General features: G+C 29.6%; 52 protein-coding genes and 1 pseudogene (1 of these 53 running past the window's edge). 27 read left to right on the forward strand and 26 right to left on the reverse strand.

Translation table 11 applies throughout. The features are described from left to right. Positions 1 to 296: 296 nt before the first annotated feature. The 3 genes from P161_RS0100005 to P161_RS0100015 all read right to left on the reverse strand — a co-directional run bounded on the left by P161_RS0100005 (position 297) and on the right by P161_RS0100015 (position 4,271). Entirely contained in the window at positions 297 to 863 is a 567-nt protein-coding gene (locus P161_RS0100005; RefSeq protein ID WP_026775055.1) for a hypothetical protein, read from the reverse strand. Between the two features lie 433 nt (positions 864 to 1,296). After that, a complete protein-coding gene (locus P161_RS0100010) occupies positions 1,297 to 2,739 on the reverse strand; it encodes a glyceraldehyde-3-phosphate dehydrogenase (RefSeq protein ID WP_026775056.1) in 1,443 nt (480 codons plus the stop codon). Between the two features lie 134 nt (positions 2,740 to 2,873). Further along, the gene (locus P161_RS0100015; protein ID WP_026775057.1) at positions 2,874 to 4,271 is read right to left on the reverse strand and encodes a trypsin-like peptidase domain-containing protein; all 1,398 of its coding nucleotides are present in this window, start codon (positions 4,269 to 4,271) and stop codon (positions 2,874 to 2,876) included. 129 nt (positions 4,272 to 4,400) lie between these two features. Here P161_RS0100015 and dapF point away from each other — a divergent pair, with 129 nt between their 5' ends. The 4 genes from dapF (at position 4,401) to P161_RS0100035 (ending at position 7,530) form a co-directional block, all read left to right on the forward strand. Further along, positions 4,401 to 5,171 (forward strand): diaminopimelate epimerase, encoded by a 771-nt coding sequence (gene dapF, locus P161_RS0100020; protein WP_026775058.1) that lies wholly within the window; start codon positions 4,401 to 4,403, stop codon positions 5,169 to 5,171. After that, positions 5,172 to 5,696 carry a GNAT family N-acetyltransferase gene (locus P161_RS0100025; RefSeq protein ID WP_026775059.1) on the forward strand — a complete coding sequence of 175 codons (525 nt, stop codon included), beginning with the start codon at positions 5,172 to 5,174 and terminating at the stop codon, positions 5,694 to 5,696. 30 nt (positions 5,697 to 5,726) lie between these two features. Continuing rightward, on the forward strand, positions 5,727 to 6,752 hold the full coding sequence (gene mltG / locus P161_RS0100030) for an endolytic transglycosylase MltG (protein ID WP_026775060.1): 1,026 nt from the start codon (positions 5,727 to 5,729) through the stop codon (positions 6,750 to 6,752). A 196-nt stretch (positions 6,753 to 6,948) separates the two neighbouring features. Next, complete coding sequence (locus tag P161_RS0100035; RefSeq protein WP_026775061.1) at positions 6,949 to 7,530, forward strand: hypothetical protein; 582 nt, start codon at positions 6,949 to 6,951, stop codon at positions 7,528 to 7,530. A gap of 7 nt (positions 7,531 to 7,537) precedes the next feature. Here the strand turns inward: P161_RS0100035 and P161_RS0100040 are convergent, their stop codons facing one another. From P161_RS0100040 to dnaA, 3 genes are all read right to left on the reverse strand, one after another. Next, entirely contained in the window at positions 7,538 to 8,242 is a 705-nt protein-coding gene (locus tag P161_RS0100040; RefSeq protein WP_026775062.1) for an SAM-dependent methyltransferase, read from the reverse strand. Positions 8,243 to 8,340: 98 nt separating this feature from the next. Then, positions 8,341 to 8,796, reverse strand: coding sequence for a low molecular weight protein-tyrosine-phosphatase (locus tag P161_RS0100045; protein ID WP_026775063.1), 456 nt, complete (start codon positions 8,794 to 8,796; stop codon positions 8,341 to 8,343). An 89-nt stretch (positions 8,797 to 8,885) separates the two neighbouring features. Then, positions 8,886 to 10,313 (reverse strand): chromosomal replication initiator protein DnaA, encoded by a 1,428-nt coding sequence (gene dnaA / locus P161_RS0100050; protein ID WP_026775064.1) that lies wholly within the window; start codon positions 10,311 to 10,313, stop codon positions 8,886 to 8,888. A 174-nt stretch (positions 10,314 to 10,487) separates the two neighbouring features. Between dnaA and P161_RS0100055 the strand changes: the two genes are divergently transcribed. Beyond that, positions 10,488 to 10,886: a thioesterase family protein gene (locus P161_RS0100055; protein WP_026775065.1), complete on the forward strand. Its 399-nt coding sequence runs from the start codon at positions 10,488 to 10,490 to the stop codon at positions 10,884 to 10,886. 130 nt (positions 10,887 to 11,016) lie between these two features. Here P161_RS0100055 and prmC read toward each other — a convergent pair whose 3' ends face one another. The 3 genes from prmC to P161_RS0100070 are packed head-to-tail and all read right to left on the reverse strand — an operon-like array spanning position 11,017 to position 13,832. Beyond that, the gene (gene prmC / locus P161_RS0100060; RefSeq protein WP_026775066.1) at positions 11,017 to 11,904 is read right to left on the reverse strand and encodes a peptide chain release factor N(5)-glutamine methyltransferase; all 888 of its coding nucleotides are present in this window, start codon (positions 11,902 to 11,904) and stop codon (positions 11,017 to 11,019) included. A gap of 6 nt (positions 11,905 to 11,910) precedes the next feature. Next, positions 11,911 to 13,335 (reverse strand): cardiolipin synthase, encoded by a 1,425-nt coding sequence (cls, locus tag P161_RS0100065; RefSeq protein ID WP_026775067.1) that lies wholly within the window; start codon positions 13,333 to 13,335, stop codon positions 11,911 to 11,913. Between the two features lie 2 nt (positions 13,336 to 13,337). Beyond that, positions 13,338 to 13,832: a GNAT family N-acetyltransferase gene (locus P161_RS0100070; protein ID WP_026775068.1), complete on the reverse strand. Its 495-nt coding sequence runs from the start codon at positions 13,830 to 13,832 to the stop codon at positions 13,338 to 13,340. Positions 13,833 to 13,884: 52 nt separating this feature from the next. On the opposite strand from P161_RS0100070, the gene P161_RS0100075 reads away from it, so the two are divergent. The 7 genes from P161_RS0100075 (at position 13,885) to P161_RS0100105 (ending at position 18,728) form a co-directional block, all read left to right on the forward strand. Further along, on the forward strand, positions 13,885 to 14,349 hold the full coding sequence (locus P161_RS0100075; protein WP_026775069.1) for a hypothetical protein: 465 nt from the start codon (positions 13,885 to 13,887) through the stop codon (positions 14,347 to 14,349). A gap of 67 nt (positions 14,350 to 14,416) precedes the next feature. Continuing rightward, entirely contained in the window at positions 14,417 to 15,466 is a 1,050-nt protein-coding gene (gene ribD / locus P161_RS0100080) for a bifunctional diaminohydroxyphosphoribosylaminopyrimidine deaminase/5-amino-6-(5-phosphoribosylamino)uracil reductase RibD (RefSeq protein WP_026775070.1), read from the forward strand. After that, positions 15,459 to 16,067 carry an HAD-IA family hydrolase gene (locus P161_RS0100085; RefSeq protein ID WP_026775071.1) on the forward strand — a complete coding sequence of 203 codons (609 nt, stop codon included), beginning with the start codon at positions 15,459 to 15,461 and terminating at the stop codon, positions 16,065 to 16,067. Before ribD ends, P161_RS0100085 begins: the two co-directional genes overlap by 8 nt. Further along, the gene (locus tag P161_RS0100090; protein ID WP_026775072.1) at positions 16,064 to 16,927 is read left to right on the forward strand and encodes an EamA family transporter; all 864 of its coding nucleotides are present in this window, start codon (positions 16,064 to 16,066) and stop codon (positions 16,925 to 16,927) included. The genes P161_RS0100085 and P161_RS0100090 overlap by 4 nt, the downstream gene beginning before the upstream one ends. Next, on the forward strand, positions 16,927 to 17,535 hold the full coding sequence (locus P161_RS0100095) for a YigZ family protein (protein ID WP_026775073.1): 609 nt from the start codon (positions 16,927 to 16,929) through the stop codon (positions 17,533 to 17,535). Before P161_RS0100090 ends, P161_RS0100095 begins: the two co-directional genes overlap by 1 nt. Before the next feature lie 115 nt (positions 17,536 to 17,650). Then, on the forward strand, positions 17,651 to 18,061 hold the full coding sequence (locus tag P161_RS0100100) for a hypothetical protein (RefSeq protein WP_155810379.1): 411 nt from the start codon (positions 17,651 to 17,653) through the stop codon (positions 18,059 to 18,061). A gap of 196 nt (positions 18,062 to 18,257) precedes the next feature. Further along, a complete protein-coding gene (locus tag P161_RS0100105) occupies positions 18,258 to 18,728 on the forward strand; it encodes a hypothetical protein (protein WP_155810381.1) in 471 nt (156 codons plus the stop codon). 214 nt (positions 18,729 to 18,942) lie between these two features. On the opposite strand, the gene P161_RS0100110 is transcribed toward P161_RS0100105, so the two are convergent. The 4 genes from P161_RS0100110 to P161_RS19420 all read right to left on the reverse strand — a co-directional run bounded on the left by P161_RS0100110 (position 18,943) and on the right by P161_RS19420 (position 22,245). Then, complete coding sequence (locus P161_RS0100110) at positions 18,943 to 20,064, reverse strand: M23 family metallopeptidase (protein WP_026775076.1); 1,122 nt, start codon at positions 20,062 to 20,064, stop codon at positions 18,943 to 18,945. A 326-nt stretch (positions 20,065 to 20,390) separates the two neighbouring features. Further along, a complete protein-coding gene (locus P161_RS0100115; protein WP_026775077.1) occupies positions 20,391 to 20,948 on the reverse strand; it encodes a fasciclin domain-containing protein in 558 nt (185 codons plus the stop codon). Positions 20,949 to 21,146: 198 nt separating this feature from the next. Next, positions 21,147 to 21,905 carry a DUF481 domain-containing protein gene (locus tag P161_RS0100120; RefSeq protein ID WP_026775078.1) on the reverse strand — a complete coding sequence of 253 codons (759 nt, stop codon included), beginning with the start codon at positions 21,903 to 21,905 and terminating at the stop codon, positions 21,147 to 21,149. A gap of 166 nt (positions 21,906 to 22,071) precedes the next feature. Further along, a complete protein-coding gene (locus P161_RS19420) occupies positions 22,072 to 22,245 on the reverse strand; it encodes a hypothetical protein (RefSeq protein ID WP_155810383.1) in 174 nt (57 codons plus the stop codon). Between the two features lie 51 nt (positions 22,246 to 22,296). Between P161_RS19420 and P161_RS19425 the strand changes: the two genes are divergently transcribed. The 3 genes from P161_RS19425 to P161_RS0100140 all read left to right on the forward strand — a co-directional run bounded on the left by P161_RS19425 (position 22,297) and on the right by P161_RS0100140 (position 24,674). Next, complete coding sequence (locus P161_RS19425; protein WP_155810385.1) at positions 22,297 to 22,458, forward strand: hypothetical protein; 162 nt, start codon at positions 22,297 to 22,299, stop codon at positions 22,456 to 22,458. A gap of 174 nt (positions 22,459 to 22,632) precedes the next feature. Then, positions 22,633 to 23,988, forward strand: a complete 1,356-nt coding sequence (locus P161_RS19835) for a transposase (RefSeq protein ID WP_026775079.1) — start codon at positions 22,633 to 22,635, stop codon at positions 23,986 to 23,988. Between the two features lie 245 nt (positions 23,989 to 24,233). Beyond that, positions 24,234 to 24,674, forward strand: coding sequence for a hypothetical protein (locus P161_RS0100140; protein ID WP_026775080.1), 441 nt, complete (start codon positions 24,234 to 24,236; stop codon positions 24,672 to 24,674). Positions 24,675 to 24,741: 67 nt separating this feature from the next. Here the strand turns inward: P161_RS0100140 and carB are convergent, their stop codons facing one another. The 5 genes and pseudogenes from carB to P161_RS20030 form a co-directional block, all read right to left on the reverse strand. After that, on the reverse strand, positions 24,742 to 27,597 hold the full coding sequence (gene carB / locus P161_RS0100145; RefSeq protein ID WP_026775081.1) for a carbamoyl-phosphate synthase large subunit: 2,856 nt from the start codon (positions 27,595 to 27,597) through the stop codon (positions 24,742 to 24,744). Positions 27,598 to 27,705: 108 nt separating this feature from the next. Then, complete coding sequence (rpmH, locus tag P161_RS0100150; protein ID WP_026775082.1) at positions 27,706 to 27,867, reverse strand: 50S ribosomal protein L34; 162 nt, start codon at positions 27,865 to 27,867, stop codon at positions 27,706 to 27,708. Positions 27,868 to 27,998: 131 nt separating this feature from the next. Further along, complete coding sequence (locus P161_RS19435) at positions 27,999 to 28,151, reverse strand: hypothetical protein (protein ID WP_155810387.1); 153 nt, start codon at positions 28,149 to 28,151, stop codon at positions 27,999 to 28,001. A 192-nt stretch (positions 28,152 to 28,343) separates the two neighbouring features. Further along, on the reverse strand, positions 28,344 to 28,523 hold the full coding sequence (locus tag P161_RS0100160; RefSeq protein ID WP_026775083.1) for a hypothetical protein: 180 nt from the start codon (positions 28,521 to 28,523) through the stop codon (positions 28,344 to 28,346). A gap of 2 nt (positions 28,524 to 28,525) precedes the next feature. Next, positions 28,526 to 28,732: pseudogene (locus P161_RS20030) on the reverse strand (type II toxin-antitoxin system RelE/ParE family toxin); the annotation flags it as partial. Positions 28,733 to 28,887: 155 nt separating this feature from the next. Between P161_RS20030 and P161_RS0100165 the strand changes: the two are divergent. The 4 genes from P161_RS0100165 (at position 28,888) to P161_RS0100180 (ending at position 35,709) form a co-directional block, all read left to right on the forward strand. Next, positions 28,888 to 30,501: a CTP synthase gene (locus tag P161_RS0100165; protein ID WP_026775084.1), complete on the forward strand. Its 1,614-nt coding sequence runs from the start codon at positions 28,888 to 28,890 to the stop codon at positions 30,499 to 30,501. A gap of 271 nt (positions 30,502 to 30,772) precedes the next feature. After that, positions 30,773 to 32,650: a membrane protein insertase YidC gene (yidC, locus tag P161_RS0100170; RefSeq protein ID WP_026775085.1), complete on the forward strand. Its 1,878-nt coding sequence runs from the start codon at positions 30,773 to 30,775 to the stop codon at positions 32,648 to 32,650. 212 nt (positions 32,651 to 32,862) lie between these two features. Beyond that, complete coding sequence (locus tag P161_RS0100175; protein ID WP_026775086.1) at positions 32,863 to 33,843, forward strand: hypothetical protein; 981 nt, start codon at positions 32,863 to 32,865, stop codon at positions 33,841 to 33,843. An 834-nt stretch (positions 33,844 to 34,677) separates the two neighbouring features. Further along, positions 34,678 to 35,709, forward strand: coding sequence for an AI-2E family transporter (locus P161_RS0100180; RefSeq protein WP_197026309.1), 1,032 nt, complete (start codon positions 34,678 to 34,680; stop codon positions 35,707 to 35,709). A gap of 40 nt (positions 35,710 to 35,749) precedes the next feature. Here the strand turns inward: P161_RS0100180 and P161_RS0100185 are convergent, their stop codons facing one another. Genes P161_RS0100185 through P161_RS0100195 form a run of 3 tightly spaced genes read right to left on the reverse strand, consistent with a single transcriptional unit; the run spans position 35,750 to position 41,095 of the window. Next, positions 35,750 to 37,066, reverse strand: a complete 1,317-nt coding sequence (locus P161_RS0100185) for a sugar MFS transporter (protein ID WP_026775088.1) — start codon at positions 37,064 to 37,066, stop codon at positions 35,750 to 35,752. Positions 37,067 to 37,115: 49 nt separating this feature from the next. Further along, positions 37,116 to 38,117, reverse strand: coding sequence for an isoaspartyl peptidase/L-asparaginase family protein (locus P161_RS0100190; protein ID WP_026775089.1), 1,002 nt, complete (start codon positions 38,115 to 38,117; stop codon positions 37,116 to 37,118). A 23-nt stretch (positions 38,118 to 38,140) separates the two neighbouring features. After that, on the reverse strand, positions 38,141 to 41,095 hold the full coding sequence (locus P161_RS0100195; protein ID WP_026775090.1) for a GH92 family glycosyl hydrolase: 2,955 nt from the start codon (positions 41,093 to 41,095) through the stop codon (positions 38,141 to 38,143). A 39-nt stretch (positions 41,096 to 41,134) separates the two neighbouring features. Between P161_RS0100195 and P161_RS0100200 the strand changes: the two genes are divergently transcribed. The 3 genes from P161_RS0100200 to P161_RS0100210 are packed head-to-tail and all read left to right on the forward strand — an operon-like array spanning position 41,135 to position 46,653. After that, the gene (locus tag P161_RS0100200; protein ID WP_026775091.1) at positions 41,135 to 43,480 is read left to right on the forward strand and encodes a beta-N-acetylhexosaminidase; all 2,346 of its coding nucleotides are present in this window, start codon (positions 41,135 to 41,137) and stop codon (positions 43,478 to 43,480) included. A 1-nt stretch (position 43,481) separates the two neighbouring features. Further along, complete coding sequence (locus P161_RS0100205; RefSeq protein ID WP_026775092.1) at positions 43,482 to 44,183, forward strand: copper homeostasis protein CutC; 702 nt, start codon at positions 43,482 to 43,484, stop codon at positions 44,181 to 44,183. After that, a complete protein-coding gene (locus P161_RS0100210; RefSeq protein ID WP_026775093.1) occupies positions 44,176 to 46,653 on the forward strand; it encodes a glycoside hydrolase family 2 protein in 2,478 nt (825 codons plus the stop codon). Before P161_RS0100205 ends, P161_RS0100210 begins: the two co-directional genes overlap by 8 nt. Here the strand turns inward: P161_RS0100210 and P161_RS0100215 are convergent. From P161_RS0100215 to P161_RS0100235, 5 genes are all read right to left on the reverse strand, one after another. Beyond that, positions 46,650 to 47,594, reverse strand: a complete 945-nt coding sequence (locus P161_RS0100215; protein ID WP_026775094.1) for a glycosyltransferase family 2 protein — start codon at positions 47,592 to 47,594, stop codon at positions 46,650 to 46,652. The genes P161_RS0100210 and P161_RS0100215 overlap by 4 nt on opposite strands. A 3-nt stretch (positions 47,595 to 47,597) precedes the next feature. Further along, the gene (locus tag P161_RS0100220; protein WP_026775095.1) at positions 47,598 to 48,047 is read right to left on the reverse strand and encodes a hypothetical protein; all 450 of its coding nucleotides are present in this window, start codon (positions 48,045 to 48,047) and stop codon (positions 47,598 to 47,600) included. Positions 48,048 to 48,240: 193 nt separating this feature from the next. Further along, entirely contained in the window at positions 48,241 to 49,047 is an 807-nt protein-coding gene (locus tag P161_RS0100225; RefSeq protein ID WP_026775096.1) for an enoyl-ACP reductase, read from the reverse strand. A gap of 155 nt (positions 49,048 to 49,202) precedes the next feature. Next, positions 49,203 to 50,861, reverse strand: coding sequence for a DNA repair protein RecN (recN, locus tag P161_RS0100230; protein ID WP_026775097.1), 1,659 nt, complete (start codon positions 50,859 to 50,861; stop codon positions 49,203 to 49,205). Positions 50,862 to 50,947: 86 nt separating this feature from the next. Further along, a complete protein-coding gene (locus P161_RS0100235; protein WP_026775098.1) occupies positions 50,948 to 51,472 on the reverse strand; it encodes a YkgJ family cysteine cluster protein in 525 nt (174 codons plus the stop codon). Between the two features lie 184 nt (positions 51,473 to 51,656). On the opposite strand from P161_RS0100235, the gene P161_RS0100240 reads away from it, so the two are divergent. The 5 genes from P161_RS0100240 to P161_RS17820 all read left to right on the forward strand — a co-directional run. After that, positions 51,657 to 52,799 (forward strand): ATP-binding protein, encoded by a 1,143-nt coding sequence (locus P161_RS0100240; protein WP_026775099.1) that lies wholly within the window; start codon positions 51,657 to 51,659, stop codon positions 52,797 to 52,799. A gap of 84 nt (positions 52,800 to 52,883) precedes the next feature. Next, a complete protein-coding gene (gene argS / locus P161_RS0100245; RefSeq protein ID WP_026775100.1) occupies positions 52,884 to 54,659 on the forward strand; it encodes an arginine--tRNA ligase in 1,776 nt (591 codons plus the stop codon). Positions 54,660 to 54,878: 219 nt separating this feature from the next. Continuing rightward, entirely contained in the window at positions 54,879 to 56,267 is a 1,389-nt protein-coding gene (lpdA, locus tag P161_RS0100250; protein WP_036841111.1) for a dihydrolipoyl dehydrogenase, read from the forward strand. Positions 56,268 to 56,493: 226 nt separating this feature from the next. Next, positions 56,494 to 57,507 (forward strand): HEAT repeat domain-containing protein, encoded by a 1,014-nt coding sequence (locus P161_RS0100255; RefSeq protein ID WP_036841112.1) that lies wholly within the window; start codon positions 56,494 to 56,496, stop codon positions 57,505 to 57,507. Further along, positions 57,508 to 57,671, forward strand: the start of a protein-coding gene (locus tag P161_RS17820) for a glycosyltransferase (RefSeq protein ID WP_231494683.1). The gene runs 1,402 nt beyond the window's last position; the window shows 164 of its 1,566 coding nt (coding positions 1–164); the start codon lies at positions 57,508 to 57,510; its stop codon lies off the right edge, out of view.

Below are 57,671 nucleotides of genomic sequence, written 5' to 3' on the forward strand. Positions count from 1 at the left end.
TAGTGAGGAGTAGATTTTTTGACACGGATTTCAAGGATTTTTAATGATAATTGTGGATAAGATTCTTGCAGAATGACAAATTTTGTGGAAAATTAAATATACTCATAAAGTTTGTCACGCTGAAAGCGTCTCACATAAAGTTGATTACATATAATTTTTAGTAATTATATGTAATCGAAAAATTACAAAAATGGGTGGGATTCTTTCAGAATGACAAATTGTATGGAGAATTTTTTGGATAACTTAACGAGTTCTCGACTGCGTTCGAACAAATTATCATTCCAATTTTGAAATGTTTACTTCCTAACAGTTCCAGAAAAATGATTCACTTTTGGATTGATAGGATTTCCTGAAGAACGCCTAAAACTCGAAATTTGTCCTGTGTGCCAAATGGCATCTGCTATAGGACCATTTATTATGTAAAAAAATGGAATGCTAACTTCTCCATCTTTTTTTACTGATAATTCTGATAGATCTTTAGTTGCTAAAATCTTATTTCTTAAAGCTTCTATATTTAGTAAGGTTTGAGTTCTCATTTCAAAAAAACTCATTTGTTCTTTTTCTTTTGCTTGTTTAAAATCAGTATTTGTTAATCGCAACATTGTTGCAGATAAATCGTAAATATGTTCGATTGTTTTTAATGATGTTCTTCCTTTTCCTGCTGGTTGATATTCTAAATCTTTTTCAGTTAAGCCTTCTGATGCCCAATAATACCTAAAACCCAATCCATCAATTATTCTTGCAACTGTGGTTTGTGCAGTATAATTTTCTTCCATTGTTGGAATTTCATAATATGGTAGTTGATTTTGTGCGTTCAAATTAAAGATGGTTGTTAGAATGATTATAAAAATATATTTTTTCATCGATTTGAATTTTGATAAAAATAAGTAAAAAGACCTAAAAATTGGATGTTAATTACTTTTTAAACCTTTTTAAATATAGAATTACTTTGTTTAAAAATTGTTTTGAAAGCTGGCAAACAAGTTTAGCCCAGATTGAAGCCTTTGTTTGAGCTCTTTTTTTATGCTAAACTAGATTCAGTACTGTTCGCTGAAATAAAATTTGTTCTAAATATGAAAAGATGCAGAAATAAATTCAGCATAAAAAAAAGCGAGTGCTGAAAGCTGGAAATAGCTCCTAAAAAACAAAATCCAAAACATTTAAGTGCTTTGGATTTTGATATTATTGTTGAATAATAATTAGATTTTTAAGTTACAATTACTGATATAAAATCAGGATTAGTTCAACTAACAATTTTTAATGCACTGCTTTGCTGCTTTTAAAAATTGAGTTTCACTAATAATACGTAAATCTACGAACTTTTGCAATGTGTTTTGCCAAACGCATTACTTGATGAGAATATCCATATTCATTATCATACCAGATATATAAAACAACATTTTCGCCATCTGTAATGGTTGCTTTGCTATCAAAAATTGAAGGCGCTGTTGAGCCAATAATATCAGATGAAACCAACTCATTATCTAAAGAATATTTAATTTGCTCTACCAAATCGCCTTCTAAAGCATGTTGTTTTAAAATTGCGTTGATAACATCTTTAGTAACAGGTCTTCTTAATTGTAAATTTAAAATTGCTAAAGAACCATTTGGCACAGGAACTCGAATTGCGTTGGATGTTAATTTACCTGCCAAAACTGGAATTGCTTTTGCAACTGCACTTCCTGCTCCAGTTTCTGTAATTACCATATTTAATGCTGCAGCTCTACCTCTTCTGTACTTGCTGTGCATATTATCCACCAAATTTTGATCGTTTGTATAGGCGTGAATGGTTTCTAAATGTCCTTTTTTAATCCCAAAATTATCTTCCAAAACTTTTAAAACTGGCGTAATTGCATTGGTTGTACAAGAAGCTGCTGAAAAAATATCAATTTTATCAGGATCGTTTTGTTTGTGATTTACACCATGTACAATATTAGGAACTCCTTTTGCTGGTGCCGTTATTAAAACTTTACTTGCGCCTTTTGCTTTTAAGTGTCTTGCCAAAGCAACATCATCTCTAAAAGCACCAGTATTATCAATAATTAAAGCATCATTAATGCCATATTCTGTATAATCAATCTCTTCTGGATTGTTGGCAGAAATCATAAAAACGGTTGTTCCGTTTATAATTAAAGCATTATTTTCAAGGTCTGTTTGTACAGTTCCTAAAAAATCTCTGTGCACAGAATCTACACTTAATAAAGAGGCTCTTTTGTCTAAAACTGTTTGTGTAATTTCGCCACGAGTTACAATGGCTCTTAATCTTAATTGAGAACCTTTGCCCATTTTAGACATTAATTCTCTTGCTAACAAACGTCCAATTCTACCAAAACCATATAAAACAACATCTTTAGGTGTAATATTTTTTGCTTCAGTTGCGTTTTTTAATTTCTTTTGGATAAAAGCAACTTTGTCTTCACAGCCTTTTGGATGCAAATAACATTCGTAAGCTAGTTTACCAATATCTAATTTTGATGAAGGCAAATCTACTTGTTGAATTGCTTTTGCAATACTCAAAGCATCTTGAATGGTAATTGGTTTGTTTACAAATTCTCTTGAATACTCAATTAAATTTAAAACCTCACTGGCTCTTTTATCGATAAGCGGATTTCTAAACATAACCAGCTCAATAGATTTATCATACCATAAATCATTTACAATATTAATAAATTCTACGGTTGCTTTTCTAGTTTCTGTTTGTAGGTTAACTTCTTTTTCGTAATCTAAAGTTGATGACATAGCTGTGTAACTAATTTAAAGTTTGTGCAAAAGTATTTCTTTTTTTGAAAATACGAAATCGATTTCGTGAAAAATTTTAACATAAAAAAATCCCGATTGTTAAATCGAGATTTTTCTTTTATTCCAAAATGCTTTTATCTTATTGCATATCTTTCAGTTTCGCCTTTTAAATTGATTACTTCAAGATATAAAGGAATTCCTGCGTTGATATTTGTGTTTTCTATAGCAGCAATTGCATCAGCAGCATTCTTGACAGGTTTTTTATTAACTTCTGTAATTATAAATCCTTTTTCAACTCCATAATAAGCAAGTGTTCTATTAATATTATCAATAATTTTTGCACCACCTTTTAAATTGTGTTTTTTTAATTCTTTATCGGTTAAATCTTTTAAAGAAAGCCCTAAACTTTTAGATATAAAGGTACTTTTTTTGTTTAAAACAATTGTTTTTGAGATTAACTCTCCATCTCTTTCAATCACAACATCTAAATTATCTCCTGGTCTTTTTGAAGTTAATTGTCCTTTTAATTCAGAAAATTTAGAGATTTTCACATTATTTACTTCTTTAATAATATCACCAGATTTTAATTGAGAATTATTTGCGCCTTCTTCATAAAAAACTTCACCAACTTTTACACCATCTTCTTTAAATTGCGGATCAATAGAAATTCCTAAAATAGCTTCTTGCACAACTCCAAACTCAAGTAAATCATCTACTATTTTTTTTGCAATGTTAGATGGTACTGCAAAAGAATACCCAATAAAAGAACCAGTTTTAGATGAAATTGCTGTGTTAATTCCCACCAATTCTCCTCTTGTATTTACCAAAGCTCCTCCACTATTTCCTGGGTTTACAGCTGCATCCGTTTGTATAAAAGATTCAATATTTCCATTTCCTTCTAAATCTCTTCCTTTTGCACTTACAATTCCTGCAGTTACTGTACTTGTTAAGTTATAAGGATTCCCCACAGCTAAAACCCATTCGCCAATTTTAATATTGTCCGAATTTGCAAAAGGTGTGTAAGGCAAATCTTCATCTGCATTAATTTTTAGCAAAGCAATATCATTGTTTTTATCAGCTCCTATAATTTCTGCTTCGTATTTCTTATTATTATTTAATGTAATTTCGATATTATTGGCATTGTCAATTACATGATTATTGGTTACAATATAGCCATCAGCTGAAATAATAACACCACTTCCTGTACCAACTTGCTCAAATTTTCTAATACCATTTCCATTTCCATAAAACAATTCTGCCCATGGATTTGATTGTGTTCTAATTGCAGTATTTTTTACGTGAACTACAGAATGAACCGTATTTTCTGCAGCCAAAGTAAAATCTATTGAAGCTGCATTTATAGCACTTGAATTTGCATTAAATGCAGGGTTGTAATTTGTTTTTATGATTGATGATGAATCTTGTTGCATTGTTTGCACAACAACATTTTCATCGATAAACATTTTGTAGCCTCCTAGAGTAATTGCTCCTCCAAGAATCGCCATTCCTAATAAACTAAAAAATTTTTTCATAATTATAATTTTGATTTAAGTAAATATACGTTTTTAACATTTTTAAAAAATCTGTTTAACTTGCTTTTAACGCTATTTAACCAGCTTTTAACAGACTTTTTTTCTTAATGAAATCAGTATCTTTGTTTTATGAATTTATCGTTTTATAAATATCAAGGAACAGGAAATGATTTCGTTATGATTGATAACAGAACAAAAATCTTTCCAAAAAAAGAAATTAACAAAATTTTACAAATTTCTGACAGACATTTTGGCATTGGTGCAGATGGCATTATTTTAATCGAAACTGATGAAAAGTTCGATTTTAAGATGATTTATTTTAATGCTGATGGAAGCCAAACCTTTTGTGGAAATGGGGCAAGATGTGCAGTTGCTTTCGCAAAACATTTAAATATCATTCAAGATAAAACAACTTTTTTAGCGGTTGATGGTGAGCATTTTGCAGAAATAAAAGATGACATTATTTCTCTTCAAATGATTAATGTTGATGACATAAAAGTGAATGAAAATTCCGTTTTTATGCACACAGGTACTCAACATCATGTAGAATTGGTTGAGGATTTAAATGATTATCCTGTTTTTGAGAACGGAAAAAAAATAAGAAATTCCTACGTTTTTCCTGGAAGCAATGTAAATTTTGTACAACAATTAAATGACACTACTTTTAGAGTAAGAACTTACGAAAAAGGAGTTGAAGATGAAACATTAGCTTGTGGAACTGGTGTTACAGCTGTTGCAATTGCCATGCACAAAACCAACAAAACAAAAAGCAATACTATTTCTTTACCTGTAGAAGGTGGAAATTTAGCAGTTTCTTTTGATGAAAAAAACGGTATTTATACAAACGTATTTTTAAAGGGCCCAGCAAAATTTGTTTTTAAAGGCGAAATTGAGATATAGATGAAAACACTTAAAGGTAAAAACCTAAATTTAAGAGCCATTGAACCAGAAGACCTCAATTTTTTACATACTATAGAAAATAATGAAATCTTTTGGGAAGTAAGCCATACACAAGCTCCTTTTTCTAGATATGTTTTAAAACAATATTTAGAAAATGCCCATTTAGATATTTATGAAACAAAACAGCTACGCCTAATTATCGAAGATGTTTTCGATAAAAAACAAGTGGGCATGATTGATTTATTCGATTTTAATCCACAACATCAGAGAGCTGGAGTTGGTATTTTAATTCATCCTTATTTTCAAAATAGAGGTTTTGCTGCAGAAGCATTATCACTTTTAATTAACTACGCATTCTCTTATTTAAATTTACACCAATTATACGCAAACATAACTCCAGATAATATTAAAAGTATTTCCTTATTCGAAAAACATAATTTTACCAAAATTGGTATCAAAAAAGACTGGCTTTTATCCAAAGGAAAATATAAAGATGAAATTTTATTTCAGTTGATAAAAGTGTAGCTTTGCATTTCTTATAAAAATAAACACACATTGAGCAAAAAAATAATTTACTTATTAGGATTCTTTTTAATCCTTGGTGGAATTTTAGGATACAATTATTATCAAAAAATATTTGGAGAAGCAATAACTAAAGATTTAGAACTTTTTGTTTTTTCTACTGATAGTTTAGTAGATGTAAAAGAAAAAATTGCTGATTATTCAAAAAACCCTAATACATTTCTTTGGGTTGCCGCTAAAAAAAGTTTTTCGAAACCTAAAACTGGTCGTTATTTGTTAAAAGAAGGCATGTCTAATAACGATGTTGTAAATATGTTACGAAGTGGAAATCAAACTGCATTGAGTGTTTCTTTTAACAATCAAACTACCTTAGAAAAATTTGCTAGTAGAATTGCAGAACAATTGGAAATAGATTCTATATCAATTATAAACTCATTTACAGACAAAAGTTTTTTAGATGAAAATGAATTGACAAAAAAATCTGCCTTACAAATATGTATTCCTAATAGTTACCAATTTTATTGGACAGTTTCTGCTGATGATTTTAGAGATAAATTACTTAAAGAATACAATCGTTTTTGGACAGCTGATAGAATTGCCAAAGCAAAAGCATTAAACTTAACTAAAAGCGGTGTTATTACTTTAGCATCCATTGTGCAAATGGAGACTGCAAAAAAATCTGAAAGACCAATTGTAGCTGGTTTATATTTAAACAGACTACAAAATGGCTGGCCTTTGCAAGCAGATCCAACCATAATATATGCTATTAAGGACGTTAAAGGGCAAGATTATATTGTAAAAAGAGTTTTAAAAGTAGATTTAGAAATTAATTCTCCTTATAATACATACATAAATAGAGGTTTGCCTCCTTCTTTAATTGCTATGCCTGATATTTCTTCGATAGACGCTGTTTTAAATGCTAAAGACCATGATTATTTTTACATGTGTGCAGACATTGAAAAGATTGGTTATCACAAATTTGCAAAAACTTTGGCTCAACATAACGCAAATGCTGCCAAATACCAAAATTGGCTAAACAAAAACGGTGTAAAAAGGTAAATCTACATTCTCAACATTCTCAAAAAAAAGCATTTTTTTTAAATATTTAATAAAGGGAAACGTTATAGTTCGCCAATTAAAGTAAAAAACAAACCTTTTAACAGCATTATATATAATTTCGACGAAATTAAATGATTGATTGTCAGGCGCTTTAAAATAAAGCCTAGATTTGCAGCTGTAAAACAGTAAGATTCATATGATCAAAAAGTTTTTATTTTTAGTAGTTTTTGCATTCGTTTTAATAAGCGCAACTACTGCAAACAAAAGAAAAGATTTAGAGAAAGTAGTTGTACAACCTGTTAACATAGATTACAACATACCTTATTTACAGAAAAACTTTGTAGGTTTTAAAGAGGCAGTAGCATTTAAAGAGTCTCAAGGAAGTTATACAGTTGTAAACACTTTAGGGTATTTAGGTAAGTATCAATTTGGTAGCACTACTTTAGAGCGATTCGACATTCATAATACAGAGGCTTTTTTAAAAAATCCTGAATTGCAAGAAAAAGCTTTTGTTGCTTTATGTAAGGTAAATAAGTGGATTTTAAGAAGAGACATTAAACGTTCTGTTGGCAAAACAATTAACGGTGTTAAAATTACAGAATCTGGTATTTTAGCAGCTGCACACTTAAGTGGAGCAGGAAACGTAAAAAAATTCTTAAGAAGTGGAGGAAGTCAGCGTTTCTCTGATGCTTATGGAGCTTCAATTCAGTCTTATATGAAGAGTTTTGCTGATTATGATGTTTCTAATATTATTGCTGATAGAAAAGCAAAGGTTTAACTTCCCATTATTTCTGAATAATAAAAATAGCTGGTTTTTTATGTAAATCAGGCTGTTGATATTTCCAATCTTGCAAAGACATCGTTTTAATATATTCTGATGGTAAAGTAATATCTGCAGCAATACATAAATTTGTATTAGGAGATAATATCGCTTTTAAATCTGCCAACATTTTATCATTTCTATAAGGTGTTTCTATAAAAATTTGCGATTGTCCTTTGTCTAAAGAAATTCTTTCTAAATCTTTAATCGCTCTTTTTCTATCGCCTTTATCAATTGGCAAATAACCATTAAAAGCAAAGTTTTGTCCATTCATTCCAGAAGCCATCATTGCCATTAAAATAGAACTTGGCCCAACCAAAGGCACCACTTGAACATTTTGCAGATGTGCCAATTTTACAATACTTGCTCCAGGATCTGCAATTGCAGGAACTCCAGCTTCAGACAATAAACCAACATTAACTCCTTGTGCACAAACATCTAAATAACGTTGCGTTTCTTCTTCTACAGCATATTTATCTAACAATTTTAAAGTTAAAGAAGGCTGTGATTTTTTAGGAGCAATACTTTTAATAAATCTTCTTGCAGATTTTTCGTTTTCAACAATATAATAATCTATTTGCTCTATTACTTTTTTTATGGATAAAGGCATTACTTCCAAAGGTTCTGTATCACCCAAAGTTGTTGGAATCAAATAGAGTTTACCAATCATTTTTGTTGTTTTTATATTGATGTTACGAATTTACTTAAATTAATTGAATTGCCCTTGACAAGGATTTTATAGCTTTTAATTGACATATCTATTATAATCTATAAAGTCAATTTATTTGCGATAATTTCACAAGCTTCATCTAACATTTTATATACGTTTTCAAAACCTTGATTTCCTCCATAATAAGGATCTGGAACTGACGCGTTTTTATCAGCATCAACTTCATTTAAAATTAACTGCACTTTCTCTTCATCGTCAGTATTTCTGGCCAACATTAAAATATTTTGAAAATTACTCTCATCCATCGCATAAATTAAATCGAATTTATCAAAATCTTTAACCGTGAATTTTCTTGCTCTTTGGTTGGTAATATCTATTCCGTATTTTTTGGCTACTTCAATAGAGCGTTCATCTGGTAAATTACCAACATGATAGGCAGCAGTTCCTGCAGAATCTACAAAAACTTTACTTGTAGTTACTTTCGATTTTAAAATACCCTCTGCCAATGGAGATCTGCAAATATTACCCAAACAAACCATTAAAACTTTTTTCATCAATACTATTTAAAATTAAATAATAAAAAGACATCCAACTTTATAAAAAGCTAGATGATAAAACCATAAAATGATGGAAATTTGAGATTCTAAAAAGTTAACTTTTTAGTTAAATCATCAACATATTTTTTGAATTGCTTATCAGTTTCTGTCAAGTTATCTACGGTTTTACAAGCATGTAAAACTGTTGCATGATCTCTTTGCCCAATCTGATTCCCAATACTTGCTAACGAAGTTTTTGTTAACCTTTTGGCAAAATACATTGCTAATTGACGAGCCTGAACAATATGCCTTTTACGCGTTTTAGATTGTAACGTAGCAACATCCATATCAAAATACTTAGAAACTTCTTTCTGAATATAATCGATTGAAACTTCCTTTTTAGTGTTTTTTACAAACTTATCTACAATTTGTTTTGCTAGTTCTAAAGAAAATTCTTTTCTATTAAACGAAGCTTGTGCAATCATAGAAATTAAAACGCCTTCCAATTCACGAACGTTCGATTTTATGTTTTTAGCAACATATTCTACAATATCATCTGGCATTTCAACTCCATCTCTGTACAATTTATTTTGTAAGATAGATATTCTAGTTTCGTAATCTGGTGCTTGCAGTTCTGCTGATAATCCCCATTTAAAACGAGATAATAAACGTTGTTCAATATCTTGCATGTCTACAGGTGCTTTATCCGAAGTTAAAATAACCTGTTTCCCATTTTGATGTAAATGGTTAAAAATATGGAAAAACACATCTTGTGTTCCTGCTTTTCCTGATAAAAATTGAACATCATCAATCAATAAAACATCAATCATTTGATAAAAATGAATAAAATCGTTTCTTGTATTCGATTTTACTGAATCAATAAATTGCTGTGTAAATTTTTCTGATGAAATATATAAAACTGTTTTATCTGGATATTTATCTTTAATATCAACCCCAATTGCATGTGCTAAATGAGTTTTCCCTAAACCTACTCCACCATAAATTAAAAGCGGATTAAAAGAAGTTCCTCCAGGTTTGTTGGCAACTGCCATTCCTGCAGAACGTGCTAATCTGTTAGAATCGCCTTCTATAAAATTAGCAAAACTATAATTTGGGTTTAATTGAGATTCTATTTTAACTTTCTGTAAACCAGGAATAATAAAAGGATTTCTTAATTCTCTTTTATTAGATTCTAAAGGTGCAGTTACTCTTTGAGGCTTTAAAGGATCTCTATTTGAACTTGGAATTTTTACAGTTTGTGGTCTGTTACTACTGTAATTATTTTCCATTTTTACATCGTAAACCAATTTGGCATCATTGCCTAATTGTCTTACCAATGCAACTCTTAAAAGTTTAATATAGTGTTCTTCTAACCATTCGTAAAAAAATTTACTTGGCACCTGAATGGTTAACGCTTCTCCAGAAAGTTTTACCGGTTTTATAGGCTCAAACCAAGTTTTGTAGGCTTGTGGCTTAATATTATCCTTTATAAAAGATAAACAGTCGATCCAAATGGATTCAGCAGTGTGACTCATTGAGGTATTAAATAATTTTTTTGGTTAAAATAATTAGCTACAAAGTAGCCTTTAGTGTTTTTCTTTTAAGCAGTACAAAAGTGTGAATAAAATTCAGCATAAAAAAATGAAATTGCTATTGATTATTAACTTTATTTTACGTAACCTACCCTAAATTTTTAACGTTTATATAATTTGAAAAAATCATCAACAAAAACAAGAGTTCGTTATTCAGAAACCGATCAAATGGGAGTAGTTTATCATGGAAACTACGCACAATATTTTGAGCTTGGCAGAACTGAATGGCTAAGAAAATTAGGTGTTACTTACAAAGATATGGAAAATAGTGGGATTATGTTACCAGTAATTTCTTTAAGCTGTAAATTTATCAAATCCGCAATTTATGACGACATTTTAACAATAAACACGTTTTTAATTAAAAAACCAATGGTTAAAATTGAATTTGATTACACTATTACCAATCAAAACGATGAATTAATTTGTTCAGGAAATTCGGTGTTAGCTTTTATGAATATGGAAACTCAAAAACCTACAAGATGTCCAGATTATTTACTAAAAAGTTTAGGTTTTTAAATTGATAAAATTATCACAAATATCAGTTTGAGTGATTTCAATTTTTCATCAAAATTGCATAGAAAATTCGTTGAAATTCAAAACCTTTTTCTTGGTGAATTAAAGCAGAATTAAATCAAAAAAAGACAAATTACAAACTCGCTTTTATCATTCGATCATTGCCAAATAAATCTTTTTTTAGTTGGATGTTTTTAAAGCCTTTAGCCTCCAATAAACTACAAGTTTCTTGACCTAAATATTGATTGATTTCAAAAAATAACAAACCGTTTTTGGTAAGATGATTTTTCGCCAAATCTGTAATTTTATCATAAAAAATAAGCGGATTATCATCAGCAACAAACAAGGCCAAATGCGGTTCATTTTGCAAAACATTATTTTGAATTTCTATCTTTTCTAGTTCTCTAACATAAGGTGGATTTGAAATAATAATATCGAACTTTTGATAAAGTTTTTCTACTTGTAAAATATCAACTTCAAAAAAATCAACTTCAACTTTATTAAGTGCAGCATTTTCTTTGGCAATTTTTAGAGCATCCACAGAAACATCTATAGCAGAAATTTTTGCCTTTGGTAAATTTTTAGATAAAGAAATAGGAATACAACCAGTTCCTGTACCAATATCTAAAATTGATAAAGGATTCTCACTTCCAACTTCCAACTCCAAACTTCTGGCTTCAATCTTCAAACTCTCAACTTCCTGCAAAACCCACTCCACCAACTCTTCAGTTTCTGGTCTTGGAATAAGGGTATTTTCATCCACCAAAAAAGGCAAACCATAAAACTCTGTTTTACCAATGATGTATTGAATTGGTTCTTCGTTTTGCAATCTTGCTAACGCTTTTTGTAAGGTTGATAAATTCTGTTCATCAATCTCAAAATCGGATTTTAAAACTGTGTCAATTCTTTGTAAATCCAAATAAGTTTCCATCAACAAAAAGAAAAAAGAATCTATTTCTGTAGCTGGATAAATTTTAGAAAGTGAATTTTTAAAGTGAAGTTTAAAATCTATAAGTTTCATCATAATTTACAATAAAGGACTAAAAAAACGTGATAAACGCTCTAACGTTTTTTGTTTTGTAGATCTCTTTCTGAATTCCTTGTACTCAATTTTTTGTGCTTTGTGTTTGCGTTCTTCAAATTCTTCCTTCACTTCTAAAGTTATTTTTTCGTCATAAAGAATGGCATTCAGTTCGTAATTATGCTCAAAACTTCTACAATCGAAATTTGTAGAACCTACAGAAATAATTTCATCATCAATAAAAACAACTTTACTGTGCGAAAAATCATCTCTCAAATAAATATGTACACCTGCTTTTAGCAAATCTTCAAAATAAGAATACATACTATAACTTGCCACTTTAGAATCGCTCTTTTTTGGCAATAAAAGCGTAACATTTACACCACTTAAAGCCGCCATTTTAAACGCTTCTAAAATTGAAAAAGTAGGTATAAAATAAGGGCTTAAAACGGAAATACTTTTTTCTGCTAAATTTATAAAGCTCAAATATTGCTGCATAACCACAGATTGTTCGTAATCTGGCCCACCAGAAACTATTTGAAGTTTTGTTTTTCCTCCTGTATCACAAGGTGTTATATATTTTTTATCATTCGTCAAATCTTGATTGCAGGCATAATAAAAATCCTTTAAAAAAGATTTATGAATACTATTTACTGCACACCCTTTTATTTGCAAATGCGTGTCTTGCCAAACACCTAAAAAATCATCATCTGTAATATATTCATCAGAAATATTTACGCCTCCTGTAAAGCCAATTTCATTATCAATAATGGCAATTTTTCTATGATTTCTAAAGTTTAAAGAAAAAATAAAACTACCGAATTTAAATGGAGTTTCTGGGTACAACTCCACACCAATATCTTTTAATTTTTGCTTGGTTTTTTTATTCAATTCAAAGCTACCAATGGTATCATAAATAACTCGAACTTCTACATTTTCCTTTATTTTCTGTTCTAAAATAGTTATAATTTCCGACAAAATTTCGCCATTCTCAATCATATAATATTGTAAATGAATAAATTTTTTGGCGTTTTTTAAAGCTTCGTTTATAGCCTTAAAAGTTTCTTTTCCGTTTTTTAAAAGAACAACATCATTTTTATCTTCTACACCAATGTGTGTAGTTTCATAAATTAAAGTGGCTATTTTCTTTTGTTTAATCGTTTCTAAAATTTCAACATTAGAACTGTTTTCAGATTTAAAAGATTCTTTTATAAACGTTTTTCGTTTTTTAGTTTCCTTCAACTCAAAAAACTTAATTTTCCTTCTATTAATTCCAAATAAAATAAAGGCAAAAACGCCAATAAAAGGAAAGAAAAAAGCGATTAAAACCCAGCTCAAAGATTTAGAAGGTTTTACACCAAAATATAGGATATTATAAAATGCCCAACCAAATAATATAAGATGTAAAACTCCTAAAATATAATATATCATGTTTAGTTTATTTCTTTAAGCATCCAAACATCGCAGTTAAAATGACTGGTGTTTCCCATGGGTTTATCCAAATTTACAAAACCATTTCTTTTATATAATTTTACAGCAGCTTCCATATAAGGCAACGTTTCTATATAACAATTATCATATCCAAAATCTTTTGCTTTCTCTAAACATTGTGTAATTAATTTTGTTCCTAAACCTAGCCCTCTAATGGTTGGTAGAAAGTACATTTTTTGCAATTCGCACGTATTGCCTTCATAATTATCTAACTTAGCAATGCCTGCTCCACCAACAATTTTATTGTTGTGTTCAACCACATAATAAATTGCTTTTTCTTTTTGATAGGTTTCAAACATTTTATCGGTTGCAGCATCTGCATAGGCTGTACCTACTTTTGGTGCGCCCATTTCTACAATTACATCTCTAATAACGATGGCAATTTGCGAATTATCGTCGCTCGTTATTTCTCTTATGATAAAATCTTCACTTGTCATTTAATACTGTATTTTTGCAAGAGCAAGTTACCTAAATTTTTAAAGATTTTTAATGAAAAAGACATTCTATTTTATTGCTTTATTTTTATTGATTTATAGTTGTACTGTCAACAAAGAACCTATATTTATTAAAATTGATAACATAGAAGTAATTAGTTATGCAGCAGATACTATAAAACTAAAAGCAATGGCTTTTTTTAAAAACCCTAATGATGTTGGTGGAGCTATTACTACTGATAATCTAAAAATTTTGGTAAACGATACAGAAGTCGCACAACTTTTTTCTGATGATTTTAAAGTGCCTGCCAAAAACGAATTTTTAGTACCTTTATTGGCAAATATACCTACTAAAAATCTTTTAAATTCAGATAAAAACGGACTTTTAGGCGGTTTGATCAATTCGCTTTTAAGCAAAAAAATAACGCTTACAATTCAAGGAGAATTGGTGTATTCGTTTCTTGGGTTTCAAAAAGATTTTTTAGTTGATAAAACTCAGGAAATAACCATTAAATACTAAACCCGAAATTTAAGACTGAACTCATTTTATCATCATATAAATAGTAAATCACTTTAAAACAATCGATATTATTAAACACGAAATTTACATAAAACGCTGTTTACAAATTGCCAAAAACGGATTGGGCACAACAAGACCAAACCCAAGTGTTGGTGCTGTAATTGTTGTTGATAATAAAATTATTGGCGAAGGTTTTACCAGTAATTATGGTGATCATCATGCTGAAGTAAATGCTGTAAACTCCGTTAAAAATAAAGCACTTTTAAAAGAAGCAACCATTTATGTTACTCTAGAACCTTGTTCGCATTTTGGTAAAACGCCTCCTTGTGCAGATTTATTGGTAAAACATCAATTTAAAAATGTGGTTATTGGCACTGTAGATTCAAATAGTTTGGTTGCTGGTAAAGGAATTGAACGTTTACAAAATGCTGGAATTAATGTAATTGTTGGTGTTTTAGAAGCTGAATGTAAAAAACACCACAAACGTTTTTTTACAGTTCAAGATAAAAAACGACCTTATATTATTTTAAAATGGGCAGAAACTAAAGATGGTTTTGTTGCTCCTTTGAGTAAGGATGAAAAAAAACCAGTTTGGATTTCAAACAACAATTCACAACAATTAGTGCATAAATTAAGAGCGCAAGAACATGCAATTTTAGTAGGTACAAATACTGCAATTGCAGACAATCCTAAATTAAATGTAAGAAGTTGGTCAGGAAATAATCCTTTAAGAATTGTATTGGATAAAAAATTACGAATTCCTAAAAACGCAAATTTGTTTGATGGAGGTGTAAAGACCATCATTTTGTGTATGGTTGAAAGTGAGAAGTGGGAAGTTGGAAGTGAAAACATCCTATTTGAAGCAATTAATTTTGATAAAAAAATCGCTGAACAAATTTGCGCGGTATTACAAAAACATAACATTCAATCTGTAATTATTGAAGGTGGCACACAAACCTTGCAAACTTTTGTAGATGCTAATCTTTGGGATGAAGCCCTAGTTTTTATAGGTGATACTTATTTTGAAAAAGGAATCAAAGCACCTGTTTTATCAGCAAAAATAATAGCAACAAAAAATATAAAAAACGATATTTTAAAAATATATACAAATGATTAAAAACATCATCTTCGATTTTGGAGACATATTTATCAACCTAGACAAAGAAGGAACCTACAAAGCCATGGCTGCTTTAGGAGTTTCAAAAATTACAGACGAAATGATTGAAGTGTATCAAAACTATGAAAAAGGTTTGATGACTACTGATAAATTTCTGAACTTTTTTCATGAAAAATTCAGAATTCCTAAAGAGAAATTAATTGATGCTTGGAATGCTGTTTTGTTAGATTTTCCAAGAGAACGTTTAGGTTTTCTAAAAAAATTAGCAGACAGTAAAAAATATCGATTATTCTTATTAAGCAACACAAACGATTTGCACATTAAATGGGTACAAGATTCTTTGGGTGATGAATTTTATAACGATTTTAAAAGCTGTTTTGAGCAGTTTTATTTATCACATGAAATTAATTTTAGAAAACCTGATACAGAAATCTACGAGTATGTTTTAAAAGAAAATAATTTAATTGCAGCAGAAACTTTATTTGTAGATGATTTAAAAGTAAATACAGATTCAGCAAACACTTTAGGCATAAATACTTGGAATTTAATGCCAGAGGAAGATGATGTTACTGAATTATTTATTAAAAATAACTTCAATTGATTTACCTATTTTTTAGCATTTTAATTTCAACAGCCTTATTTGTTATTTTTAAATATTTTGGCATTTACAAAGTTGATATTTTAAAAGCAATTTTTATCAACTATATTGTTGCTTTTTCATTGGGTTTTACTTTTGCAGAAAGAGAATTTTCATTTTCGGAAATCCCAAGTCAGCCTTGGTTTTTTGGCGCTGTTTTTTTAGGGGCTTTATTTGTAGCCATATTTTTTGTAATGGCAATGACAGCGCAAAAAAATGGTGTTTCAGCAGCGTCTGTTGCAGGAAAAATGTCTGTGGTAATTCCCGTTTTTTTTGGTGTATTTTTATATAATGAATCTGTAACTTTTTTAAAAATTATCGGAATTATTATTGCATTAATAGCTGTGTATTTAGCGTCTGTAAAAGAAGATAAAGTTGCTACGAAAAATGCAGGGTTGCTCTTCCCTATTTTACTTTTTTTAGGTTCAGGAACTATTGATACTAGCATAAAATATGTAGAAGTTATGTTTGTACCAAAAAGCGACGTTTCTATTTTTTCTGGAAGTTTGTTTGGAATTGCAGCCATATTTTCGCTTTCGGTATTATTAATACAAGCTGTTAAAAAAAGAGAAGCTTTTGGTTTTAAAAATGTAATTGCAGGGATTGCTTTAGGAATTCCGAATTATTTTTCGATTGTATTTTTAATAAAAGCATTGCAAACACCAGAATTTGAAAGTTCTACATTATTTACAATTAACAATGTTGGGATTGTAATTTTATCAACCTTGGTTGGAATTTTAATTTTTAAGGAACAATTTAGCATCAAAAATAAAATTGGAGTTGGGTTGGCTATTTTAGGAATTGTAATTGTAGCTTTAGCCTAATGGAAAATGATCGTTATAAAACAATTTTAAAACCCTCTGAAGAAACACTCTTTAAAGACAGAAATAGTAAGTTTTTTGGCTACGCATTCCCTGTACTTCATGAAGATGATGTAAAAGATTGTTTAGAGGAATTAAAGAAAAAACACCATACAGCACGTCATTTTTGTTATGCATATCAAATTGGTATTGAAGAAATCAAATACAGAGCCAATGATGATGGAGAACCCAACAATTCTGCTGGAATGCCTATTTATGGACAAATTCAGTCTTTTGAAGTTACCAATATTTTAATTGTTTCTGTACGTTATTTTGGTGGCACAAAACTAGGAGTTGGTGGTTTGATAAATGCCTATAAAACGTCGGCTCAACTCACTTTAGAAGCTTCAACTATCGTAGAAAAAACCATTGATGTTTATTATCAACTCAACTTTGAGTATGATATGATGAACAAGGTTATGCGAATCATCAAAGAAAAAAACATAACGCTTGAAACTCAAAAAATGGAATTGGCTTGCGAGTTTGTAATTTCTATCAGAAAAAAAGAAGCCGAAAACATTTTTGAAATTTTTGACACCTTGTATAAGGTTGATGTAAAAATTTTGGATTGAAATTAAATTTCAAAAAATAAATTATATTTAAAGGATAAAAGTAATGAACCTTTCCAAAATAAGGCTACATAATTTTAAACATCCATCACAAAAATGATAAAGTAAAAAAGCAATTATGAAAACATTAATTCTAATATTATTTTTAACAATTAACTTGTATTCTTTTTCTCAGAAAACAGAATTTAATTATGATGAACATATTTTACTTGAATATGCAAAACTAGGAATATTAGAATATGATTTAGCATCATCAAAAAAATCTGAATTTAATAAAAACTACGATACTACCAAATATTTGACTTATGGAAGAGTTATAAACGATTGTGAAGGAATAAGCAGAAAAATAATTCTATTTGTATTTAAAAGTAAAGTTGGGCAATATACCGCTTCAACTTATATGATTTACTCTGATGGTTTATTTGAATCCTTTCTTAGCAGAGGATATTCAGCTCAAAGTGCTGAAAATGAATTAAATTATTTCAAAAACCTCAAAGATGGAGGCAATTTGTTTCATTGTGGGATTTAAAAAGTTGCTGTTTTTAGCTTAACTAAAATTATTTATTTTGCATACTTATGAGTAATTTTTGGAAATTTCTAGTACAGAAAAAACGCTACTTTTTTAAACCAAACAAATCTTAATGAATTTTAGAAACGATTAAGAAATATATAAAAATTTGAAAGCATAAAACTTTGGTTTATAGTTTCGGAAAATGAATAATGAAATGAAAACGTTATCAAAAAACAATGTAACATTAAACTTAATACTTCAAATCATTTTAATTTTAATTGTTAATAGTATCGTATTTATAGCAATAAGTAAATCTATTCAATTTAAATTTATTGTATTGACTGGAATTACAACTTTAGGACTAATTTGGATATACAAACGCTATAAAAACACATATAACCTATTTTTTAATGAAAAGTATCTAAATTTAAAAAACAGAAAAAGAGAACGGAATATCAATTTTAAAAATATTAAAAGAATTAAACTTACTTTAAGTGATATGCGAATAATGGGACTTCAGTATTATGAATACAAAATTGAATTTACGAATGAAAACGGAATATTTGAATCAATCCGTTTCTTTATATCTGATATGAATTCGGAATTATGGGAGTTTCAAGATTTAGTAAAAAAAAATTCATCAAATATAGTAATTGAAAATAAAGCAAGTTCTTGGGATAAATAATTAGAAACTAAATCCATATTTTAAAAATAGAATTTGAGATATTTCAAATTATACAAGGTTAAAATTCGCTGTTTTTTTTTAAAAAAAAAGGGTATTGTTCATCTACAAGTCCTCGTTTGCTTTCCCAAACTCATTTTCAATAGCAAAAAAATATAATCAAACTAAAAAAAGTTCTGTTTTAGGTAAAATTTAAAAACTGAAAAAATAAATCAAATTATATATTTTCTGCAACCAAACTTTCGTGCATAAAACCCTCAATATTATCAGCATATTTTATATGAAACCAATTGTCTATTTTTCCTAAAATTGTTATTGGCGTATTTTCAGTAAACGTTTCTATCTTTTTATACGCAACTCCTGAACCAATTCTTAATTCATTTTTAGTCAATTTTGTAATGCCGTTTTTAAAAACCTTTTCTTCTATACTATTTGGTAAATACGATTTTTTCACAAAAGCTAGTGGATTTATAGCTCCAGAAGAATTATAAATTCCAAAATGTAAATGCGGACTTGCTCCTTTTGCATTTCCTGTATTGCCTACAAATCCTAGAGTATCGCCCAGTTTTACATATGCACCAGCACTTGTTGTAATACTATCTAAATGTGCATAGTACAAGGTTTTGCCAAAAAGACCACTTTTTAACCAAATTTGCTTTCCACCCAAACCACTATTTTTAGCAGTCGCAACAAAACCATCTACAGAAGCAATTACTGGAGTTCCTCTTTTGGCAAAAATATCAATGCCTTCATGTTTTCTTTTTCCTCCACTTCTTACAGCTCCCCAATAACTTTGAATATCTTTATTGCCTTTACCAGCAACAGGAAATAAAAAAACAGGTTCAGTATAAACGCTAATATTAAAATCGACTTTTTTAGTGAATTCTGAAAACATTACAATTTTGTAATAGCCCGTTTTAAAAACTTCAAAATTAAGATGGTTTAAGGAAGCTTCATTAGAAACTATGGAATTTTTTGAAACTAAAGTATCATTTAAAACACTATAAATATCTGATGCAAATTGCAAAGAATCTGAATCGATATTTGTTTCTATTTTTAATCGTTCTCCTTTTTCTAAAAATATTTTATATGATAGAATTGAAAAATCTAACGAATCTGATTTTGTATAAATAACGCTTGGTAATACTAACTCTAAATTATTATTTTTGGCTTGTTCGTAAACATCTTCGAATTTCTTACTTAAAGTGTCATTATCTTTAAAAGTACTTTCTATAACTTGTTTTCCAGAAGGTTTTGTAAATTTATCAGATAAATTTTGAACTTGTTTGCAAGCAGCAAAACAAAGGAATACTAAAATAATTTTAATATTTATTTTCATACATTCTACTTTATAAAACTCTATAAATAACTTTTATTTTTTGATTTATTTCAACTGGAAAGCTAAACGAATACCTTGCCAAATTATTTTTAAATAAAAATTAAGTTTCTAAACTTATACAACTTTGTTCAGCATTTTTTGAACTTGGCAATGTTAGTTTTTATTTGTCTTATGAAAACTTAAAAATTCCCCAAAAAATCATTCGTAGTAAACTATTTTTTTAACCTTTATTTTAGGTTGATTGTAAAATGTTCAAGAGTACATTATACTCATAAAAAAAGCCTTCAATTTCTTGAAGGCTTCAATTATCTAGTATTAGATATAAATTATTTAGGCATTACAACACTGTCAATTGCATGAATTACTCCATTTGAAGCTGCAACATCTGCAATTACTACTTTAGACATGTTTCCTTTTTCGTCTTTCAACATTACATTTCCACCATCTATAGAAGCTGTTAAAGAACCTCCTTGAACAGTTTTTACTGTAAAAGTTCCATTATTTGCTTTAATTGCTTTTACAACTGCTGCTGCATCAAACTTTCCAGCAACAACGTGATACGTTAAAATGCTTGTTAAAGTTGCTTTATTTTCTGGCTTTAATAATGTTGCAATAGTTCCTTCTGGTAATTTAGCAAAAGCATCGTTTGTTGGTGCAAACACAGTAAATGGTCCATCTGAACTTAACGTTGCTACTAAATCTGCTGCCTTTACTGCTGCTACTAATGTTGTAAAACTGTCATTCCCAGCTGCTACTCCAACAATATTTGGTGTTTGTGTTGTTTCAACTGGATCAGTAACATTTCTTGTGTTTAAAATTGTTGCTGATGACAATGTAAAAAGAGCAATAAATGCCAAAGCGATTAATCCGTTTTTTGTTTTCATGATATATTTTGTTTTTAGTTAATAATTAATATGTTACAAATGTATATCACAAACGGAGTTCTAAAATCATATTTTTGTTTAAAGTTTAGTTAAATTTATTAAACAAACATGTTTTTAATAAAAAAAACATCCTTGAAAGAGAAAAATTCAACAAAGAGACGCTATTGATGTAAAAAAAGAAATTTAGTAATAATGAAGTTAGTAACTTTTAAATTTAAGACCAAACGTTAAAAATTGATCTTGTTGTACTTGGTTTTCGATAACAATACTTTCGAACGTGTGTAAGTAGTTTATTTTAAAGTTTATGTATTTCCAGATAGGAAACTCTATTCCTACATCTGTTTGCCATCTATAATTATCACTTTCTTCTAAAGAAGGTTGATAATAATTTTCATGAGTTACAATCATTTTATTTTTAAATATGGAATGGCTGCCACTTACCCAAAAAGTTGCTCTTACCGTATTTATTACTTTATTTCCATTAAAAGCTACTCTATTAAAGTTTGCTCTTCCAAAAACTGTTTTTTCGTATTCGCTCGATACAGAAAATTTAAGCCAATCCTTTTTTTCTTTTATAATTTGATAGGTAACTCCAGCACCTAACAGATAACGCAAATCGATTTCTCGTCGAAAGTTTGTACTAATAAATGCCAACAAAAAAGGGTGTATTTTTTTATCTTGATGTAAATATAAAAAATTGAGACTTAAAATATCTTCATCTGCTTTTTCCTTACCAAACTCTTGATATACGTATGAATTGATTGTTTTAAATGTAAGCTCCTTTAGAGGCTTAAAACTAAAGTTAGACTTTGCTCTAAAAATAATGGTTTCCACATTGCCAGTTTGCCAAAAACCAGTTATAGACAAATCTGCTTTTAAGTTTAAGGAATCCTTTTCTTTTATTTGTGCACATAAAGTCGATGAAAAAAACAAAATAAAATAGCATAAAAGTTTCATGATTTATTTTTATAAGAGCAAAGATAAAATTCGAGCAGTAACCTGTATAAAAATTTTATAATTTAATTTTAAAATAAATGAAAAAGGTATAAAGTCTTAACATATTTTATGAATAAAAAGCCAGTGAATATATCACCGGCTTTCTTATATAAATTTCTAAAAGAAATTACTTATTCAAATACATTTTACGTCTTGCATATAAATCGTAAAACTGATCATCTTTTAAACTATCGATAAATAAAATGCTTTCTACAGTCGATTTCATTTCTGGTCCTAGTTTCTTATTTACATTCGGGAACTTGTTAAATGAGAGAATCATATTACATTCATACTCCTTCATTATTTTTAGATCTTGAATCAATTGAAAAAATCAATTTAGTATATTTGCATTATGAGTACAAAAGAAGACTTAAAAAAATATATTTCTAATCTCAAAGAAAAACTAAAGGAAGAACTTCCAAGAATTTCTGAAGAGATTCGAATTTATGAAGAAAAATTAAATAAAGGAGAATTAACTCCAAACCCTACACCTGGTCCACAATTTAATGGATAAACCAAAATTACTAATAATTGCAGGTTGTAATGGTTCTGGAAAATCTTCTTTCTCTAGGCACTTTCAGAATTAAATAAACACTTGTTTATCAGTTAAATAAGTTGTATTTTAGATAAACCAAACCCCGTAAATAGGCAAAAAGCCTAAAAAACGGGGTTTTTCTTTTTTACAAATATGAAAATACGAAGAATTTCTGACTTCCAGTACTCTTTTTCTTTTTTATCCTCTACAGAGGAATTAGAAAAATTCAAAGCACGTTTTTTAATGTCTGATTTAGGTAAAATTTACAGTGCAATTCCTTGGAAAAATTTAGTCAAATCATTTAAAATTACAGAAGCTATCAAAGGACCAGACTGTATTTTTAGCCCTCAAGGAAAATTAGGTTTAATGTTTTTAAAACATTATGCTTGTTGTTCTGATAAGCGTTTGATTGAGCAGTTGAATTCCAATTATAATTATCAGTTTTTTTGTGGTATTTATTTAGGATTTGATACCCTTGAAAACTATAAAATAGTGAGTCAAATACGTTGCGAATTAGCTGCTGATTTAAACATTAGTTCAACAGAAAAAATACTATTTAATTATTGGAGTAAATATATTGATGAACAAGAAAAAGCAACAACAGATGCCACTTGTTATGAGAGTGAAGTTCGCTATCCAACAGATCAAAAACTATTGAAAGAATCTGTTGACTGGTGCTATAAACAAATGAAGATAATTTGTAAATCTTTAGGTGTAAAACTTCCTAGAACCAAATACTTGAAATGGTCAAAAAGATATGTTGGTTATAGTAAAATGCGAAGAAAAACAACAAAGAAAAGAACCTCCATAACAAGAGCTTTTTTAAAACTATTACGCAAATTATTAGCGGAGATTAAAACTCTTGAAAAACAACATTATTTTACAATGCCAAATCGTTTTTATAAAACACTAAATACAGTAAAAAAAATATTCTCACAACAGTATTTACTGTTTGAGAAAGGAGAAAAACCAAAGAATAGAATCGTAAGCATAAGCAAAGATTACTTACGTCCAATAGTGAGAGGAAAAGAGATAAAAAAAGTAGAATTTGGGGCAAAAGTAAACAAACTTCAAATTGATGGAATTAACTTTATACAGAAAATAAGTTTTGATAACTTTAATGAAGGGACACAATTTAAAAATACAGTTTATAAGGCACAAGGATTAACCAATAGGAAAATTAAAATACTTGGTGCAGATGCTATTTATGCAACGAATAAGAACAGAGTTTTTGCAACTTCAAACCATATACAAACAGACTTCAAACCTAAAGGAAGACCTTCAAAGCATCATAAAGAGCAAAAAAAGCTCAAAAAAATGATTACCAAAGAAAGAGCTTCTAGATTAGAGGGGGGTTTTGGTAAAGAAAAGGAACATTATCATCTAAAAAAGATAAAAGCGAAAACCAAACCAACAGAAATACTTTGGATATTCTTTGGTATTCATACTGCAAATTGCCTTGAAATTGGCAGAAGAATGCAAAATCAAATTTTACAAAAAGTAGCCTAAATTTTTAAAATAAAAATTAAAAACACAGGATAACTATGCAATAAGGTTACTGCGAAACATAAAAAAGGTATATAAATTAAAAAAGTGATAGAAAATTATAATTTTCTATCACTTTTTTAAAATAATTTTCAAAAAATTAAACTACTTCTGAAAGTGCCTCTCTAATGCTTTTACTGAAAAAAGCTTTCTCCCTTATGATTATGACAAGGTTTTAATCTTTAATCTCTTCTGACTTTAGAGAGCAAATGGCTCATAATTTAGCCAAATCTGACTTAGAAAATAAAATTAAAAATGCTATTGAAAACAAATTAGACTTTTGTTATGAAACCAATTTTAACTCAACTCCATTATATTGGCCCAAAATATTTAAAGTTGCTAATTATAGAATTGAAATTGTTTTCTTTTGTTTAGATTCAATTAAAAAAGCTAAAGAAAGAGTGCGAATTCGTTTTGAAAACGGAGGCCACTTTGTTCCTGACAATGAAGTAGAAATAAGGTATAAATTAGGTTTTGAAAATCTAAACAAATACTGGAAATATTTTGATTCAATTAATTTATTTGAAACTAGCACTTATAATTCAACTCCCGATCATTTTTTAACTATTGAAGAAAATAAATTGATTTTATTTAATTATTTTCCACAATATCTTGAAAAATTAATTCCAAATTTTAAGGAAATTTTATAATTCTTTCAAAAAAAGCCTCCAATTCTCTTTAGAGTTGAAGGCTTTTAAAATATCAAAAAAATAAATCTTACTTATTCAAATACATTTTACGTCTTGCATATAAATCGTAAAACTGATCATCTTTTAAACTATCGATAAATAAAATGCTTTCTCCAGTCGATTTCATTTCAGGTCCTAGTTTCTTATTTACATTCGGGAACTTGTTAAATGAGAAAACTGGTTGCTTAATTGCAAATCCTTCTAATTGCGGATTAAAATCAAAATCCGTTACTTTATTATGACCTAACATTACTTTTGTTGCATAATTAACATACGGTTCTTTATACGCTTTTGCAATAAAAGGCACAGTTCTAGAAGCTCTTGGGTTGGCTTCAATAATATAAACGATATCATCTTTAATAGCAAACTGAACATTTATCAATCCAACCGTTTTTAATTCTCTTGCAATGGTATGTGTATGATCTTTAATTTGTTGCATTACAAATTCACCTAAATTAAAAGCGGGTAAAGTTGCATTAGAATCTCCTGAATGAATTCCACATGGCTCTATATGCTCCATAATTCCTATGATATACACATTTCCATCAGCATCACAAATAGCATCTGCTTCTGCTTCAATTGCGCCATCTAAATAATGATCTAACAACAATTTATTACCTGGCATTCTGCCTAATAAGTCAACCACATGCTCAACTAATTCTTCCTTGTTGATGACAATTTTCATTCCTTGGCCACCCAAAACATAACTTGGTCTTACCAAAATTGGGAAGTTTAATTCGTCTGCCAATTGCAAAGCTTCATCTGCAGTTTCTGCAATTCCGAATTCTGGATAAGGAATGTTATTATCTTTTAACATCGATGAAAAACGACCTCTATCTTCTGCAATATCTAAAGCTTCAAAAGAAGTTCCAATAATTTTAATTCCGTATTTGGTTAACTTTTCTGCTAACTTTAAAGCAGTTTGTCCACCTAATTGTACAATAACTCCTTCTGGTTTTTCGTGACGAATAATGTCATAAATATGTTCCCAAAAAACTGGCTCGAAATATAATTTATCAGCAGTATCAAAATCTGTAGAAACCGTTTCTGGATTACAGTTAATCATAATCGTTTCATAACCACATTCAGCAGCTGCTAAAACTCCATGCACACAGCAGTAATCGAACTCAATTCCTTGCCCAATTCTGTTTGGTCCAGAACCTAAAACGATTATTTTCTTTTTATCAGTTACAACACTTTCGTTTGCAATGATAATTTCACCATCTGCAGTTTCAATTTCATTCTCAAAAGTTGAATAATAATAAGGCGTTTTTGCTTTGAATTCAGCAGCACAGGTATCCACTAACTTAAAAACACGTTGTACTTTTAACTCTTCTCTTTTAGTATATACTTGACTTTCCAAACAACCCAACATGTGTGCTATTTGTCTGTCTCCATATCCTTTTTGCTTTGCCTCTAACAATAAATCTCTTTGAAGTGTATCAATTGTATACGTAGAAATTTCTTTTTGTAATTGGAATAACTCTTCATATTGCTTTAAGTACCACATATCTATTTTTGTGATATCATAAATCTGGCTCAAAGGAATTCCCATGGCAATTGCATCGTAAATAGCAAAAACACGATCCCAACTTGCGTTGGTTAATTTTTCTATAATCTGATTATAATTTGTATATCCTTTTCCATCTGCACCTAAACCATTTCTTTTAATTTCTAAAGATTGTGTGGCTTTGTGCAAAGCTTCTTGAAAAGAACGCCCAATTCCCATTACTTCTCCAACTGCTTTCATTTGTAACCCTAAAGTTCTGTCTGAACCTTCGAATTTATCAAAATTCCAACGTGGTATTTTTACAATAACATAATCTAAAGTTGGCTCAAATAAAGCTGATGTAGATTTTGTAATTCCGTTTTCTAATTCATCTAATGTATACCCAATCGCTAATTTTGTAGCTACTTTTGCAATAGGATATCCTGTTGCTTTAGAAGCTAAAGCTGATGATCTTGAAACTCTTGGATTAATTTCAATAGCAATAATATCTTCTTTTTCATCTGGAGAAACTGCAAATTGCACATTACAACCACCTTCAAAATCTCCAATAGAACGCATCATGTGAATTGCCATATCACGCATTTTTTGGTAGGTTTTATCAGACAATGTCATAGCTGGAGCTACTGTAATAGAATCTCCTGTATGAATACCCATTGGATCCATATTTTCGATAGAACAAATAATAACAACGTTGTCATTTTTATCACGCAACAACTCTAATTCATATTCTTTCCAACCCATCATGGCTTTGTCAATCATCACCTCGTGAATAGGTGATGCTTCTAAACCTCTGCTTAACAATTCGTCAAAATCTTCTGTTTTGTAAACGATAGATGCTCCTGCTCCACCTAATGTATATGAAGAACGGATTACTAATGGAAAACCAAATTGTTGTGCAATTTCTTTTCCTTTTAAGAATGATGTTGCAGTTGCTTGAGGCGCCATTGGCACACCAATTTTCAACATTAGTTCTCTAAACTGTTCTCTATCTTCTGTAACATTAATCGCATCAATATCAACACCAATTAATTTTACATCAAAATCTTTCCAGATTCCTTTATCATCTGCTTCAATACATAAATTTAAAGCTGTTTGCCCACCCATTGTTGGCAAGACTGCATCAATTTGTGGATGCTCTTTTAAAATTTGAATGATTGATTTAGTAGTTAAAGGCAACAAATAAATATGATCAGCCATGGAAGGATCTGTCATAATAGTTGCTGGGTTAGAATTGATTAAGATTGTTTCTATTCCATCTTCTCTTAAAGAACGTAAAGATTGTGAACCAGAATAATCAAATTCACAAGCTTGCCCAATAACAATAGGTCCAGATCCGATAATTAAAATTGATTTAAGGTCTTTTCTTTTTGGCATTGTAAGTTATTGTTTTTATTTGTTTTACAAAAATAGTTACTGATTGGGTATAAAAAAAGGTGTTACTTAAAAAAGTAACACCTTATATATTAACAATTGTTAATCATTTTATTTTTTATGTCTAGTTTCAGATGAAACAGAAATTTTCTTTCTTCCTTTTGCTCTTCTACGAGCTAATACTTTTCTACCATTAGCAGAAGCCATTCTTTCCATGAAACCATGTTTGTTTCTTCTCTTTCTCTTTGATGGTTGGTACGTTCTTTTCGGCATTGTATGTATTTTTAAAAATCTTCTTAATAATTATAGTTTTGCTTTATAGAATTACCTCATTAAAAGCGTGTGCAAATATACAACTGTTTTTATTTTAGACAAATAGTATTTTAAAAAAAATTAAAATATTTTTATTTTATCTTTTTTAAAAGTTTTTTCATGGCTTTTTCCCCCAAACTAAAAGAGTTTTTATGTACAGGAATAGTTCCTATAACTGGTCCTTGATGGTCTATAGCCTCTTCAAAATGATATTTAGAATCGTTAACAATAGCTGTACAACTCACTTCTATAACTACTTCAAAAGTATCTTAATCTATAATTTTAATGCTAGCAATAGCATTTTATAAAGCAGAAATTAAACGTGCATTGATTTTTCTACACTTGCTTCATTTTGCCCTTTGATCAAAAAGGATAATAACAAGAAATTTATTAGGAGGATTTTTTTCAAAACTTATTTTGTGTTTTTTTAAACTTTACTACTCTATGTCCAATTCTTTCTTTAAATCAGCTAAACTAACTCTATTTCCATTGTCTGTTAATTTATGCATTTGGATAGAAAGCATATCTTGTAAGTCTTCTACTTCTTTTAAATTTAATTCTGCCAAAATACCTTTTAGAGCATCCAAAATTCCATTTTTCACTTTAATTGTTTCCATAATTAATAAATATCTTTTCTATGATTAACGTCTATAATTAAAATAATAAACTCAGTATTCTGTAATTCATAAATTATTCTGTAGTTTGCTACTCTTAATCTAAAGTAATTGCTCCCTTTTAAAGGTTTAATATTACTTGACTCTTTTGGATTCAAAGCTAATTCTTCTAATTTAGATATGATAAGAGTTGGATATTTCTTATCAATCTTTTTAAGGTTTTTTTACAGCTTTAGTAGTAAACTCTAATTGAAACATACATTATAAATCTATACAAATATACAGAATAAAACTATTTATAATTATTCCACTTTTTTATTTGTGATGTTCATAAACGTTAGTACTTTTGCCCAAACCTAAAGTAACCATGCACAATACTAAATACGTTTTTGTAACAGGAGGCGTAACTTCATCACTTGGAAAAGGAATTATAGCAGCATCTTTAGCAAAATTATTGCAAGAAAGAGGCTTTTCTGTCACCATTCAAAAATTAGATCCATACATTAATATAGATCCAGGTACACTAAATCCTTACGAACATGGAGAATGTTATGTAACTGATGATGGTGCAGAAACCGATTTAGATTTAGGGCATTATGAGCGTTTTTTAAACATTCCTACAAGCCAAGCTAACAATGTCACTACTGGTAGAATTTATCAATCAGTTATTGATAAAGAAAGAAAAGGAGAGTTTTTAGGAAAAACGGTGCAGGTAATTCCGCATATTACTGATGAAATAAAACACAGAATTCAAATTTTAGGAGAAACTGGCGATTATGATATTGTAATTACAGAAATTGGTGGCACTGTTGGTGACATTGAATCTTTGCCTTACATAGAATCTGTTCGTCAAATGCTTTGGGAAAAAGGCGAAGAAAATGCCATTGTTATTCATTTAACCTTAGTGCCTTTTTTAGCTGCTGCAGGCGAGTTGAAAACAAAACCTACTCAGCACTCTGTAAAAATGTTGATGCAAAGTGGCGTAAGTCCAGATATTTTGGTCTGTAGAACTGAGCACGAAATTTCTGATGACATCAAAAGAAAACTAGCCTTATTTTGTAATGTAAAGCAAGAAGATGTTATTCAATCTATTGATGCAGAAACTATTTATGATGTGCCTAACTTAATGTTAGCACAAAATTTAGATACGGTTGTTTTAAATAAATTAAAACTTTCTTCTAAAGGCGAACCTGAATTAAAAGTTTGGAATAACTTTTTAAGAAAGCATAAAAACCCAACATCCGAAGTTGAAATTGGATTGATTGGAAAATATATTGAATTGCAAGATTCTTATAAATCGATTACAGAAGCTTTTATTCATGCTGGTTCATCACATGAAACAAAAGTAAAAGTACGTTGGATTCATTCTGAAAGCTTATCACCTAAAACTGTAGAAAAAAAACTAGAAGGTTTAAACGGAATTTTAGTGGCTCCTGGTTTTGGAGATCGTGGAATTGAAGGAAAAATAAAAGCTGTAAAATATGCACGTGAAAACAATATTCCTTTCTTCGGAATTTGTTTAGGAATGCAAATGGCTGTGATTGAATTTGCCAGAAATGTGTTGAACTTAGAAAACGCAAGTTCTAGTGAAATGAACAAAAGCACGAAACATCCTGTTATTAATTTAATGGAAAGCCAAGAAAATGTAACTAACAAAGGTGGCACAATGCGTTTAGGTGCATGGGATTGTCAACTGACACACAACTCTAAAGTTTACAAAGCTTATAAATCTGAATTGATCAGCGAAAGACACAGACATCGTTATGAGTTTAACAACGACTATTTAACTCAAATGGAAGAAGCTGGTTTAAAAGCAACAGGAATCAACCCAAAAACTGGTTTGGTAGAAGTTGTGGAATTAGAAAATCATCCTTGGTTTGTGGGAGTTCAATATCATCCTGAATATAAAAGTACGGTTTTAAAACCTCATCCTTTATTCGTCGATTTTATAAAAGCAGCTTTGAAACAGTCTAAGAAGTAGTTCAGAGTTTAGAGTTTAGAGTTCAGAGTTCAGAGTTCAGAGTTTTATAATGGAAATGAAATAAAGAAATATTTACGCTTACTTTGAAATAATAAATTAAAAGATGCTGAAACGAGTTCAGCATGTAAAAACGGAACACAATTTGAACTATTAGAGATTCAACAATAACCGTAGAAAAATCAATTAAAATATAGTAGATTTTGCTACATTTGTCGCCTTTTTAACAAAAGATTTTCTGGCGTTAATGACAAACTGACATTTAATTTTACACATGGAACAAAAAAAATTCGATTATAATTCTTTTATTGGAATGATTCTTCTTGCAGGAATCGCATTATGGTATTTTAACACAAATCCGCCAACAGATATTCAAGAAAAAGAATCTTTAGAAGTTGTAGAAACTCCTACTGAACAAGACACTAACACAATAGATGTTGCTCCTTATTTTGAAAACGATTCAATTAAACAAATTGCACTTCAAAATCAATTAGGTGCTTTTGCACAAAGTGCAATGACAGGTGCAGAAGGTACCTCTGTTATAGAGAATAACCTAGTAAAATTAACTATTGCCAACAAAGGTGGACAGATTGTAAAAGCGTTAATCAAAAATTACAAAACCTACGATTCGCTTCCTTTATATATGATTAAAGACAATAATGCGTCTTTCAACATCAATTTTGGAACTACAGACAATCGCATTTTAAATACAAAAGATTTATTTTTTGAGCCGAACTTAACTAAAAATGGAGAAAACACTGTTTTGTCTATGAAGTTAAAAGTTTCTGATACTCAATTTTTAGAGTACAGATATGAAATTAAACCGAAAAAATATTTGGTTGATTTTTCTGTTCGTTCACAAGGTTTAAGCAACGTCATCAACGCTTCTAACCCAATTAATTTAGATTGGTCTTTAAAAGGATACAGACATGAAAAAAGCATCAAAACTGAAAATAGTATGTATTCTTACTACTACTATAAAACTGAAGATGATGTAGATTATTTAAATGCTGGCAATACAGAAGTTATAAATGATGTTGATTGGGTTGCTTACAAACAACACTTTTTTACCAGTAACCTATTAACAGATACACCTTTTGATAACGCAACTATAACCTCTACAGATTTAGTTGAAAACGAAGATATTGATACTGTTTTTACCAAAAAATACGAACTTAAAACACCTTTAGCCTTAACTGCTGGTGAATTAAATTATAACATGAAGTGGTTTTATGGCCCAAGTGATTATAACTTACTAAGCAGCGAACAATATGAAGGAACAGATTTAGATGAAATTGCAGATTTAGGTTGGGGAATTTTTGGTTTCTTAAACAGAACTATTTTTTATCCTGTATTTAATTTCTTACAAGGCTTTTTAGGTAATTATGGTTTAATCATCATTTTAATGACGATTGTTGTTAGAATTATCATGTCGCCTTTAGTATATAAATCGTATTTATCGAGTGCAAAAATGAAGGTAATCAGACCTGAATTAACTGCCTTGAATGAGAAATATCCTGGAAAAGAAAACGCTATGAAGCGTCAGCAAGAAACCATGGCCATTCAGCGAAAAGCTGGAGTTAGTATGCTTTCTGGTTGTATTCCTGCTTTATTACAAATGCCAGTATTCTTTGCATTGTTTAAGTTTTTTCCAACAAATTTAGCGTTAAGACAAGAAAGCTTTTTATGGGCACCAGATTTATCTTCTTACGATACTATTTTTAACTTGCCATTTGCGATTCCTTTTTACGGAGATCACGTAAGTTTATTCCCAATATTGGCTTCTGTAGCTATTTTCTTTTACATGAAAATGAACCAAAGTCAACAAGCAAATATGCAAGCACCAACACAAGAAGGGATGCCAGATATGAGCAAAATGATGAAGTATATGATTTACTTCTCTCCTATTATGATGTTGTTTTTCTTTAACAACTACGCAAGTTCATTAAGTTTGTATTACTTTATTTCTAACTTATTAACCATTACAATTATGTTGGTAATTAAGAACTATGTAATTGATGAAGATAAAATTCATGCACAAATTGAGGAAAACAAAAAACGTCCTGAAAAAGCGAAGAGTAAATTCCGTCAAAGAATTGATGCTGCTATGAAACAAGCACAAGAGCAACAAGCACAACAAAAAAAGAAATAAAAGGTAATACCTTTATATAATTTAAAAACCCAAAACTTAATTGTTTTGGGTTTTGTTTTTAAAAATGGGTATCTATATGAATCTTTTTTTATTAAAATATACTGCTATAAATAAATTATCTTTACAGAGTAACATAAAAGTATGATGTCCTGTTAAATTTACGGGATATGAGTATTAAAAGTTGCTATATAACGAGTTTAGGCCTAATTACGATGAAAAAGGAAGAAATAGAAACACACTTGAAAAGGAGACCTGCAGTTCACGAATTAGTAATTGGAGCTTTTATTCAAGAGCCTCTATTCTATTCAGATAACATATTTGCAGTTCCTTTAAAAGCCATAGGCTATGAAATGTTTGCTAGATATTTAGTCAAATATTCAATTGAAATTGGAAAAGCGAATGTTGATAAAAATGGAATTACAAGTTTGATTAATCAGGGAATTAATTCATTACCTGTAATTGCAATAATTTGTTTTCTTGACAAAGATGATTCTCCAGAAAATTTAGAACTAAATGCAATAGATGACTTATTAAGAGCTAAAGAAGCTTTAAGTTGGTCTTCAGGAGAAAGAATGGATACTTTTGGATATTTGATTCTTGACAGTAAAAATAGTTTTTTTAGATTGACACCTCCCAATTCAAGAAAGAGAACAAGACTTGGGTTTGGAAATACAGGAAGTGACTATTTAAAACAAATTCAAAAAATCATTGAAACCTCAAAAAATGATGAACATTTTTCCTACGCTTTATCAATATTCAAAGATGCCAATTTTGAATCTAATCAAAAGTTTAAAATTGCAAGATATTTTAATTGCTTAGAATGTTTAGCTTCAAATTTAAAAAAATCAATTGGTTCGAGAAAAGCAGTTAAAATTTTATTAGGATTGGAAAATGGTGCAATTTCAGAAATAAATATAAATGGTAAAAAATACAGATATGATGTAATAGAGATTTCAGGTCGTATTAGAGATAAATTATTTCACGGAAAACAATTCGTTAAAAAAGATTTAAATACAAAATCAAGAGATGCATTTGAACTTTATGATAATCATCCTGAGAAAATTGCTGAATCTATCCAAGGTTATTGTGAGATTGAAATAGCAAAATGGGCAAATGGAGCATCGAATGGAATAAAAAATAACTATGCACAACATCCGAATATAACAAATAGAATTACAAACATTAACTTATAAAAACATTAAAGCTAAAAATCAATAAAAAAGATTAACCCAGATTGAAAACTTTATACCAATTATTAAAAAAATTGAAAATTTAGTAAAGTAAAACAAAATATATAATTTATTTCTAATCCTAGCTTACTTACAAATATTAAAGTCAACTCACACAACCACTTTAGACCCCTTACGAATGATAAAGTAACCTCACTCAAACACTAAGTAAAGCTTCCGAATAACAAAGTCACCTCTCGCAGTCACAAAGTAAGCTTACATAAAGACTAAGTAACCCTAATCAATGACAAAGTCGCCTCTCGCAGTTGCAAAGTCACCTTACATAAAGACTAAGTAACTCTAATCAATGACAAAGTCACCCCTCGCAGTTACAAAGTCACCTTGCATAAAGACTAAGTAACCCTAATCAATGACAAAGTCGCCTTAAACAAACACAAAGTAACAATACACAAACACTAAGTAGCTTTTAATAAAACTAAAAATACCAAAAAATGTTTGAACACAAGATTATTTCTTTCTGACGCCTGTATTGAGCGAAGACGAAATAGAAAGATTAAGAGCTGCTTTTACCTTTAAATCTCCCAAAAAACAAAACATACCCATAACAAAGAATTGCTAAAATAAACGCTGTTTTAAAATCAAAACCATCGATTAAAAAATTGAAAATTTAACTAATAAGCAGTCTTTACTAAGTTATTTAGAACAATAACATCAAAAATTAATCTTTAATTATTGTTATTTTATTTTGTTCGTTTTTAAAAATGATTAGATTCGTGTAAATTTTTATTTCAATACTGTATTTTTGAAATACTTTGGTTTAATTTAAAAATGAAACGAATGAGCTCACCTCAAAAAGCATCAACTACAAATATCACTTTTGAAAAAAAAGTATGGATTACCGTTAAAATACTAATTTTAACAATTGCTATTTTATTACTATTCCAAAGCACTTTTCGTATTTTTTTATTGGTGTTGGCGGGTTCATTAATTGCTATTTTTTTTAGAAGTTTAAGCGATAAAATTCAGCGTTTCACAAATTTTAAAGAAGGTGTTTGTGTTGGCATTTCTATTTTTGCAAGTTTAGTAATAACTGCTGGATTGTTTTGGCTTATTGGGGCTAAAGTGCAAACTCAAATCACTGAACTATCAGAAACTTTACCCAAAACTATTGATTATTTAAAGAATGAAATAAACAGCAGTTCTCTTGGTGAAAATGTTATGAATAGACTAACTTCAAATAGCTCTATAAATAAAGCACAGTCTTTTGTAGGAAAGTTTTTTGAATCTACATTTGGAATTTTTGGAGATTTGTATGTTGTCTTGTTTATTGGTATATTTTTTACAATTTCACCCAACATATATACCAATGGATTTATTGAATTATTGCCTATTAAAAGACAACAAAAAGGGAAGCAAGTTTTAGAAAAATTAAACGAGCAATTACGCAAATGGCTTAAAGGAAAATTATTTTCGATGGTTGTTGTGTTTATCTTAACTGCCATTGGTTTGGCAATTATAGGCATGCCTCTTTGGTTGGTTTTAGCACTTTTAGCAGGCTTAATTAGTTTTATTCCTAATTTTGGCCCACTAATAGCTTTGATACCAGCTGTATTAGTCGCGCTTTTACAAAGTCCAACCATGGCTGCTTTAGTGATTGGTCTTTATGCTTTAATTCAATTTATAGAAAGTAATTTTATAACAACATTTGTTCAGAAAAAACTTATTAATATGCCACCAGCACTTATTATAATATCGCAATTAATTATGGGGATTTTAACTGGTGGTTGGGGATTGATCTTAGCAACACCGATTACAGTTATCGTAATTGTACTTGTGCAAGAATTATATCTTAAAGAAAGAAAATCATAACAAAAAAATCTCTATACTTTTTAAAAGTAGCGTTATTATATCAACTTATTTTCTTTGCTTTAAACCTACCAAAAAACAAAATGTATCCATAACAAAGAATTGCTAAAATAAACGCTGTTTTAAAACCAAAACCATCTATTAAACTACCAAAAATAAAAGGAATTACAGCTCCACCCACAATTGCCATACATAGCAAACCAGAAGCCTGTGCTTTTAAATCACCCAAACCTTCTAAACTTAACGTAAAAATAGTTGGGAACATAATTGAGTTGAACAAACCAACTGCTAAAATAGACCACATAGAAAGTAAACCTACTGTGTTTATGGAAATCATAATCATAAGTATTGCCAAAGTTGCAAAAATGGCTAACACTTTTCCTGGTGCCATAATTTTAGTTAAATAAGAACCTATAAATCGACCAATCATGGCTCCACCCCAATAAAAAATTACAAAAATACCCAACAATGATTTTGGATCGGAATCTGTGAAAGTTTTATTAAAAGTACTTGCAATGGTGTTGGCAATATGCATCATGGTTTCATTTTGAGCAACGACTGCTCCTAAATTCATATCAGCAAAATAATTGACCAAAAAGCTACCAATAGAAACTTCTGCACCTACGTACACAAAAATTCCTAAAGCTCCTAGTAACATAGCTTTGTTTTTTAACAACTTTCCATAACCGCCCTTTGGCACCTTTTCCATAACTGTTGGCAAGTTGATAAATCCAAAAATGATGGCTAAAATTGCAATGGAAGCAGCAATCCATAAAAAAGGTGTTTGCACTGTGGCTGCTTCTGCAACATAGTAATTCGTTTTATCAAGTTCACTTAATAGATTAATTTCTTCGGATGTTTTTACGGAATCACTTAGTAAAAATAATGCACCAATTACAGGAGCAATTGTGGTTCCTAAAGAGTTGAATGCTTGCGACAAATTTAAACGACTACTTGCACCATCTTCAGTTCCTAACAAGGCTACATAAGGATTTGCAGCCACTTGTAAAATGGTAATTCCACCAGCTAATGTAAAATATCCGATTAAAAACACTACAAAAGTTCTGTATTCTGCAGCAGGATAAAATAACAAACAGCCTAATGCCATGGTTAATAGGCCTAAAACAATTCCTTTTTTATACCCGATTTTAGATAATATAAATCCTGCAGGTAAAGAGAACACAAAGAAAGCCACAAAAAATGCAAATTGTACTAGCACTGTTTTTGCATACGACATTTCGAAAACATCTTTTAATCTTGGCACTAAACTATCGACTAACACTGTAATAAATCCCCAAAGGAAAAATAACGTCGTTAAAAAAATAAAAGCACTTTTGTAGGATTTCTTGGTTGTTGACATTGAAAAAAGTTATGAATTTTGAGTAATTAGTTTTAAGTTTAAAAATATGCTAACTCTTATTAAAAAAATCTGATTTGATATTCTTGTTTTCTTTGTTTTTGTAAATGTTATAACTAAACCACTCATGAATAGAATACGCTCCTGTTTCACCTTGTTTATTCACAGCAATGTAACCGACTTGAAAGTCTTTAAAATTCTTTCCTGGTTTGTTTACAATTCGTCCAATAGCTTCTTCACAAGCTTCTTGTGGAGTTCTTCCTTGACGCATTAATTCCACAATTAAAAAGCTACCTACTGTTTTTAAAACTTCTTCTCCTAAACCTGTTGCAGAGGCTCCCCCAATTTCATTATCTACAAACAAACCTCCACCAATTATGGGTGAATCTCCTACTCTACCAGCCATTTTATATGCCAATCCACTTGTGGTACAAGCTCCAGAAATATCTCCTTTTTTATCAATAGCTAACATTCCAATGGTATCATGATTTTCGATATTGATAATCGGTTTGTATTCTGATGTTTCTTTCCATTTTTCCCAAGCTTTTTTAGAAGCCTCTGTTAATAAATCCTCAGGTTCAAAGCCTTTAGAAATGGCAAACTTTTTTGCGCCTTCACCCACTAACATTACATGTGGAGTATCTTCCATGACTTTTCTTGCTACAGAAATTACGTGTTTGATGTTTTTTACACCTAAAACTGCTCCATAATTTCCTGTTGAATCCATAATACAAGCATCTAGAGTTACATCTCCATCTCTATCAGGTAAACCTCCTTTTCCTACAGATTGTCCTTTTTCATTGGCTTCTTCTATTCTACAGCCTTCTTCTACTGCATCTAAAGCAGATCCTCCTTTTTCTAGAACTGCTGCAGCAGTTTCTACGGCTAAATCTGTTTTCCAAGTGGCAATAACCAATGGTTTTATAACTTTTGATGATGCTACACCAATTTTTTTATCTTTTGTAGTTTCATCACATGAAATTAATGATGATGATACAGCAACCAATCCTAAACCTGTAGCTGATGCTTTTTTTATAAAATTTCTTCTTTTCATTTATTCTGAATAACTTTTACTGTTTATCTTATTTGGATTTCATCTACAAAAATCCAACTTCTTCCATCATGTTTGTAACCTAAATGCCATTCAGGAAGTTTGCCTAATTTTTTTGCAATGATTTTTATGTATCTAACTTTTGTATTTGGAGGATATTTAAAAATATATTCTTGAATTTTTACATTTTCATTTTCTTTAGTGTTATCGACTGAATAATCACCTAGAGATTTATAACTTTTAGCATCAGAAGAAATTAAAATCTCTACTTCAGAAGGAAGAAAAATCCATGAGCGTTGGTCTTCTAAGAAATTGACTTCTAATCTACCTTCATTATTATCTTCTTTTCCTAAATCAACAATAGCCACTAAATCTGTATTATGATATCCTTGCCAAGTGCCTGTTCTAAAATCTTCTGTTCCAAGAATTCCATCAATTAAAGCATTATTTCCACCAGCATTATATTGATTTGCATACTTGCTTTGTAATTCAATTTTAAGGTTTGGATCTATTTTATAAAAAGTTGTGGTAATTGTTTTACTTTTTGTTTCTCCTTTTTGGGCATAAACTGATAATGTCAAGGCTTCAGAAATTAAAATTGGATATTCATATTTTTTAAATTTATGACCAAATGAAAAATATATTTCTGCATCTTTATCAACAGACTTTAACTCTATTTCTGTACTTTCTTTAAAAGCAATATCTCCTTTTGCAATAAAAGGTGATGCCACAATTACATGTTCTTTAATTTCTGTTGATGGAATAAATTCATCTTTTGTTCCCCAATTTGTAGGTTGATCTGTCATTTCAAAAATCAAACTTCCACCATTCATAATAGCTGTATGATTGATATACGAATACTCATAGTTTTCTCCATTTAATTTTACAGATTTGATGTATTTGTGCTCTTTAGATTTATATACAACATCTACCGTGAATGATTTTCCAGATTCTAAATTAATAGTAGCCTTATTAAATAATGGACTTCCAATAATATATTGATTAGCACCAGGAGTTACAGGATAAAAGCCTAAAGAAGAAAAAATATACCAAGCACTCATTTGTCCACAATCTTCATTTCCTGAAATTCCATCTGGAGCATTTGTGTACAATTCTGTTAAAATCTGACGTACTTTTTCTTGAGTTTTATAAGGTTTGTTTACAAAATTATACAAATAAGCCATGTGATGACTAGGTTCATTACCATGTGCATATTGCCCAATTAAACCAGTAATATCTACTTGATGACTTCCAGAAGTTTTATCGTTAGCTGTAAATAATTTATCTAACTGATTTTCTAATTGCTGCTTTCCTCCTAACAATTTTGTAAAACCTACAATATCTTGAGGCACATAAAAACTGTATTGCCAAGAATTGGCTTCTGTATAATTAAAGTTTACTTCATAAGGATCAAAAGGTGCAAACCAGGTATTTCTAAATCTACCTCTCATAAATTGCGTACTTGGATCAAAAATATTCTTATAATATTGTGCTCTTTGTGAGTAGGTTTTATAATCATTTTCTTTACCCATTGCTTTTGCCATTTGTGCAATTGTCCAATCATCATAAGCATATTCTAAGGTTTTAGAAACCGATTCAGATTCTTTTTCTACAGGAATAAAACCATAGTTTTTATACGAATCTAAACCTAATTTATCGCGAGTTGCAGAATGTTTCATTGCTTCTAAAGCCTTATTAGCATCAAAACCTTGTATACCTTTTAAATAGGCATCTGCAATTACAGGCACTGCATGATATCCAATCATACAACCTGTATAATTTGCAGCTAAATCCCAAATTGGCATAATGCCACCTTCATCATATTTAGCCAAAAAAGTATTGATAAAATCGTTGGTTTTTTCTTGCTCTATAATGGTATATAGAGGATGTGCAGCTCTATACGTATCCCATAATGAAAACACTGTATAATAATCAAAATCTTTAGTTTTATGGATTTCTAAATCCATTCCTCTATATCTCCCATCCACATCTTGATACAAATTTGGAGCTAATGCAACATGATACATAGAAGTATAAAAGTTGACTTTATTGTCTTCATTTTCATCTTCTATAACAATTTTTTCTAATTGTTGTTCCCAAAAATCTTGTGCTGTTTTTTTTACTTCTTCAAATGATTTGCTACCAATTTCTCCTTCTAAATTCTTTCTAGCTCCATCAACATCAACAGCAGAAATTCCTATTTTAATAAATACAGGTTCGTTATTTGGATTGATAAAATTTAAAGCAGCTTTTCTACCACCAACTAAACCATCTTGCAAAGGTGACTGTAAAACATCTGTAAATGGATGTGAAGTTTTTATAACATAAAACAATCGTTGATCTGTTGCCCATGCTTTAGAATGACGATAACCTACAATTTCTGTATCCGAAATTTTATCGATTTTAGCATCTAAAACTTCATCTCTATGCTCTAAATCTAAAATTACAAATTGATTTTCAGCAGTAGGAAAATTATATTTGTGCATTCCACTTCTTTTAGAAACTGTTAATGCTACATCAATATTTGTATCATCTAAATGCACTTTGTAAAAACCAGGCTCTGCAACTTCATTCTTATGAGAAAATTTAGATTTATAGCCTTCAACTTGCACAGAGCTTGACGAGGTGTTTGCTCCATTATTAAATATTTGCTTATTGGTTGGCATCAGTAAAATATCTCCATAATCAGAAACTCCTGTTCCACTTAAATGGGTGTGTGAAAATCCGTAAATTTCATTGTCTGAATAATGGTAACCTGAACAACCATCCCAACCATCCAACCTTGTGTCTGGAGATAATTGCATCATTCCAAAAGGCAAAGTTGCACCAGGATATGTGTGTCCATGACCATCAGTTCCTATAAAAGGATTTACATAAGAAATTAAAGGTTTGTCTTTTTGGGCTTCATGAATTTCGATTTCTGGTTTGCAAGATATTATTGTAAATACGAGAAGAAAAAGAGAAAAAAATTGAAGCTTCATCAAAATAGATTATTAAATTCGTATCAAATATAACAGAAAATGAAAATCCATCATTATTTCTTAGCACTTTTTATTTTAATTTTTTGGGGATGCCAAAATCACACTCAAAAACCAATTGAACCGAATATTATTCCGAAACCTGTTTCTCTAACACTTGAAAAAGAAGTTTTTGTTTTAAATAAAAACACTTCTTTGGCACTGTTTGGGGAATTTGAAAGTGTTGCAAACTTTTTTAATTCCTATTTAAAAGAAACATTCGATTTAGAACTAACCTCAAAAAAAAGTAGCAATCAAATTATATTTAAAAAAAATGATTCTATAAAAAATGATGAAGGTTATAAACTTAAAATTAGTCAAAATAAAATATTAATTGAGGCTAAAACTAAAAATGGTGCTTTTTACGCAGTGCAATCTTTAATACAACTATTACCAATTAAATCCGATTTAAATGAAATTGCAATTCAATGTTTAGAAATTGAAGATGCTCCTCGTTTTTCTTACAGAGGAATGCACTTAGATGTTGCTCGTCATTTTTTCTCTGTAGATTTTATAAAAAAATATTTAGATATAATGGCCATGCTAAAAATGAATACGTTTCATTGGCATTTAACAGAAGATCAAGGTTGGCGAATTGAGATTAAAAAATATCCGAAATTACAAGAAATTGCAGCTTTTAGAAAAGAAACGTTACTTGGGCATTATTCAGATCAACCTCATCAATTTGATGGAAAAAAATATGGTGGATTTTACACACAAGAAGAAATTAAAGACATTGTAACTTATGCAACTGAAAGACAAATTACTGTAATTCCAGAAATTGAAATGCCAGGACATAGCCAAGCTGCAATTGCTGCGCATCCTGAGTTGGGTTGTTCTGGAAAACAAGTTGAAGTTGCAACAAAATGGGGAGTTTTTGAAGAAGTTTATTGCTCAAAAGAAACAACATTCAAATTTTTAGAGGATGTTATTGATGAAGTTGTGGAATTATTTCCTGGAAAATATATTCATATTGGTGGTGATGAAGCTCCAAAAACAAATTGGAAAAAATGTGAAAATTGTCAAAATCTCATCAAAAAAGAAGGTTTAAAAGACGAACATGAATTGCAAAGTTATTTCATTACAAGAATGGAGAAATACATCAACCAAAAAGGAAAACAAATTATTGGTTGGGACGAAATTTTAGAAGGTGGTTTGGCACCCAATGCAACTGTGATGTCTTGGAGAGGAATATCTGGAGCTATTGAAGCTGCCAAACAAAAACACGATGTAATTTTAACTCCTAATTCTCATTTATATTTCGATTATTATCAGTCTGATAACGAAAACGAACCCTTAGCAATTGGTGGTTTTTTACCTTTAGAAAAAGTGTATAATTTTAATCCAATTCCAACAGAATTAACTGAAGCCGAGGCAAAATATGTTTTAGGTGCACAAGGAAATGTTTGGACAGAATATATGCCAACTTCAGAAAAAGTAGAATATATGGCGTTTCCAAGAGCAATTGCTTTGAGTGAAGTAGTTTGGTCATCAAAAGAAAACAGAAATTATACCGATTTTATAAAACGTTTAGAGCATTTTAACAAACGTTTGGATGCCATGAATGTGAATTATGCCAATCATATTTATGAGATAAAAGGAGCATTGTTAAATGATAATGGTAAAATGAGTTATCAACTAGAAACTACAACAGATAATAAAATTGTCTATAGTTTGGATGGAAATCAACCTACTTATTTATTATATCCTGAGTATGAAAAACCCATTCAAATTGACTCATCAACAACTATAAAAGCTTTTGTAATTGATAAAAATGGAGAACAATTGGGAAATACTTTTACCCAAAAAATAAATTTACACAAAGCTGTTGGAGCAAATATTTCTTTGAATGTAAAGCCTCATAAAGCATACAATGCTGGAGGTAAACAAGCTTTAATAAACGGGATTTCTGGAAACAACAAACGTTATGGAGATAAAGAATGGTTGGGTTTTTCTGGAGAAGATGTAGAAATTAATATTGATTTAGGTAAGAATAGAATAATAAAAAAAATAAAAATGAGGTTTTATGATGCAAATGGACAATGGATTTATAACCCAGGAGAAGTTTGGGTAACTGTTTATAATGATGACGATTTACCAAATAAAAATGATGAATTAATAAAAGTAGATATCGAACATTTTGCAGAATTACTAATTATTCCAATTCCAGATAATACTCAAATTAGAAATTATGAATATAATTATACACCATTTAGTTTTTTTGATGATAAAAATAAAAAAAATAGATATATAAAAATTTGGGTGAAAAACTACGGAATTATTCCAGAAGGAAAACAAGGTGCAGGAAACAAAGCTTGGACGTTTATTGATGAAATAATTGTAGAGTAATATGGTTTTAGAAATTTGCGCAAACTCTTATCAATCAGCAATAAACGCTCAAAATGCTGGAGCAGACAGAATTGAACTTTGTTCAGAGCTATCAGTTGGTGGAGTAACTCCAAGTTATGGTCTGTTGAAAAAAATATCTGAAGAAATTACCATTCCTGTAAATGTTTTAATAAGACCAAGAAGTGGTGATTTTTGTTATACTGATGATGAATTTGAGCAAATGAAAATAGACATACAACTTTGTAAAGAATTAGGTTTTAACGGAATTGTTTCTGGAGTTTTAAATTCGGATAACTCTATTGATATTAAAAGAACAAGAGCGTTAATTGAACTTTCTAAACCACTTTCATTCACCTTTCACAGAGCTTTTGATTGTGTTTCGAATCCAAAAGAATCTCTGCAAATTCTTATAAATTTAAAAGTTGATAAAATTTTAACTTCTGGCTTACAAGAAAAAGCTGAAAACGGAATTCAACTTTTAATTGATTTACAAAAAATTGCAAAAGATAAATTGATCATTCTTCCAGGAAGTGGCATCAATCCTAGAAATGCGCATGTATTTAAAGAAGCTGGTTTTAAAGAAATTCATACTTCTGCCACAAAAGAAATAAGAAATTCAAACGTATTTTTTGATTCAACCAAACAAACCGTTTCTGATACAAAAACAATTCAAAAAATTTTAAAAGTGATAAAAGATGCGTAAAATTATTTTTGGCTTATTAATCCTTTTATTTTTTGGCTGTAATTCAATTAAAAAAGATAAACCAATTCAGCAAAAATTACATACAAATTGGCAGTTTAAAGGAATTGATACTTTAGATTGGAAAACAGCTATTGTTCCTGGAAATATATTCACAGATTTATTACATCATAAAATTATTGAAGATCCATTTATCAAAAACAATGAAGAAAAAGTACAGTGGGTTTCTACAAAAAGCTGGGAATATAAAACTACATTTTCTCTATCTGATGAAGTTTTAGCGAAAAAAAATATTGAAATTAATTTTGATGGGTTAGATACCTATGCGAAAATTTACATTAATGGAAACTACCAACTAAACACAGATAATGCTTTTAGAACATATTCAATTCCTGTAAAAGAATTGGTAAAAAAAGAAAATGAATTACGCATCGTTTTTACAAATACTGATGAAATTGAAAAGACTAAATCTAAAAATAATCCTTATAAATTGCCTGAAGGAAATAGAATTTACACAAGGAAAGCGCAGTTTCAATATGGTTGGGATTGGGGACCGAAATTAAATACTGCTGGTATTTGGAAAGATGTTTCTATACAAGCTTGGGATGATTTAAAGTTTGAGAATATATTTATCAGACAACAAAAAGTCAACAAAGAAAAGGCTAATTTATCTGTTGAAATTGAAATTAAAAGTGATTCTGATAAAGAAATAAACCTTTTCACTAAAATTAATAGTGATGTAATTTCTTCAAACATTTCCTTAAAAAAAGGGAAACATATCTATAAAATTCCAATAGAAATATTGAATCCAAAATTGTGGTGGACACATAATTTAGGAAAACCGTATTTGTATAATTTTACTTTTCAATTGATTTCTGATTCGCAAATAAAAGATCAGAAAACAATAAAGAAAGGAATTAGAACTATAAAACTCATCACAGAAAAAGATAGTATTGGAGAATCGTTTTATTTTGAATTGAATGGAAAACCTGTTTATATGAAAGGTGCCAATTACATTCCACAAAATAGTTTTCAGAATAAAGCAACCAGTCAACATTATGAAAAATTACTTTCTGATGTTGTTGAATCTAACATGAATATGTTGCGTGTTTGGGGAGGTGGAATTTATGAAAACGATATTTTTTACGATTTATGTGATGAAAAAGGAATCTTAATTTGGCAAGATTTCATGTTTGCTTGTGCTATGTATCCTGGAGATGTCGAGTTTTTAGCAAATATTAAAGAAGAAGCTAAACAGCAAGTAAAACGTTTACGAAATCACGCTTCTATTGCTTTATGGTGTGGAAATAATGAAAATTCAGAAGGTTGGAAACGTTGGGGTTGGCAAGCAAACAGAAGCAAAGAGGAAATTCAAGATATTTGGAATGATTATTTAGCAGTTTTTAATGATATTTTGCCAAAAGTAGTTTCAGAAAATTCGGAAACTAATTATTGGGAAACTTCTCCAAAATATGGAAGAGGAAATCCGAAATATAAAACAGAAGGTGATGCTCATGATTGGTGGATTTGGCATGATGCCTACCCTTTTGAACACCTAAAAAATAATGTTCCAAGATTTATGAGCGAGTTTGGCTTTCAGTCTTTCCCAAGTTTTGAAACGATAAAATATATTAATCAAGCTGATAGCATTAATTTAAAAACAGCTGCTATAAAATCGCATCAAAAACATGTAAGAGGTTTTCAATTGATTGATGAATATATGGCTAGAGATTATAATATTCCTACAAATGACGAAGATTATGTATACGTTAGTCAGCTATTACAAGCTAAAGGAATTGTGATGGGAATTGAAGCACAAAGAAGAGCAAAACCTTATAATATGGGTACTTTATTTTGGCAATTAAACGATTGTTGGCCTGCAATTTCTTGGTCTTCTATCGATTATTTTGGCAATTGGAAAGCGCTGCAATACAAATCTAAAAAAGCTTTTGAAAATGTTTTAATATCTTCAACTATAAAAAATGATAGCATAAAAACATTTGTTATTAATGATACTTTTAAAAATATAAATGGAGATTTAATTTTAAAAATAATCGATTTTAATGGCAAAGAAATTTGGTCAGATTCTAATGAAATTGAAGTTTTAGAAAATAGCAGCAAAAATTATTATCGTTTTTCTTTGGATAAAATTGATAGAAATTCTTCACTTTTAGTGGCTGAATTCAATACTGAGAAATCATATTTCTATTTTGCAAAACCAAAAGATTTACAATTACCAACTGGAGATATTACAAAAAAAATTAAAAAAACAAAACATGGATTTTCTGTTACTCTAAAAAGTAACGTTTTACAAAAAGATGTTTTTCTATTTACTACCCAAAAAGGACATTTTTCTGATAACTTTTTTGATTTGTTACCTAATGAAACCAGGATTATTGAATTTAAAACTGATGCTAAAACTTTAGAAGATTTAAAGTTGAAAACATTAAATAATATTAATGTTGCCTACTAAAAAAAACTTTTTAAAAACCCTAATCCATATCCAAAAAACTGAGTTAATGAAGTAAAAACACTTAAAAATGCTACTTGTAAATTCTTATTTTGAAATAAAGAATCCATAAAAATTAGAACAAAATAGATTCCATAAAAATATAAAAGTTGAGGAAATCCTAGAATTAAAAAAATAAAACTTAAACCAAACCCTAGAATAAACAAACTTGGAAACAAATAGGTAATTTTTGAAGTCTGTGGATATTTTTGATTCAAAATTGGTCTTGCAGTTCCAAAACCATAGGTTTGTTTAAAAAATTGTTTAATGGAACTTCTTCTTTTATGAAATACAAATGCCTTTTCTATCAATTGTGTTTCAAAACCATGTTCCCAAAGTCGAAATGTTAAATCGATATCTTCTCCGTTTTTCATTTTCGAAAAACCATTTGTTTTTTCGAATCCTTTTTTTGACAAACCCAAATTAAAACTTCTGGGTTGAAATTTACCAACTGCTTGCTTTTTACCACGAATTCCTCCTGTAGTTAAAAAACTAGTCATAGAGTAATTAATAGCTTTTTGTAATAATGTAAAACTTTGATGTGCTGCATCAGGCCCACCAAAAGCGTCTGTATAATTTATTTCTAATGTTTTTTTTACTTCTGATAGATATTGAGTTGGAACAATTACATCTGAATCTAAAATAATGAAATAGTTTCCCAACGCTTTTTGCATTCCGAAATTTCTACTTGCTCCTGCTCCACTATTTTCTTTAAAAAAATATTTTAAATCAAGTTGATTGGTATACTTTTCTATAATCGCTCCACATTTTTCTGTGGAACCATCTTCAATAATTAAAACCTCAAAATCATCAGAGAAATCTTGTTTTGTAAGACTTTCTAATAACTCGTCAATTTCTTTTGGACGATTATACACTGGAATGATGATGGAAAAATTGAGGTTCAATAGTTATTCGTTTATTACAGAGAATAGAATTTCATTTCCGTTAATTTTAAAAAGGACTTCATTATAAGTAGGTTCTTTAAAATTTTCAGCTTCCTCTGCAGTAATATTATAATCTATTTTGGTGACAGATTTATTTACGGATTTAGAAAAATCAGATTCAATTTTGTTTTCATCAGAAGCTAATTTTAAAGTTACATTTTCATTGCTAAATGTTAACGAACTTCCTTTTTTACTTTTTAAGTCTGTTGCACTTACAATAATTGTTTCCAGAATTAAAAAACCTCCTAATTCATTTACTCTCAAATATAAATCTCCATAGTTGGAAGTTGCAAATTTATTGATGCCAACAGTTTTTATATTTTCTTCAATTTGAAGATCTACTTCTGTTCTTTCCATCAAATTAAAACTTTCTGATGCTTTGAATACTTTATCAATTTTCTTAAAAAAACCCATTCATTTTATTTTACACGAAACTACAAAAACAAGCGTAAACAAAAAATGCAAACCGGATTTGATTTGCATTTTTTAATTTTCTAAAAGCTACCAAACAAGTTTAGCCCAGATTGAACGACCTGTTTGAGCTCTTTTTCTTCTTTTTCAGAAGAAAAAAGCGAGTAGTAAAAGCTGGAAATAGCTCCAAAAAATATTACTCAAATTTATCCATTATAGGATCGCTTACGCCCATGTTTGAGAATCCTCCATCATGAAATAAGTTTTGCAACGTAACTTTCTTCGTTAAATCTGAAAACATCGTAATTGTATAATCTGCACACTCTAAAGCTGTTGCATTTCCTAAAGGACTCATTTTTTCTGCATACTCAATAAAACCGTCAAAACCTTTTACACCACTTCCTGCTGTTGTTGGGGTTGGCGATTGAGAAATTGTATTGACACGAACCTTGTAGTCTCTTCCAAAAAAGTAACCAAAACTACGTGCAATACTCTCTAAATACGCTTTATTATCAGCCATATCATTGTAATCTGGAAATACTCTTTGAGCAGCTATATAGGTTAAAGCAACTATGGAACCCCATTCTGACATGGCTTCTTTGTTGTATAAAACATTCATGGTTTTATGAAACGAAACTGCAGAAATATCCCAACCTTTTGTAGTGAAATCGTAATTTGGATCTGTGTAATGTTTTCCTTTTCGTACGTTTACAGACATGCCAATAGAATGCAAAACGAAATCGATTTTACCTCCTAAAATCTCCATCGATTTTTCTACCAAATTTTCTAAATCTTGGATAGAAGTTGCATCTGCTGCAATAACTTGCGAACCTGTTTTTTGCGCTAATTCATTCAATTCGCCCATTCTCAAAGCAATTGGTGCATTTGTTAACACAAATTCTGCTCCTTCTTCATGTGCTCTTTCAGCAACTTTCCAAGCAATGGATTGCGAGTTTAATGCGCCAAAAATAATTCCTCTTTTTCCTTTTAGTAAATTGTACATATTTCAGTAATTTGTCGTTAGTTTTTAGATGATAGTCTTTTGTTTCTCAAAATTAACTTATAGTATACATAGTTTTTTTTGAGTCTTTTTTCTATTCTCTATTTTCTTTAGTCTTATTTTTTTTCACAAGAAACTAAAAATTCCCCTTTGGGGATTTAGGGGCTTGTTAAAAGCTCCTTTGCATGCGTTAATGCTGAGTCTGAAATGTCTTTACCACTTAACATTTCTGCAATTTCTTTAACTCTTTCTTCTGGTGTTAATTGCTTTAAATTCGTTGTGGTTATTCCCTTAACTTCCTCTTTATAAACTTTATAATGGCTTTTTCCTTTGGATGCTATTTGTGGTAAATGTGTAATAGCAATTACTTGCATATTTTTACTCATTTGTTGCATAATTGCAGCAATTTTATTGGAAACTTCTCCAGAAACTCCAGTGTCAATTTCATCGAAAATAATGGTTGGTAATTGTGTGTTTGCAGATAAAACTGTTTTTACTGATAGCATTATTCTTGATAATTCTCCTCCAGAAGCTACTTTTTTCAATTCGCCAAAATTACCACCTTTATTTGCTGAGAATAAAAATTCTAATTCGTCTTTTCCGTTTGCAAAATAGTTTTTAGTTGGTTTTATTTTGATTGAAAAACGAGCATTTTCCATGCCTAAATCTGCCAATAAAAACTCTAATTCTTTTTTAAGACCAGGAATTGCATTTGCTCTACTTTTAGAAATTAATTCAGCAACTTTATCTAACTTCACAGCAACATCAGCAATTTCTTTTTTCTTGTTGTTGATGGTTTCTTCAGCGTTTTCTACCTGACTTACTTTTTCTGATAATTCTTCAAAAACCTTTAGTAAATCTTCATTATTAGAAGCGTAATGTTTCTTTTGCAAATTGTACAACAATTGCAATCTATCATTAATTTCTTCTATTTCATTCGGATTGAACTCCACGTTTTCATTCGCGTCTTCTAGTTCATTAACAATGTCATCAACTTCTATTTTTACTGATGTAATTCTCGCTGATAAATCTTGATATTCTTTAGAAAATGTGGCAATTTTAGACAATTTATGATCCAAAGAATTTAATAAATTTTGAAGTCCAATTTCGTCATTGGCAGAAATTTCTAAGGCTTCAGATAAGTTTAATTTGATATCTTCGATATTGTTAAGTTTCTCTAACTTGTCTTCTAATTCTTCTTGCTCATCAACTTTAATTTTCGCTTCTTCTAATTCATTAAAAAGATGCAAATTATAATCATATTGTTGATTTGCTTCTTTTTGAACAGCTTCTAAACCTTGTAATTCTCTTTTAAGTTGATTCAATTTTATAAAGCCTCTCTTGTAAGAATCTATTTTATCTTGATTTTTTGCCAAAGCATCTACAATAGAAAATTGAAAACTATTGTCAGACAATTCCATGGTTTGATGCTGAGAATGTACATCAATCAATTTTTCTCTCAACTCATTTAAAACCGATAATTTTATAGGAGTATCGTTTACAAAAGCACGCGATTTTCCTGAAGGTAAAATTTCTCTTCTAATAATTGTGATTTCCTCATAATCTAAATCGACTTCTTCAAAAAAATCTTTTAAATTATAATTTTTGATAGCAACTTTAGCTTCTACAACACATTTTTTAGACGTGTCTTTTAAAGAAGATAAATCTGCTCTATTGCCTAAAACCAATCCTAAAGCACCTAATAAAATAGATTTTCCTGCACCAGTTTCTCCAGTAATTATGGATAAACCAGAAGAAAAATCAATGGTTAATTGATTGATTAAAGCGTAGTTATTAATGGATAATTGTGTAAGCAAGTTCGCTGTTTTTTAGACCTTAAAATTAATAAAAATTAATGAATTATGATGCAATAAAAACTTCAGAAAAAGGATTCGTTAAATGCTTAACTTCTTGTCTTTTTTGTTTTAGATTTTAAAGGCAATACTTTTTTCAGGTTTTCTACAATACTATATGTTGCAGGACAAATAAACGTGTTTGCAATTGTTAAATCTGTAATCCCAATAAATTTTCTACGATTTGTGTGCGGATATTCTGCACATGCTTTTGGGCGAACATCATATATAAAACAAGTATTATCAGATTCGTCTAAAAAAGAACAAGGAGACGATTTTAACACCATAAAATTATCTTCATCTCTTTGCAAATAAGTATTTGTAAAATCGACAACTTTCATTTTTAAATGCTTAGAAATACGCTCAGTATCTTTATCTGTAAAAATAGGACTTGTAGTTTTACAGCAATTTCCACAGTCTAAACAATCCGTTTTTGCAAACTCTGCATCATGCAATTCTTGCATTACATAGTCCAAATTTTTGGGAGTTCTTTTCTTTAAATTAGCAAAATATTTTCTATTTTCCTGTAAAGCTTCCTCTGCTAATTTTGGTAATTGTTCTAAACGTTTTTCCATAGTGCAAAAATACAATTTAATACTTGAAAAGTAGATTTTTATACATGCTATTGTCTTTAATATTTATGCTTTTATAAAACTAAAAAGATCTTAAACTGACTAAATTAATGTAAATACAGTCAGTATATTGACTATATTTACATTAATACAGTCAATTTCTAATAAATTTACCTATATTTGAAATATGAAATCAGAAATAGAAAGAGCTGTAATTAATGTTGTTAACAGAAAAGCGCAACCTAATAAAGTAATATTATTAGTAGGTGCAAGACGTGTTGGAAAAACAAGATTTATCAAAAAATATATTGGTAATTTTTCTTCGGATAAAGTGCTAAAACTAAATGGCGAAGATATAGATGATGCAACTTTGCTAACAAAAAGAAGCGTTGCCAATTACAAACGTTTGTTAAATGGAATCGATTTATTAGCCATTGATGAAGCACAACACATCCCCAATATTGGTTTAATTTTAAAATTGATTATTGATGAAATTGAAGGAATAAAAATAATAGTTACTGGCAGTTCTATGTTTGATTTAAACAATCAATTAGGAGAACCTTTGGTGGGCAGAAAATATACTATTTACATGTATCCTATAAGTCAGATTGAATTTAACAAATACGAAAACTATAAAATAACTACGGAAAAATTAGAAGAACGTTTATTATTTGGAGGTTATCCTGAATTGATTCACATCAATGACTGGAGAGACAAGCAAGAATATCTTCAGGAAATTATTAATGATTATCTTTTAAAAGATATTTTGATCTTTCAAAACATAAAGAAAGCAGACAAAATTTACAATTTATTACGATTATTGGCTTTCCAAATTGGCAATGAAGTTTCTTTAAATGAGTTGGGCAATCAGCTACAAATTTCTAAAAATACCGTTGAAAATTATTTGGATTTATTAACCAAGGTTTTTGTAATTTTTAAAGTGGAAGGTTTTAGCAAAAATTTACGAAAAGAAGTTACAAAATCGAGCAAGTGGTATTTTTATGATGTTGGTATAAGAAATGCAATCATAAAAAACTTTACTATTTTACAGAATAGAAATGATGTTGGCCAACTTTGGGAAAACTATCTTATTGTAGAGCGAATGAAAAAGCAGGAATACCAAAGAATCTCTAGAAATAATTATTTCTGGCGAACTTACGACCAGCAAGAATTAGATTGGTTGGAAGAAAAAGCAGACGATTTATGTGCGTACGAATTTAAATGGTCTGCAAGAAAAAAAGTAAAAATACCAACTGCTTTTAGGAAAGCTTATACTAATGCGAATTTTGAGGTAATTAGTAAAGACAATTATTTGGATTTTATCACTTAAAAACTCATTTAAAATCAAGTGAATTCAACCTTAAAAAAATAAATAAATTTACGTAATTTCGCAGTTCAATTTTTCGAGACTTCAATGAACATTCAAAAAACTATAGAAACCAAAGTAAAAGAAGGTTTTTTAGCTTTATACAATATAGAAATTCCAACTGTAGATTTCCAACCCACTCGTAAAGAATTTGAAGGAGATATTACTGTGGTTGTGTTTCCTTTATTACGTTATAAAAAAGGCAATCCTGTTGCTATAGGTGAAGATTTAGGAAAGTATTTAGTAGAAAATATTGAAGAAATAACAAATTTTAATGTTGTAAAAGGCTTTTTGAATTTAGTGGTTGATGATGCTTTTTATCTCAACTTTTTCAATTCAATATATAAAGATTCCAATTTTGGTTTTGTTTCGCAAAAAGCGGATGAAAAAGCAATAATGGTAGAATATTCATCTCCAAACACCAACAAACCATTGCATTTAGGGCATGTTCGTAATAATTTATTGGGATATGCTGTTGCAGAAATCATCAAAGCATCAGGTAAAAAAGTATATAAAACTCAAATTATAAACGATAGAGGAATTCATATTTGTAAATCGATGTTGGCTTGGCAAAAATTTGGCGAAGGAGAAACTCCAGAATCTACAGGTTTAAAAGGCGATAAATTGGTTGGGAATTATTATGTGAAATTCGACCAAGAATATAAAAAAGAAATTGGCAACTTAGTTGCATCTGGCATTTCTGAAGAAGAAGCAAAAAAACAAGCGCCAATTATTTTAGAAGCACAAGAAATGCTTTTAAAATGGGAAGCTGGAGACGAAGCTGTTGTATCACTTTGGAAAGAAATGAACTCTTGGGTGTATAAAGGTTTTGACATCACTTATAAAAATATGGGTGTTAATTTTGATACGCTTTATTTTGAGAGTGATACGTATTTATTAGGAAAAGATGTAGTTGCCCAAGGATTAGAAAAAGGTGTTTTCTTTAAAAAAGAAGATGGTTCTGTTTGGTGCGATTTAACAGATGATGGTTTGGACGAGAAAATCGTTTTACGTTCAGATGGTACAGCTGTCTACATGACCCAAGATATTGGAACTGCCATTCAACGTGTAAAAGATTTTCCTGATGTTGGAGGAATGGTGTATACTGTTGGTAATGAGCAAGATTATCATTTTCAAGTGTTGTTTTTAATCTTAAAGAAACTAGGTTTTGATTGGGCAAAACAATTGCATCATTTAAGTTATGGAATGGTAGATTTACCTTCTGGGAAAATGAAATCGAGAGAAGGAACTGTAGTAGATGCAGATGATTTAATGACAGAAATGTCTGAAACTGCTAAAGAAATTTCAGAGGAATTAGGGAAACTAGATGGATATTCTGATGAAGAAAAAACAGCATTGTATAAAACAATTGGTTTAGGAGCTTTAAAATATTTTGTTTTAAAAGTAGATCCTAAAAAGAGAATTTTGTTTGACCCAAAAAGTTCTGTAGATTTTCAAGGAAATACGGGTCCTTTTATGCAATATACGTATGCTAGAATTCAGTCGATTATCAGAAAAGCAGATTTTGATTATTCGAATCCTGTTGTTGTAACATTACACGAAAAAGAGAAGGAATTATTAAAACAATTAGCATTATATCCTGAAACAATTCAATTAGCTGCTGCAAATTATTCGCCAGCAATTATTGCGAATTACACGTATGATTTGGTAAAAGAATTCAACTCTTTTTATCAAAATGTATCTATTTTAGGAGAAGATGATCAAAATAAAAAAATATTTAGAGTGCAATTAGCAGATAAAGTTGCTGAAACTATAAAATCGGCTTTTTCTTTGTTAGGAATTGAAGTTCCTGAAAGAATGTAAAAAACTCATTTTAAGCTTTCTAAAATAAAGGAATTGGTATAAAATAAGTTCGAATTTTATCAATATAAATATGGTAAAAAAAGTAAGCTAAAATTATAGATTAATCAAAATTCAAGAAAAGAATAGTTAAAAAATTAAAATAAACAACATCAATAAGAAAGTTTAAAAAATTTGTTATTACATTTAAACTTTCAAAGATAAAACTTTTAAAAAATCAACATGAAATACGACATCATTATTATTGGATCTGGACCTGGAGGATATGTAACTGGAATTAGAGCATCTCAATTAGGCTTTAAAGTTGCGATTGTAGAAAAAGAATCTTTAGGAGGTATTTGCCTAAACTGGGGCTGTATACCAACAAAAGCTTTATTAAAATCTGCACAAGTGTATGATTATTTAAAACATGTGGATCAATATGGTTTAAAAGCAGAATCTATTGATAAAGATTTTGATGCCGTAATTAAACGAAGCAGAGGTGTTGCAGATGGAATGAGCAAAGGTGTTGCTTTTTTAATGAAGAAAAATAAAATTGATATTATTAACGGTTTTGGGAAAGTAAAAACTGGTAAAAAAGTTGATGTTACTGCAGAAGATGGTAAAGTAACAGAATATAGTGCAGATAATATAATTATTGCTACTGGTTCAAGATCTAGAGAATTACCAAATTTACCACAAGATGGTGTAAAAGTAATTGAATACAGAAAAGCAATGACATTGCCAAGTCAGCCAAAATCTATGATTGTTGTAGGTTCTGGAGCTATTGGTGTTGAGTTTGCACATTTTTATAATACAATGGGTACAGAAGTAACCATTGTAGAATTTCAACCAAATTTAGTTCCTGTAGAAGATATTGATATTTCAAAACAATTTGAACGTTCAGTAAAAAAAGCAGGAATTAATGTAATGACAAGTTCAGAAGTTTTATCTGTAGATACTTCTGGAGAAGGTGTTGTTGCTACTGTAAAAACTAAAAAAGGCGAAGAAACTTTAAAAGCAGATATTTTATTATCGGCAGTTGGTATTAAGTCAAACATCGAAAACATTGGTTTAGAAGATGTTGGAATTATTGTTGACAGAGATAAAATCTTAGTTGATAAATATTATCAAACAAATATACCTGGTTATTATGCTATTGGAGATGTTGTTCCTGGACAAGCTTTAGCACACGTTGCTTCTGCAGAAGGAATTACTTGCGTAGAAAAATTAGCAGGTTTGCATACAGAACCAATTGATTATGGTAACGTTCCTGGTTGTACCTATGCAACTCCAGAAATAGCTTCTGTAGGTATGACAGAGGCAAAAGCAAAAGAAGCTGGTTACGAATTAAAGGTTGGTAAATTCCCTTTTTCTGCATCAGGAAAAGCAAAAGCAGCTGGAACTCCAGATGGTTTTGTAAAAGTGATTTTTGATGCAAAATATGGTGAGTGGTTAGGATGCCATATGATTGGTGCTGGAGTTACAGATATGATTGCAGAAGCAGTACTTGGTCGTAAACTAGAAACCACTGGTCATGAAGTGCTAAAAACAATACACCCTCACCCAACAATGAGTGAAGCTGTAATGGAAGCAGTTGCTGATGCCTATGATGAAGTAATTCATCTATAAAAATAGTTGTTTCAAAGAATAAAAAATTAGTAGTTGTATTTTTGATTACTTTTGTCATAGTTATAATTAATAATCCCTCACTAAACGACTAAATTAAAACCAAATAAAGTACATGAATTTCGTTGAGTGGTTTCTTTCTTTTATCTATAAGATAAAAACTTTTCCTCTTATTATACAAATTACCATTGTATTAACAATGGTGTTTATAGTAGCTACGTTAGCTCTTATGATTACAATTTATACAATAAGAAGAAGACATAATAGATTACAGAAAACATTAGAAAATAGTGTTCCTGAAATTATTAAATTATTCGCAGATATTCTCTTCACAGATAAAAATTATTCTGAACAAGAAATTTTTACTAAATTCGAAGAAATAGTAGATGAAGTTAACAGAGAATCTTTAGATATTGCTGTTGGTGTTTTAGTCGATTTTAAAAACGAACACAAAGAATCAGAAAAATACCCACTAATTATTGGTGCTTTAGGAATTGTAGAACATTTAGAAAGAAAATTTGATTCACGTTCTAACAGTGAAAAAATTGATGCCTTTCAAGAAGCTTTTGTATTAGATTTAAATAAATTTGATTCAAAAGTTTTACGTTATGCCTACAGTAAAAACAAAATGATTCGAAGTGAAGCAAGAAACTCATACCTTGCATTAAGTACCAATGATCCTTACCGATTTTTCGATGAATTTGATAGAGATTTAAGTAAATGGGATGAAATTGAATTGATGCAGTATTTGGAACTTCAAAAAGAAAGAGGTAATTTAGAAGGATTAGGAAAGTGGATTAACTATTCTAAAAACCAATCTTTAGTAGTTTTTCTTATAAAAATGGTTGGTTACTTTAAACAACGAGGTATCAACGAAATTTTAATTGAAAAACTTGAAGACGATAATGAAAAAGTTAGAGCAGAAGCTATTTTAACATTAGGAGAACTAAACATCTCTGAAACAGAACAAGAATTAATTGATCGATATTATACTGAGCCAGAAATTTGCCAAGTTGCGATTGTAAAAACTATTAGAAAATTTAATTCTGGAAAATCATTAAACTTTTTACAAGAAATTTTTGATGAAACAAACAATACTGATACCAAAAAAATTATTGCTGAGGCTATATTAAATTATAGTTACGAAGGAAAAATCGCTTTTCAAAATTTAAAAAACACTTTGAAAGGTTTTGATTTAATCATTTTACAGCATATTGAAACTCCTTTAATTAAATACAAATAGATGTTTGAAATTTTCGTAAAAATTTATGAGTATTTTATATTTTTCTATGCAACTTCTTTAATTTTAAGTTACATAGTTTTAGCTATATTTTCTTTCATAGCAATCAATAGATATAAAAGTTATAATACTGATATTGATGATGAAGAATTATTAGGTTCGCCTCT

The sequence above is a fragment of the Polaribacter sp. Hel_I_88 genome, assembly GCF_000687935.1.
Classification (GTDB): Bacteria; Bacteroidota; Bacteroidia; order Flavobacteriales; family Flavobacteriaceae; genus Polaribacter.

Coding starts and splice junctions, on each gene's coding strand:
- P161_RS0100005 (WP_026775055.1), bottom strand. CDS start 863: ATGAAAAAATATATTTTTATAATCATTCTAACAACCATCTTTAATTTG.
- P161_RS0100010 (WP_026775056.1), bottom strand. CDS start 2,739: ATGTCATCAACTTTAGATTACGAAAAAGAAGTTAACCTACAAACAGAA.
- P161_RS0100015 (WP_026775057.1), bottom strand. CDS start 4,271: ATGAAAAAATTTTTTAGTTTATTAGGAATGGCGATTCTTGGAGGAGCA.
- dapF (WP_026775058.1), top strand. CDS start 4,401: ATGAATTTATCGTTTTATAAATATCAAGGAACAGGAAATGATTTCGTT.
- P161_RS0100025 (WP_026775059.1), top strand. CDS start 5,172: ATGAAAACACTTAAAGGTAAAAACCTAAATTTAAGAGCCATTGAACCA.
- P161_RS0100035 (WP_026775061.1), top strand. CDS start 6,949: ATGATCAAAAAGTTTTTATTTTTAGTAGTTTTTGCATTCGTTTTAATA.
- P161_RS0100040 (WP_026775062.1), bottom strand. CDS start 8,242: ATGATTGGTAAACTCTATTTGATTCCAACAACTTTGGGTGATACAGAA.
- P161_RS0100045 (WP_026775063.1), bottom strand. CDS start 8,796: ATGAAAAAAGTTTTAATGGTTTGTTTGGGTAATATTTGCAGATCTCCA.
- dnaA (WP_026775064.1), bottom strand. CDS start 10,313: ATGAGTCACACTGCTGAATCCATTTGGATCGACTGTTTATCTTTTATA.
- prmC (WP_026775066.1), bottom strand. CDS start 11,904: ATGAAACTTATAGATTTTAAACTTCACTTTAAAAATTCACTTTCTAAA.
- cls (WP_026775067.1), bottom strand. CDS start 13,335: ATGATATATTATATTTTAGGAGTTTTACATCTTATATTATTTGGTTGG.
- P161_RS0100070 (WP_026775068.1), bottom strand. CDS start 13,832: ATGACAAGTGAAGATTTTATCATAAGAGAAATAACGAGCGACGATAAT.
- P161_RS0100075 (WP_026775069.1), top strand. CDS start 13,885: ATGAAAAAGACATTCTATTTTATTGCTTTATTTTTATTGATTTATAGT.
- P161_RS0100085 (WP_026775071.1), top strand. CDS start 15,459: ATGATTAAAAACATCATCTTCGATTTTGGAGACATATTTATCAACCTA.
- P161_RS0100095 (WP_026775073.1), top strand. CDS start 16,927: ATGGAAAATGATCGTTATAAAACAATTTTAAAACCCTCTGAAGAAACA.
- P161_RS0100100 (WP_155810379.1), top strand. CDS start 17,651: ATGAAAACATTAATTCTAATATTATTTTTAACAATTAACTTGTATTCT.
- P161_RS0100105 (WP_155810381.1), top strand. CDS start 18,258: ATGAAAACGTTATCAAAAAACAATGTAACATTAAACTTAATACTTCAA.
- P161_RS0100110 (WP_026775076.1), bottom strand. CDS start 20,064: ATGAAAATAAATATTAAAATTATTTTAGTATTCCTTTGTTTTGCTGCT.
- P161_RS0100115 (WP_026775077.1), bottom strand. CDS start 20,948: ATGAAAACAAAAAACGGATTAATCGCTTTGGCATTTATTGCTCTTTTT.
- P161_RS0100120 (WP_026775078.1), bottom strand. CDS start 21,905: ATGAAACTTTTATGCTATTTTATTTTGTTTTTTTCATCGACTTTATGT.
- P161_RS19420 (WP_155810383.1), bottom strand. CDS start 22,245: ATGAAGGAGTATGAATGTAATATGATTCTCTCATTTAACAAGTTCCCG.
- P161_RS19425 (WP_155810385.1), top strand. CDS start 22,297: ATGAGTACAAAAGAAGACTTAAAAAAATATATTTCTAATCTCAAAGAA.
- P161_RS19835 (WP_026775079.1), top strand. CDS start 22,633: ATGAAAATACGAAGAATTTCTGACTTCCAGTACTCTTTTTCTTTTTTA.
- P161_RS0100140 (WP_026775080.1), top strand. CDS start 24,234: ATGGCTCATAATTTAGCCAAATCTGACTTAGAAAATAAAATTAAAAAT.
- carB (WP_026775081.1), bottom strand. CDS start 27,597: ATGCCAAAAAGAAAAGACCTTAAATCAATTTTAATTATCGGATCTGGA.
- rpmH (WP_026775082.1), bottom strand. CDS start 27,867: ATGCCGAAAAGAACGTACCAACCATCAAAGAGAAAGAGAAGAAACAAA.
- P161_RS0100160 (WP_026775083.1), bottom strand. CDS start 28,523: ATGGAAACAATTAAAGTGAAAAATGGAATTTTGGATGCTCTAAAAGGT.
- P161_RS0100165 (WP_026775084.1), top strand. CDS start 28,888: ATGCACAATACTAAATACGTTTTTGTAACAGGAGGCGTAACTTCATCA.
- yidC (WP_026775085.1), top strand. CDS start 30,773: ATGGAACAAAAAAAATTCGATTATAATTCTTTTATTGGAATGATTCTT.
- P161_RS0100175 (WP_026775086.1), top strand. CDS start 32,863: ATGAAAAAGGAAGAAATAGAAACACACTTGAAAAGGAGACCTGCAGTT.
- P161_RS0100180 (WP_197026309.1), top strand. CDS start 34,678: ATGAGCTCACCTCAAAAAGCATCAACTACAAATATCACTTTTGAAAAA.
- P161_RS0100185 (WP_026775088.1), bottom strand. CDS start 37,066: ATGTCAACAACCAAGAAATCCTACAAAAGTGCTTTTATTTTTTTAACG.
- P161_RS0100190 (WP_026775089.1), bottom strand. CDS start 38,117: ATGAAAAGAAGAAATTTTATAAAAAAAGCATCAGCTACAGGTTTAGGA.
- P161_RS0100195 (WP_026775090.1), bottom strand. CDS start 41,095: ATGAAGCTTCAATTTTTTTCTCTTTTTCTTCTCGTATTTACAATAATA.
- P161_RS0100200 (WP_026775091.1), top strand. CDS start 41,135: ATGAAAATCCATCATTATTTCTTAGCACTTTTTATTTTAATTTTTTGG.
- P161_RS0100205 (WP_026775092.1), top strand. CDS start 43,482: ATGGTTTTAGAAATTTGCGCAAACTCTTATCAATCAGCAATAAACGCT.
- P161_RS0100210 (WP_026775093.1), top strand. CDS start 44,176: ATGCGTAAAATTATTTTTGGCTTATTAATCCTTTTATTTTTTGGCTGT.
- P161_RS0100220 (WP_026775095.1), bottom strand. CDS start 48,047: ATGGGTTTTTTTAAGAAAATTGATAAAGTATTCAAAGCATCAGAAAGT.
- P161_RS0100225 (WP_026775096.1), bottom strand. CDS start 49,047: ATGTACAATTTACTAAAAGGAAAAAGAGGAATTATTTTTGGCGCATTA.
- P161_RS0100235 (WP_026775098.1), bottom strand. CDS start 51,472: ATGGAAAAACGTTTAGAACAATTACCAAAATTAGCAGAGGAAGCTTTA.
- P161_RS0100240 (WP_026775099.1), top strand. CDS start 51,657: ATGAAATCAGAAATAGAAAGAGCTGTAATTAATGTTGTTAACAGAAAA.
- argS (WP_026775100.1), top strand. CDS start 52,884: ATGAACATTCAAAAAACTATAGAAACCAAAGTAAAAGAAGGTTTTTTA.
- lpdA (WP_036841111.1), top strand. CDS start 54,879: ATGAAATACGACATCATTATTATTGGATCTGGACCTGGAGGATATGTA.
- P161_RS0100255 (WP_036841112.1), top strand. CDS start 56,494: ATGATTACAATTTATACAATAAGAAGAAGACATAATAGATTACAGAAA.